At 74.5% G+C, this 55,992-nt stretch carries 60 protein-coding genes, 2 tRNA genes, 1 pseudogene and 1 riboswitch (2 of these 64 only partly in view); of the genes and pseudogenes, 29 read left to right on the top strand and 34 right to left on the bottom strand.

Features of this window, described 5'->3' with window-relative positions:
• The 10 genes from AB1207_RS10825 to AB1207_RS10780 all read right to left on the bottom strand — a co-directional run.
• Position 1 carries a 1-nt sliver of a TetR/AcrR family transcriptional regulator gene (locus AB1207_RS10825; protein WP_367638210.1) on the bottom strand. The gene continues 596 nt to the left of window position 1, outside the view, so just 1 of its 597 coding nucleotides falls inside the window; only part of the start codon is in view: it crosses the left edge, with 1 base visible at position 1; its stop codon lies beyond the left edge, outside the window.
• Positions 2–41: 40 nt separating this feature from the next.
• Positions 42–647, bottom strand: coding sequence for a response regulator transcription factor (locus tag AB1207_RS10820; RefSeq protein WP_367638209.1), 606 nt, complete (start codon positions 645–647; stop codon positions 42–44).
• Positions 644–1,921 carry a sensor histidine kinase gene (locus AB1207_RS10815; protein WP_367638208.1) on the bottom strand — a complete coding sequence of 426 codons (1,278 nt, stop codon included), beginning with the start codon at positions 1,919–1,921 and terminating at the stop codon, positions 644–646. The genes AB1207_RS10820 and AB1207_RS10815 overlap by 4 nt, the downstream gene beginning before the upstream one ends.
• A 42-nt stretch (positions 1,922–1,963) precedes the next feature.
• Positions 1,964–3,940 carry a YcaO-like family protein gene (locus AB1207_RS10810; RefSeq protein ID WP_367638207.1) on the bottom strand — a complete coding sequence of 659 codons (1,977 nt, stop codon included), beginning with the start codon at positions 3,938–3,940 and terminating at the stop codon, positions 1,964–1,966.
• Positions 3,941–3,947: 7 nt separating this feature from the next.
• The gene (locus AB1207_RS10805) at positions 3,948–4,097 is read right to left on the bottom strand and encodes a hypothetical protein (protein ID WP_367638205.1); all 150 of its coding nucleotides are present in this window, start codon (positions 4,095–4,097) and stop codon (positions 3,948–3,950) included.
• Positions 4,098–4,232: 135 nt separating this feature from the next.
• Entirely contained in the window at positions 4,233–5,318 is a 1,086-nt protein-coding gene (locus AB1207_RS10800; protein ID WP_367638203.1) for a hypothetical protein, read from the bottom strand.
• On the bottom strand, positions 5,315–6,331 hold the full coding sequence (locus AB1207_RS10795) for an ATP-binding cassette domain-containing protein (RefSeq protein WP_367638201.1): 1,017 nt from the start codon (positions 6,329–6,331) through the stop codon (positions 5,315–5,317). Before AB1207_RS10795 ends, AB1207_RS10800 begins: the two co-directional genes overlap by 4 nt.
• A gap of 131 nt (positions 6,332–6,462) precedes the next feature.
• Entirely contained in the window at positions 6,463–7,230 is a 768-nt protein-coding gene (locus AB1207_RS10790) for an energy-coupling factor transporter transmembrane component T family protein (protein WP_367638199.1), read from the bottom strand.
• A 146-nt stretch (positions 7,231–7,376) separates the two neighbouring features.
• Positions 7,377–8,846: an ATP-binding cassette domain-containing protein gene (locus tag AB1207_RS10785; protein WP_367638198.1), complete on the bottom strand. Its 1,470-nt coding sequence runs from the start codon at positions 8,844–8,846 to the stop codon at positions 7,377–7,379.
• Positions 8,847–8,850: 4 nt separating this feature from the next.
• Complete coding sequence (locus tag AB1207_RS10780; protein WP_367638196.1) at positions 8,851–9,453, bottom strand: ECF transporter S component; 603 nt, start codon at positions 9,451–9,453, stop codon at positions 8,851–8,853.
• 51 nt (positions 9,454–9,504) lie between these two features.
• Positions 9,505–9,609: riboswitch (TPP riboswitch) on the bottom strand.
• A gap of 49 nt (positions 9,610–9,658) precedes the next feature.
• On the opposite strand from AB1207_RS10780, the gene AB1207_RS10775 reads away from it, so the two are divergent.
• The 3 genes from AB1207_RS10775 to AB1207_RS10765 all read left to right on the top strand — a co-directional run bounded on the left by AB1207_RS10775 (position 9,659) and on the right by AB1207_RS10765 (position 10,412).
• Complete coding sequence (locus AB1207_RS10775; RefSeq protein WP_366171461.1) at positions 9,659–9,799, top strand: hypothetical protein; 141 nt, start codon at positions 9,659–9,661, stop codon at positions 9,797–9,799.
• 16 nt (positions 9,800–9,815) lie between these two features.
• Positions 9,816–10,118, top strand: a complete 303-nt coding sequence (locus AB1207_RS10770) for a DUF4235 domain-containing protein (RefSeq protein ID WP_367638194.1) — start codon at positions 9,816–9,818, stop codon at positions 10,116–10,118.
• Between the two features lie 120 nt (positions 10,119–10,238).
• The gene (locus AB1207_RS10765; protein ID WP_367638192.1) at positions 10,239–10,412 is read left to right on the top strand and encodes a CsbD family protein; all 174 of its coding nucleotides are present in this window, start codon (positions 10,239–10,241) and stop codon (positions 10,410–10,412) included.
• Positions 10,413–10,428: 16 nt separating this feature from the next.
• Here the strand turns inward: AB1207_RS10765 and AB1207_RS10760 are convergent, their stop codons facing one another.
• Both AB1207_RS10760 and AB1207_RS10755 read right to left on the bottom strand, forming a co-directional pair.
• Entirely contained in the window at positions 10,429–11,406 is a 978-nt protein-coding gene (locus AB1207_RS10760) for an SDR family oxidoreductase (protein ID WP_367638190.1), read from the bottom strand.
• Between the two features lie 86 nt (positions 11,407–11,492).
• On the bottom strand, positions 11,493–12,692 hold the full coding sequence (locus tag AB1207_RS10755) for a serine hydrolase domain-containing protein (RefSeq protein ID WP_367638189.1): 1,200 nt from the start codon (positions 12,690–12,692) through the stop codon (positions 11,493–11,495).
• Positions 12,693–12,838: 146 nt separating this feature from the next.
• Between AB1207_RS10755 and AB1207_RS10750 the strand changes: the two genes are divergently transcribed.
• Complete coding sequence (locus tag AB1207_RS10750; protein WP_367638188.1) at positions 12,839–13,105, top strand: hypothetical protein; 267 nt, start codon at positions 12,839–12,841, stop codon at positions 13,103–13,105.
• A 9-nt stretch (positions 13,106–13,114) separates the two neighbouring features.
• On the opposite strand, the gene AB1207_RS10745 is transcribed toward AB1207_RS10750, so the two are convergent.
• Entirely contained in the window at positions 13,115–13,828 is a 714-nt protein-coding gene (locus AB1207_RS10745) for a CPBP family intramembrane glutamic endopeptidase (RefSeq protein WP_367638187.1), read from the bottom strand.
• Between the two features lie 45 nt (positions 13,829–13,873).
• Here AB1207_RS10745 and AB1207_RS10740 point away from each other — a divergent pair, with 45 nt between their 5' ends.
• Complete coding sequence (locus tag AB1207_RS10740) at positions 13,874–14,449, top strand: TetR/AcrR family transcriptional regulator (RefSeq protein WP_367638185.1); 576 nt, start codon at positions 13,874–13,876, stop codon at positions 14,447–14,449.
• A gap of 62 nt (positions 14,450–14,511) precedes the next feature.
• Here AB1207_RS10740 and AB1207_RS10735 read toward each other — a convergent pair.
• Positions 14,512–14,585: transfer RNA gene (locus AB1207_RS10735), tRNA-Gly, on the bottom strand.
• Between the two features lie 75 nt (positions 14,586–14,660).
• Here AB1207_RS10735 and dcd point away from each other — a divergent pair.
• The 5 genes from dcd (at position 14,661) to AB1207_RS10710 (ending at position 19,290) form a co-directional block, all read left to right on the top strand.
• A complete protein-coding gene (gene dcd, locus AB1207_RS10730; protein WP_367638183.1) occupies positions 14,661–15,236 on the top strand; it encodes a dCTP deaminase in 576 nt (191 codons plus the stop codon).
• Between the two features lie 121 nt (positions 15,237–15,357).
• Positions 15,358–16,620, top strand: a complete 1,263-nt coding sequence (locus AB1207_RS10725) for an EAL and HDOD domain-containing protein (protein ID WP_367638181.1) — start codon at positions 15,358–15,360, stop codon at positions 16,618–16,620.
• A 109-nt stretch (positions 16,621–16,729) separates the two neighbouring features.
• A complete protein-coding gene (locus AB1207_RS10720) occupies positions 16,730–17,152 on the top strand; it encodes an ankyrin repeat domain-containing protein (RefSeq protein WP_367638268.1) in 423 nt (140 codons plus the stop codon).
• 106 nt (positions 17,153–17,258) lie between these two features.
• Entirely contained in the window at positions 17,259–18,617 is a 1,359-nt protein-coding gene (locus tag AB1207_RS10715; protein ID WP_367638179.1) for a TrkH family potassium uptake protein, read from the top strand.
• Positions 18,618–18,648: 31 nt separating this feature from the next.
• Positions 18,649–19,290 carry a potassium channel family protein gene (locus tag AB1207_RS10710; protein WP_367638266.1) on the top strand — a complete coding sequence of 214 codons (642 nt, stop codon included), beginning with the start codon at positions 18,649–18,651 and terminating at the stop codon, positions 19,288–19,290.
• A gap of 89 nt (positions 19,291–19,379) precedes the next feature.
• On the opposite strand, the gene AB1207_RS10705 is transcribed toward AB1207_RS10710, so the two are convergent.
• Positions 19,380–19,547, bottom strand: a complete 168-nt coding sequence (locus tag AB1207_RS10705) for a hypothetical protein (protein ID WP_367638177.1) — start codon at positions 19,545–19,547, stop codon at positions 19,380–19,382.
• An 82-nt stretch (positions 19,548–19,629) separates the two neighbouring features.
• Here AB1207_RS10705 and AB1207_RS10700 point away from each other — a divergent pair, with 82 nt between their 5' ends.
• The 3 genes from AB1207_RS10700 to AB1207_RS10690 all read left to right on the top strand — a co-directional run bounded on the left by AB1207_RS10700 (position 19,630) and on the right by AB1207_RS10690 (position 22,092).
• Entirely contained in the window at positions 19,630–20,076 is a 447-nt protein-coding gene (locus AB1207_RS10700) for a MarR family winged helix-turn-helix transcriptional regulator (protein WP_367638175.1), read from the top strand.
• Positions 20,066–21,328: an MFS transporter gene (locus AB1207_RS10695; protein WP_367638174.1), complete on the top strand. Its 1,263-nt coding sequence runs from the start codon at positions 20,066–20,068 to the stop codon at positions 21,326–21,328. Before AB1207_RS10700 ends, AB1207_RS10695 begins: the two co-directional genes overlap by 11 nt.
• A 107-nt stretch (positions 21,329–21,435) precedes the next feature.
• Entirely contained in the window at positions 21,436–22,092 is a 657-nt protein-coding gene (locus AB1207_RS10690; RefSeq protein ID WP_367638172.1) for a thymidine kinase, read from the top strand.
• Here the strand turns inward: AB1207_RS10690 and AB1207_RS10685 are convergent.
• From AB1207_RS10685 to AB1207_RS10675, 3 genes are all read right to left on the bottom strand, one after another.
• Entirely contained in the window at positions 22,080–22,559 is a 480-nt protein-coding gene (locus AB1207_RS10685) for a MarR family winged helix-turn-helix transcriptional regulator (protein ID WP_367638171.1), read from the bottom strand. The genes AB1207_RS10690 and AB1207_RS10685 overlap by 13 nt on opposite strands.
• Positions 22,560–22,625: 66 nt before the next feature.
• The gene (locus AB1207_RS10680) at positions 22,626–23,057 is read right to left on the bottom strand and encodes a VOC family protein (protein ID WP_367638169.1); all 432 of its coding nucleotides are present in this window, start codon (positions 23,055–23,057) and stop codon (positions 22,626–22,628) included.
• A complete protein-coding gene (locus tag AB1207_RS10675; protein WP_367638168.1) occupies positions 23,041–23,904 on the bottom strand; it encodes an AraC family transcriptional regulator in 864 nt (287 codons plus the stop codon). The genes AB1207_RS10680 and AB1207_RS10675 overlap by 17 nt, the downstream gene beginning before the upstream one ends.
• A 60-nt stretch (positions 23,905–23,964) precedes the next feature.
• On the opposite strand from AB1207_RS10675, the gene AB1207_RS10670 reads away from it, so the two are divergent.
• From AB1207_RS10670 to AB1207_RS10655, 4 genes are all read left to right on the top strand, one after another.
• Positions 23,965–24,210, top strand: a complete 246-nt coding sequence (locus AB1207_RS10670; protein ID WP_367638167.1) for a DUF2630 family protein — start codon at positions 23,965–23,967, stop codon at positions 24,208–24,210.
• Positions 24,211–24,255: 45 nt separating this feature from the next.
• Positions 24,256–25,014: an SDR family oxidoreductase gene (locus AB1207_RS10665; RefSeq protein ID WP_367638165.1), complete on the top strand. Its 759-nt coding sequence runs from the start codon at positions 24,256–24,258 to the stop codon at positions 25,012–25,014.
• 123 nt (positions 25,015–25,137) lie between these two features.
• On the top strand, positions 25,138–25,740 hold the full coding sequence (locus AB1207_RS10660; RefSeq protein ID WP_367638164.1) for a ClpP family protease: 603 nt from the start codon (positions 25,138–25,140) through the stop codon (positions 25,738–25,740).
• On the top strand, positions 25,740–26,342 hold the full coding sequence (locus AB1207_RS10655; RefSeq protein ID WP_367638163.1) for a ClpP family protease: 603 nt from the start codon (positions 25,740–25,742) through the stop codon (positions 26,340–26,342). The genes AB1207_RS10660 and AB1207_RS10655 overlap by 1 nt, the downstream gene beginning before the upstream one ends.
• Positions 26,343–26,346: 4 nt before the next feature.
• Here AB1207_RS10655 and AB1207_RS10650 read toward each other — a convergent pair.
• Positions 26,347–27,095 (bottom strand): annotated as a pseudogene (locus tag AB1207_RS10650) (SDR family NAD(P)-dependent oxidoreductase).
• A gap of 106 nt (positions 27,096–27,201) precedes the next feature.
• Here AB1207_RS10650 and AB1207_RS10645 point away from each other — a divergent pair.
• The gene (locus AB1207_RS10645) at positions 27,202–27,801 is read left to right on the top strand and encodes a TetR/AcrR family transcriptional regulator (protein WP_367638162.1); all 600 of its coding nucleotides are present in this window, start codon (positions 27,202–27,204) and stop codon (positions 27,799–27,801) included.
• Positions 27,802–27,859: 58 nt separating this feature from the next.
• Here AB1207_RS10645 and AB1207_RS10640 read toward each other — a convergent pair whose 3' ends face one another.
• The 5 genes from AB1207_RS10640 to AB1207_RS10620 form a co-directional block, all read right to left on the bottom strand.
• Positions 27,860–28,210, bottom strand: coding sequence for a helix-turn-helix domain-containing protein (locus tag AB1207_RS10640; RefSeq protein ID WP_437178909.1), 351 nt, complete (start codon positions 28,208–28,210; stop codon positions 27,860–27,862).
• 102 nt (positions 28,211–28,312) lie between these two features.
• Complete coding sequence (locus tag AB1207_RS10635; RefSeq protein ID WP_367638161.1) at positions 28,313–29,869, bottom strand: methyl-accepting chemotaxis protein; 1,557 nt, start codon at positions 29,867–29,869, stop codon at positions 28,313–28,315.
• Between the two features lie 85 nt (positions 29,870–29,954).
• Positions 29,955–30,491: a SigE family RNA polymerase sigma factor gene (locus AB1207_RS10630; protein WP_367638159.1), complete on the bottom strand. Its 537-nt coding sequence runs from the start codon at positions 30,489–30,491 to the stop codon at positions 29,955–29,957.
• Positions 30,488–31,309, bottom strand: coding sequence for a hypothetical protein (locus AB1207_RS10625; protein WP_367638157.1), 822 nt, complete (start codon positions 31,307–31,309; stop codon positions 30,488–30,490). The genes AB1207_RS10630 and AB1207_RS10625 overlap by 4 nt, the downstream gene beginning before the upstream one ends.
• A 106-nt stretch (positions 31,310–31,415) precedes the next feature.
• Positions 31,416–32,108: an NUDIX domain-containing protein gene (locus tag AB1207_RS10620; RefSeq protein ID WP_367638155.1), complete on the bottom strand. Its 693-nt coding sequence runs from the start codon at positions 32,106–32,108 to the stop codon at positions 31,416–31,418.
• Positions 32,109–32,162: 54 nt separating this feature from the next.
• Between AB1207_RS10620 and AB1207_RS10615 the strand changes: the two genes are divergently transcribed.
• Positions 32,163–32,918, top strand: a complete 756-nt coding sequence (locus tag AB1207_RS10615) for a DeoR/GlpR family DNA-binding transcription regulator (RefSeq protein ID WP_367638154.1) — start codon at positions 32,163–32,165, stop codon at positions 32,916–32,918.
• A gap of 59 nt (positions 32,919–32,977) precedes the next feature.
• Here AB1207_RS10615 and AB1207_RS10610 read toward each other — a convergent pair.
• A tRNA-Glu gene (locus AB1207_RS10610) sits at positions 32,978–33,050 on the bottom strand.
• 77 nt (positions 33,051–33,127) lie between these two features.
• On the bottom strand, positions 33,128–33,994 hold the full coding sequence (locus AB1207_RS10605; protein WP_367638152.1) for an NAD(P)-dependent oxidoreductase: 867 nt from the start codon (positions 33,992–33,994) through the stop codon (positions 33,128–33,130).
• Between the two features lie 127 nt (positions 33,995–34,121).
• On the opposite strand from AB1207_RS10605, the gene AB1207_RS10600 reads away from it, so the two are divergent.
• Positions 34,122–35,465, top strand: coding sequence for a sensor histidine kinase (locus AB1207_RS10600; RefSeq protein ID WP_367638150.1), 1,344 nt, complete (start codon positions 34,122–34,124; stop codon positions 35,463–35,465).
• A 50-nt stretch (positions 35,466–35,515) separates the two neighbouring features.
• The gene (locus AB1207_RS10595; protein ID WP_367638262.1) at positions 35,516–36,193 is read left to right on the top strand and encodes a response regulator; all 678 of its coding nucleotides are present in this window, start codon (positions 35,516–35,518) and stop codon (positions 36,191–36,193) included.
• A gap of 21 nt (positions 36,194–36,214) precedes the next feature.
• On the opposite strand, the gene AB1207_RS10590 is transcribed toward AB1207_RS10595, so the two are convergent.
• The gene (locus AB1207_RS10590) at positions 36,215–37,087 is read right to left on the bottom strand and encodes an aldo/keto reductase (RefSeq protein ID WP_367638149.1); all 873 of its coding nucleotides are present in this window, start codon (positions 37,085–37,087) and stop codon (positions 36,215–36,217) included.
• Positions 37,088–37,227: 140 nt separating this feature from the next.
• Here AB1207_RS10590 and AB1207_RS10585 point away from each other — a divergent pair, with 140 nt between their 5' ends.
• The gene (locus AB1207_RS10585) at positions 37,228–37,602 is read left to right on the top strand and encodes a VOC family protein (protein WP_367638148.1); all 375 of its coding nucleotides are present in this window, start codon (positions 37,228–37,230) and stop codon (positions 37,600–37,602) included.
• A 5-nt stretch (positions 37,603–37,607) separates the two neighbouring features.
• Positions 37,608–38,036 (top strand): DMP19 family protein, encoded by a 429-nt coding sequence (locus AB1207_RS10580; RefSeq protein ID WP_367638147.1) that lies wholly within the window; start codon positions 37,608–37,610, stop codon positions 38,034–38,036.
• A gap of 9 nt (positions 38,037–38,045) precedes the next feature.
• Here the strand turns inward: AB1207_RS10580 and AB1207_RS10575 are convergent, their stop codons facing one another.
• From AB1207_RS10575 to AB1207_RS10565, 3 genes are read right to left on the bottom strand one after another with little or no spacing between them, the layout of a single operon-like run.
• Positions 38,046–38,735 (bottom strand): O-methyltransferase, encoded by a 690-nt coding sequence (locus AB1207_RS10575; RefSeq protein ID WP_367638145.1) that lies wholly within the window; start codon positions 38,733–38,735, stop codon positions 38,046–38,048.
• Between the two features lie 41 nt (positions 38,736–38,776).
• Positions 38,777–40,864, bottom strand: a complete 2,088-nt coding sequence (locus AB1207_RS10570) for a S9 family peptidase (RefSeq protein ID WP_367638144.1) — start codon at positions 40,862–40,864, stop codon at positions 38,777–38,779.
• Between the two features lie 45 nt (positions 40,865–40,909).
• A complete protein-coding gene (locus AB1207_RS10565; protein ID WP_367638142.1) occupies positions 40,910–42,517 on the bottom strand; it encodes a methyl-accepting chemotaxis protein in 1,608 nt (535 codons plus the stop codon).
• Between the two features lie 172 nt (positions 42,518–42,689).
• On the opposite strand from AB1207_RS10565, the gene AB1207_RS10560 reads away from it, so the two are divergent.
• From AB1207_RS10560 to AB1207_RS10550, 3 genes are read left to right on the top strand one after another with little or no spacing between them, the layout of a single operon-like run.
• Complete coding sequence (locus AB1207_RS10560; protein WP_367638141.1) at positions 42,690–43,880, top strand: CaiB/BaiF CoA transferase family protein; 1,191 nt, start codon at positions 42,690–42,692, stop codon at positions 43,878–43,880.
• The gene (locus tag AB1207_RS10555) at positions 43,877–45,052 is read left to right on the top strand and encodes an acyl-CoA dehydrogenase family protein (RefSeq protein WP_367638139.1); all 1,176 of its coding nucleotides are present in this window, start codon (positions 43,877–43,879) and stop codon (positions 45,050–45,052) included. The genes AB1207_RS10560 and AB1207_RS10555 overlap by 4 nt, the downstream gene beginning before the upstream one ends.
• A gap of 39 nt (positions 45,053–45,091) precedes the next feature.
• Positions 45,092–46,855, top strand: a complete 1,764-nt coding sequence (locus AB1207_RS10550; RefSeq protein ID WP_367638138.1) for a DNA polymerase — start codon at positions 45,092–45,094, stop codon at positions 46,853–46,855.
• 31 nt (positions 46,856–46,886) lie between these two features.
• Here AB1207_RS10550 and AB1207_RS10545 read toward each other — a convergent pair whose 3' ends face one another.
• Positions 46,887–48,929 (bottom strand): calcineurin-like phosphoesterase C-terminal domain-containing protein, encoded by a 2,043-nt coding sequence (locus AB1207_RS10545; protein WP_367638137.1) that lies wholly within the window; start codon positions 48,927–48,929, stop codon positions 46,887–46,889.
• Between the two features lie 102 nt (positions 48,930–49,031).
• Positions 49,032–50,429 carry an ATP-dependent 6-phosphofructokinase gene (locus AB1207_RS10540; RefSeq protein ID WP_367638135.1) on the bottom strand — a complete coding sequence of 466 codons (1,398 nt, stop codon included), beginning with the start codon at positions 50,427–50,429 and terminating at the stop codon, positions 49,032–49,034.
• A gap of 150 nt (positions 50,430–50,579) precedes the next feature.
• On the opposite strand from AB1207_RS10540, the gene AB1207_RS10535 reads away from it, so the two are divergent.
• Complete coding sequence (locus AB1207_RS10535; protein WP_367638134.1) at positions 50,580–50,987, top strand: OsmC family protein; 408 nt, start codon at positions 50,580–50,582, stop codon at positions 50,985–50,987.
• A 2-nt stretch (positions 50,988–50,989) separates the two neighbouring features.
• Here the strand turns inward: AB1207_RS10535 and AB1207_RS10530 are convergent, their stop codons facing one another.
• Entirely contained in the window at positions 50,990–53,005 is a 2,016-nt protein-coding gene (locus AB1207_RS10530; protein WP_367638132.1) for a bifunctional copper resistance protein CopD/cytochrome c oxidase assembly protein, read from the bottom strand.
• Positions 53,006–53,079: 74 nt separating this feature from the next.
• Complete coding sequence (locus tag AB1207_RS10525; RefSeq protein WP_367638131.1) at positions 53,080–53,499, bottom strand: ATP-binding protein; 420 nt, start codon at positions 53,497–53,499, stop codon at positions 53,080–53,082.
• 337 nt (positions 53,500–53,836) lie between these two features.
• Here AB1207_RS10525 and AB1207_RS10520 point away from each other — a divergent pair, with 337 nt between their 5' ends.
• Together AB1207_RS10520 and AB1207_RS10515 are read left to right on the top strand one after the other, a co-directional pair.
• Positions 53,837–54,379: a MarR family winged helix-turn-helix transcriptional regulator gene (locus AB1207_RS10520; protein WP_367638129.1), complete on the top strand. Its 543-nt coding sequence runs from the start codon at positions 53,837–53,839 to the stop codon at positions 54,377–54,379.
• Positions 54,376–55,992, top strand: the 5' portion of a protein-coding gene (locus AB1207_RS10515; RefSeq protein ID WP_367638128.1) for an MDR family MFS transporter. 396 nt of this gene lie beyond the right edge of the window; 1,617 of the gene's 2,013 nt are visible here — the first part of the coding sequence; the start codon lies at positions 54,376–54,378; the stop codon falls past the right edge of the window. Before AB1207_RS10520 ends, AB1207_RS10515 begins: the two co-directional genes overlap by 4 nt.

The following is a 55,992-nucleotide window of genomic DNA, read 5'->3' as shown; positions in this document are numbered from 1 at the left end:
CGTTCCTACGATACACAGGCAAACGCCTAATGCCCGTAGGTTCAGATCCAGCCGTTCCCCTGCGCGATGTTCACGGCGTCCGTGCGGCTGCGCGCGTGCAGCTTGTCGGCGACCACCGAGAGGTAGTTGCGGACCGTCCCCTCGGACAGGGACAACCGGTGCGCCGCCTCGCGCACCGTGCACCCCTCGGCCACCAGGCCCAGCACCTCGGACTCGCGCGGGGTCAGCGGCGAGTCCCCCCGTTGCACGGCGGCCGCGGCGAGTTCGGGGTGCAGGACACGACCCCCGGCCGCCACCCGGCGGATCCCGTCGACGAGTTCCTCGACCGGAGCGTTCTTCAGCACGAACCCGTCGACCCCGGCGGCGAGCGCGCCACGCACGGCCGCGGGGCGACCCAGGGCCGTGAGGATGACGACCTTCGTGCCGGGCACCTCGCGCCGGATCCGGGTGGCCACCGACACCCCGTCACCGCCGGGCATCTCCAGGTCCAGGACGGCGACGTCGACGGCCGTCGACGCGAGGGCGTCGAGCACCTGGTCGCCGCGGGCGACGGACGCGACGACCTCCAGGTCGTCCTCGCTGTCGAGCAGCGCGACGAGCGCGGACCGCACGATGTGCATGTCCTCGGCGACCAGCAGACGGATCACGACCGCCCCTCCCCCTCCGGGCGGACCCCTGACGCGGGGGCGACCCCGCGGACCGGCACGCGGCACGTCAACCGGAAGACGTCGCGGTGCACCGCGACCTCCAGCGCGCCGCCCAGCACGCGCACCCGCTCGCGCGCCCCGACCAGACCCGTCCCCGTGCCCCCGTCCTCCGTGGCGGCGACGCCGTCGTTCTCCACCACCAGGTCCACGACACCGGCGTTCCCGTCCACGGCGCCTCCGGCGTGCACCGAGACCGTGCACCACGTGGCCCCCGCGTGCTTCACGACGTTCGTCGCCGCCTCCCGCAGGACCCAGGCCACGACGTCGTCGGCCGCCCCGAGACCCCCGTCCACGGCGCCCTCCCCGTCGAGGTCGGCGTCCACCTCGCAGCGGACCCCGGCGTCGGTGAGCAGCCGCACCGCGGCGGCCAGTTCGGTCCGGACCGTGAGGACCCGGTACCCGGCCACCAGCGCGCGCAGGTCCGCGGCGGCGGCGTGGCTCAACCCGAGCACGTCGTCGAGCTCCCCCGCCAGCGCCTCACCTCGCCCACCGCGCTGGTGGCGGCGAGCGAGTTCGACCTTGAGGGAGATGGCGGCGAGGTTGCGCCCCAGCAGGTCGTGCAGGTCCCGGGACACGCGGACCCGTTCGGCGAGCACCTCGGCGTGGGCGAGTTCGGCGCGGGCCAGTTCCAGCTCGCGGTACGTGCCGACGCAGCGCAGGACGACGAACAGCAGCACCGACGTCGCCAGGTAGCTGACGCCCGCGAACACCGACGCCCCCCACGTCTCCCCCGCCGCCCGGGTCAGCGCGACCTGCAGCAGAAGACCGGTCGAGGCGAGGGCGACGGCCGGACGCGGCGGCAGGAGTTCCAGCACGAAGCAGGCGGCCACCGCGGACCACGCCAACCACCCGGGCCCGAGGAGCAGGGCGGGGAGGTAGGCGACCGCCGCCAGCGCCCACAGAGCCGAACCGCGCGAACGCACCCCCGTGCGCGACAGCGTGCTCCGCAGCACCGTGACGGTGACCGCACCCGCCGCCAGCGCGCTGACGGCGACGGCGAGGAGGGCGACCACCTCGGTCGAGGGCGCGTCCGGCGTCACCCAGGCGACCCGCCCCGAGCGGACGTCCCCCACGACCGAGACCGACAGGCCCAGGGCGCAGAGCAGGAACAGCACGACCGTCAGCGCCTGCAACCGGCGCGTCACCGTCCCCCCGGCCGTCGGGAGGCGGCGCACCCGTCCCCGGCGGATCCGGGACGAGGGCGGGGGACGCACGAGCGACACCGTATCCCGCGGTGACGCAGGGCCCGGGCGGGATCAGACGGGCAGGTCCCAAGGGTTCACCCCCGTGCGTCCGACCTCCCGGGCGGGGCGTCGCCAGGACCGCAGCTGCGCGCTCACGACGCGCACCACGGGCACGGCGAGGCGGGGGTGCGTGAGGTCCACGAAACCCACGTCGCACCCCGTGGCCGCCAGCCGGGAACCCCACTCGGCCAGGACGTCCCCGTCGCCACCGCGCGGGTGCGTCACGGCCGGCTCCCGGGACGGGTGCGGGAGCAGGTGCGGGTGGTCCTCGACGTGTTCGGCCTGCCACGCGGCGGATCCGGCCCCGGCGAGCCCGAGCTCGTCGCCGAACTCCAGACAGGCGAGGACCTGCAGGAGTTCGTCCCCGGCGCGGACGACGGCCTCGGCGAGCGTCGGCGCCGTCCCGAAACCGAGCGTCGTGCCCGTCCCGTCGGGCAGCACCGCGACGGCGACGGCGGTGGGGATGCCGCTGCCCGGCGTGAGGTCGAGGAACCAGCCGCGGCGGCCGTGCGCGGCGAGGTCGGCGGCCACCGCGTCCGGGTCGGGGTGGGCTGCGCCCCGGCGCAGTTCCCGGGCCCACCACCAGGCGGCGACGGCGTCGCGTTCGACGAGTTCGGCCAGGCCGCGCCGCACGGCGTCGGCCGTGCTGCGACCGGCGGCGCACCCCGTCGAGTCCGGCCGTGCCGCGGCGACCGCCCACTGGTGCGGGTGGGCGAAGGTGACCGCCGCGGCCGGGACCCAGGCGTCGGTCCAGGAACCGTCGCGGACCGCGCGGAGGCGGCGGAACTCCGTCGCCTCGTCGTCCCGCCACGCCGGCCCCGCGGCCGCCCCCGGGAGCACGACGCGGGAACCCTCGGCCCGCAGCGCGGTCGTCGTCGCGACGACCGCGTCGGGGTCCGGGCGCCACGTCGTGCTGAAACGTTCGACGGCCTCGCCCAGGCACGCGGTGACAGCCGCCTCGGCCGTCCGGCCCGCTCCGAACGCCGTCGCGCGTCGGCGGTGCACCCCGGCTCCCACGGACGGGGGCCGGAGCGGGTGGGTGGTCGTCGCGAGGAAGCGTCCCGCCACCGAACGCCGCACGCGCGGCCGGTCGAGGAAACCCGTCAGACCGGACACGAAACCCTCGAGCCGGCGGGCGAGGTCGTCGTCGGCCGCGACGTCCCCCGGGTCCGCGCGGGGTTCCGTCCGCGAGCACGGCAGGACGGGGTGCACGACGACCTCCGCCGTGCGCAGTCGCAGTTCCCGGATCCCGGAGCGCCACACGTCCGCGACGGCCCCCGCTCCCGTCCCGGCGAGGTCCTCCAGGAGGCCGTCGACCGCGCCGGCGACGGCTCCGACGGCGGCGCTGCGCAAGGCCGAACCCCCGGCTCCGACGGGGTGCGCGGCGCCGGCGAGATCGGGTTCGGCGTTGCCGCGCAACGCCTCCACGAGGCACGCGGGGCAGGATCCGGCGGCGCGGTGGCCCTGTCCGGCCCCGACGAGGGGGCCGACCCAGCAGCGACCGGCGCCCCAGCGGACGAGGAGGACCGGGGACCGGCGGGCCAGTTCCGCCAACCGGTCGGGCAGCCGCGGGTCGGCGTGGTCGTCGCAGACGAGCACCACGAGGTCCGCACCCCCGTCCTCGAGCGGGACGAGCGGGGTTCCACCCGCCTGCAGGACGGCCTGGAGCCCGCCGGTGGCGCTGCGCCCGACCCCGGCCACGGCCACGGCCGGCCTGAACGGTCCCGGCGTGCGGACGAGGACACCGCTGCGGACGAGGTCGGCGAGTTCCCCCGCCAGTTCCGGGACGTCCTCGGGACGCACACCGAGGTCGACGAGCAGGTCGTCGGTCGCGAGCCCACCGCGGGTCCGCAGGAGTTCCAGCGCGTGCGCGGGGCGGTCGGGGACGCGGACCCTGTCCTCGTCGTCGTCGAGGAGGAAACTCCCGCCCGGGTCGCGCAGCACGCGCCACGGCCCCCGCGGCGCGAGTCCGCGAGGGCCGTTCGTCACGGTCGGCTCACTCCTGCGTCTCGTCGGGCCAGCACAGGCACAGCGGGCTGGCCACCGGGGCCGGCGTGCGGCGTGCGGGACCCGGCGGGAGGACGGCGAGCAGACGGTCGAGTTCGGCGTCCAGCCCGGTGCTGACGCGTTCGGTGGTCACGGTCACGAGGAACCTCCTGGGAACTGTCGGGGCGGTGCGGACGGGCCGAGCCTCTCCCTCCGAACCCACCGGACGGCAGTGCGCGCCTCACCGTTCCGGGGTGCGTTCCTCACAGTCGCGGCACAGTTCCCCGCGGAACCCTCAGCGGTGCGCCGACCGGGCGCAGACCCCGGTGAGCGCCCCCCACGCCACGGCGGCGACGGCGAGGAGACCGGCCGTCGGCAGCAGCGCCGGGACGACCGGGCCGCCCGCGAGCGCCGTGCGGACACCGTCGGCGAACCACGCGGTCGGGGTGAACTGCAGGACGGTGTCGGCGGCGTCGGGCAGGACGGCGGCGGGCAGCAGGACGCCGCCGAACAACCCCACCAGACCGGCCAGCGCCCACAGCAGGGGTCCCGTCTCCCGGCCGGTGCGCAGCAGGCCGCCGACGAGCGCGCCGACCGCGGTTCCCGCCGCGGTCCCCGCCGCGGCGAGCAGGACGAGGACCACGAGGGGGACGGGGCCCGGCCGGTTGACGGCGACGACGAGCACGACAGCGGGAACGGCGAGGAGCAGTCTCGACGGCAGCAGGGCCCCGGCGAGGCGCACGGCCCGGACCCCCCGGGCGGTCGTGGTGCCGGCGAGCAGCGCCAGCGTTCCCCGGCGGCGCCAGCTCCGGACGCGTCCCGCCGTGCCGGGCAGGGCGAGGACCACCGCGGTGAGCACGAGGACCGCGGGCTGCAACTGGCCGGCGACCCCGTGCGCGGCGTGGCCGTCGGGACCGAGGACGCGCACCGTGCGGCTGGGCAGGGCCCGCTGGACCGCCTCCAGGAGGTCCCCGACCGCCCACGTGGCGGACGGGGCGACGCGCACGAGGACCGGCCCGTCGGCGGGGACGGTGACGGTCGCGTCCACACCGGGCCCGGGGGCTCCGAGGGCGGTGGCCCGGGCGGTGCCGACGCCGGGACTGCGCACCTCCTCGCCCGCGGCGGTCAGGGCGCGCTCGACGGCGACGGCGGGTCGCGCCCCGGCCACCTGCACGACCTGGGCGTCCCCGGACCTCCCGAACTGCCCGAGGACGACGGCCACGGCGACGACGAGCGCCGGCGTCAGGACCGCCTGCGCGAGCAACGCTTTGTCCCGCAACGACTCGCGCAGAGCGGCACGCACCGGCGACAGCCGGTGCGGGCACCGTCGGCGGCGACCGGCGGGTGCGGCCGGCGACGGGGTGGTGCGCGTGGTGCTCACGGGCGGCAGCGCTGGTCGTCGGGCCGGAGGTCCACGCGGCGCCGGTCAGCGGTGGCGCGCCGCACGGCGTCGGCGAGCGTGGCGTCGTGGTGGCGCACCTCCACCAGCGCCCGCATCCCGGCCGTGGCCGAGCGCCAGCGCTCGGGGGCGACGTCCGGGACGTCGACGCGGGTCAGTTCGCCGACCCGCTGGAACGTGGCTCCCGGCAGGGTCGCCGCGAGCGAGCTCGCCTCCGCGGCGTCGTGCACGAGGGCGGTGACGCCGCCGTGGACGGCGAAGCGGTCGACGAGCTCGGCTGCGGACGCCACCGCGACGAGCCGTCCCCGGCGCAGCACGGCGACGCGGTCGCAGGCGGCGAGCAGCTCCGCGCCGTCGACGGTCTCGAGGACCTCCGGCCGGCCGCCGGCGACGACGGCCGTCCCGCCGTCGGCGCGGTGGCGGCGCAGCAGGGCGGCGAGCGCACGGGCCGTCCCGGGTGCGGAGCCGCCGACGGGTTCGTCGCAGACGACGACGGGCGCCCCACCGGCGAAGGTGGCCGCGAGCTGCAGCCGCTGCCGATCGCCGTGGTCCAGGTCCCGGACGAGCACCTGGCGCGAGCCCGTGAGGGCCGCGAGGTCGAGCAGGTCGTCGGTGTCCGCACCGGTGCGGCTGCGGAGTCCGGCGGACAGGGACGCCCACAGCGACAGCGTCTCCTCGACGGTGAGGTGGTCGAAGAGGGCCGCGTGGGCGGGCAGCGTCGCCACGTCGGCCTCCGCCGCCGGGTCGCGCCCGAGGACGCGCACGGCGCCCCGGGTCGGTCGGGCGCCGCCGGAGAGGACCGACAGCAGCGTCGACGTGCCGGCGCCGCGGCGGCCGACGACGGCGAGCACCTCACCGGCGCGGACGGTGAGGTCCAGCCCGTCGAGCAGGACGGCCCCGGTGGAGGTCGAGGAGGGCCCGGACCGCACGTGGACGCCGGAGACGGCGAGCGCCGGCGGGGCGACGTCCCGCACCCGTGCCAGGTCTCCTGCCACGCGGTCCACCACCTCGCCCGCCGCCTCGCCCGTCACCTGCCCGACACCCCGCCCTCCCCCGAGGAGCTCCCGCGCGGTGCGGGCCCTGGTGGAAGCGTCGCCGTCTTCGGGCCCGCCGGGTAGGTCACCCGTCAGGTCGTGACCGTGAGGAACGCACCCCCGAGCCGCAGGAGGAGCGGGACCGCGGCGACCGCCGTCCCGACGAGCAGCAGGACGGTGTCGGCGCGGCGCCAGGGCGCGGGCAGCGCCCAGCTGCGCCGCCCCGCACGCTCGCCGGCGAACCCGCGGGCGTCCATCGCCAACGAGACGCGGCCGGCGCCGCGGACGGCGTCGACGAGCAGCCCGAACGACGTCGAGGCGGCCCAGCGCACGCGTCCGACGGGGCCACGGCCGGGGCCGAGACCCCGGACGCGGCGGGCCGCGGCGATCTGGTCCCAGGAGTCGGCGAGGGCATCGAGCCGCCCGAGCGCGACGACGACCGCGACGACGACGCGCCCCGGCACGCGCAGCCGCTGTGCGAGGTGGTCGCCCGCCTCGGCGGCGTCCAGCCATCCCAGGAGCAGCGCTCCCGGGAGCACGAGGACGAGCAGCCGCAACGCCGCCGTGAGCGCCGTCCACAGGGGCTCGGGGCTGTCGCCGGCGAGGACCGTCGACCAGCCCACCGACAGCGCCGCGATGCCCAGGGGCAGCAGCCGGCGCAGCGCGGCGCGCACGTCACCGACGACGAGGGGCAGGCAGAGCGCCTGCACGACAAGGGCTCCGGCGGCCTGCCACCACTCCTGGACCGCGAAGGCCCCGACGGCGCACAGGACCCCGACGGCCAGCAGGGGCAGCGGCCCGCAGTGCCGGACGACGGGTCCGGGGCCTGCGCTACGGCGTTCGGCGGCGGTGGGGGGCACGGTCGTCTCCACCACCTCGTCCACCTCCTCCACAGGGCCGTCCACACCCCGCACACGACTGCCCACAGCGTCGTCCACAGTGCTGTGCACAGAGGTGTGGACACCGGTGTGGACACCCGCGCGGACGGGGCGGCGCCCACCGCGCGTCACGCGGCCACCCCCACGCGGTGCCCGGCGCTGAGGCGGACGGGAGCGGTGCTGCGGTCGGCGAGCGCGTCGAGGAGCCGGCCGTCGTGGGTCCCGACGGCGACGGTGGCCCCGTCGCGGGCGGCCGCGGCGAGCAGCCCCGCGACGACGGCCCACGTCCCCCGGTCCTGCCCGACGGTGGGCTCGTCGGCGACGACGAGCACGGGTCCCGCGGCGAACGCGCCGGCCACCGCGAGCCGCCGCTGCTCCCCGCCGGAGAGGCGGAAGGGGTTGGCGTCGGCGAGGGCGGACAACCCGAGCAGGTCCAGCAGGGCCTCCCCGCGGTCCGGGTCGCGCCCCAGGACCTCGGCCGTCGCGGTGACCTCGGCCCGCACGGTCGCGGCGACGAAGGTGTGCTCGGGGAACTGCGGCACCCAGCCCGCCCGCGCGGCCAGCTCGAGGGAGGTCCAGGTGTGCGGGGCACGTCGTCCCCGGCGCCCCGCGAGGGCCGTGGCCGCGAGCAGCCGGCCGGACGTGGGCGCGGTGAGCCCCGCCAGCAGCGACAGCAGGCTCGACTTGCCCGCCCCGCTGTCGCCCGTGACCGGCGTGACCGCGCCCGCGGGCAGCGCCAGGTCCACCCCGCGCAGGACCGTCGCGGGTGGGCGGGGTCGCAGGCCGCGGCGGGTGCGCACGAGGCCGAGCGCCTCCCCGTGCAGGACGTCGCCGGGGCCGGGGTCCAACGCCGGGACGAGGAGCCCCGCGGGCACCTCGCAGGGTGCGGGCGCCGCGACGCCGGGCCACCACAGGTCGCCCGTGCCGGTGGGTGGGGCGTCGAGGGCGGAGCCGTCGTGCACGACGCCCCCGCCCACGCCGAGGACGACGACGCGGTCGACGTGCGGGGCCCAGCCGGCGACGTCGTGGTCGACGACGACGAGGCTGCGGGACTCCCCGGCCGCCTCCAGGACGGCCGCGCGGACGGCCGCCGCCGTCGGGGCGTCGAGCATCGAGGTGGGTTCGTCCAGGAGCAGGACGGCGGGGTCCGCGGCCAGCGTCCCGGCGAGCGCGAGGCGTTGCCGCTCCCCGCCGGACAGCGTCCGCACCTCGCGGTCGCGCCCGGCGGTGAAGCGGGCGGTGGCGTGCGCGCGGGCGACCAGGCGCCACGTGCCGAGCCGGTCGAGGCCGGCGTTCTCGGGGCCGAAGGCCGTGTCCCGGCCGGCAGTCTCGGCCACGACGGCGTCGACGGGGTCCTGCACGAGCAGGCCGACCTCCCCGGGGGCCGCCTCGCGACCGTCCAGGCGGAGGTCCCCGACGGCGTCGACGTCCTCGTCGAGCAGCCCGGCGAGCGCCCGGAGGACGGTGGACTTCCCCGCCCCGCTGGGGCCGGCGAGCAGCACGCGCTCGCCGGCCCCGACGTCCAGGTCGACGTCGCGGACCAGCGCGCGACCGCCGGGGGCGGTGACGGTCAGCCCGCGCAGCGCGAGGTGGGGCACGGTGTCAGCCGCGGTGCTCGCGCCCGGCGGGGAACGCCGAGAGCGCGCCGGTGCGGGCCAGCGCCCGCACGAGGGCCCAGCCGCCGAGACCGGCGACCAGGGCGCCGGAGACGGCGAAGCACGCGACGTAGACGATCTGGAACCCGAGGGTCCAGGCGCCGGAGTAGTAGGCGAACAGCTCGTAGACGCCCTCGAGCACAGCGGCGACGACCCCGGCGAGCACCGCCACGGCCGGTCCGAAGCGGCGCCAGGCGAACAAGGCCACCGCGAGCTCGACGCCGATGCCCTGGATGGCCCCGGAGACGAGCACGCCCGTGGACCAGTGGCTGCCCAGGAGGGCCTCGACGGACGCGGCGGTCATCTCGGCGAGCAGCGCCGCACCGGGCCTGCGGATGACCAGGGCCGCGACGACGGCGGGCAGCAGCCAGACGCCGGAGAGGATGCTCTGCACGAACGGCACGGCGACGAAGAGGGGCGTGAGGGCCGTGTAGAGGACGCCCCAGCCCCAGAACACGACCCCGAAGGCGACGCCGAGGACGGCGGCGGTGAGCAGGTCGACGGTGCGCCAGTGGTGCGCGGCGCGCGAACGGTTGAGCGTGGTGCTCACGGTGGTTCCTCCTGGTCCCAGGAGGGGGACGCGCGACCACCGCGGTCACGCGTCGAGGACGTCCCGACTCCCTACGCCGGTGTGAACCGGATCAGGTTCGAGGGTCTGCGGAAACCCGCACTCTCAGCGCCCCACGGCGCTCCCCTGTCGTTGCGCAGCGAGGGTACCCCGCCGCGGCGGTCCCGGGTGAGGGGAGGATGGCCCGGTGCTGCGGATGATGCGGGGACCGGACGGTGGGCCGTCGCGGGCCGTCAAGCTCATGACCCTGGTGGTCGTGCTGGCGGTCCTGGCCGGGAGCGCCGCGGCGCTGACCCCGGTCCTGGGCTGGCTCCTGGGTCTGCTGTAGGGCAGGGTTGCCGCCCATGAGCTCGATCGTCTGGAAGTTCGTCGGCCCGGGCGCCGGCATCCTCGCGACCGCGGTCGCGGGGCGCGTCACGAAGAAGGTCTGGGTCGCGGTGACGAAGTCGCCGCCGCCGGACAACCCGGAGGACCCGGACGTGGCGTGGAAGGAGGCGGTCGTGTGGGCGCTGGCCTCCGGTGCGGTCATCGGCCTCACCCGGCTGATCGTCGAGCGCCAGGCCGCCGTCTGGTACCGCAAGAGCTTCGGGGAACTCCCGCCCGGCCTCGGCCCGGGCGACGACGGGGCGGTCAAGGAGTACTCCTGACCCGTTCGTGAGGGTGTCGTGACGACGGCCCCCGTGACCCGGTTCCCGGGTGCGGTCCCCCTGCCGCAGTGCTGCAGTGGGACCGCACCGGGAACCACCCGGTCACGGAGGAGGCTGACGATGAGCGCCACGGACAAGATCAAGAACGCCGCCCAGGACCTCGCGGGCAAGGCCAAGGAGGCCGTCGGCGGCGCCAAGGGCGACGACGAACTGCGCGCCGAGGGTCAGAAGGACCAGGCGGCGGCCGACCTGAAGCAGCGCGGCGAGCACGTCAAGGACGCCTTCAAGGGCTGAGCCCTCCGGCTGGGCCTCAGCCGAACAGCTCCACCAGCCGGTCCTGCCGGGCGTCGACGACGGGGTCGACGACCTGCAGGTCCGGGTGGGCGTCGTGGTGGGCGACGATCTCCCGTGCACCCTGCGCGAAGCTCGTCGTGGCGGCGAAACCCGGGACGAGCCGCTTGAGCACGGTGTTGTCGAAGACCACCGAGTGCGCCTTGTCCCCCAGCAGACCCGGCCCCCGGTCGGGTGCCTCGCGGGCGATGACGTCGCTGGGGACGTGGACGATCCGCGGATCCTCCACACCGGCCGCGGTGGCCAGCCGCCGCGCGATCCCGTCCCACGTCAGCACCTCGTCCGACGTGATGTGCACGGCCTCACCGGTGACGGCGGGTTCGCCGAGGAGCGGTACGAAACCCTGCGCGAAGTCGGTGTGGTGGGTCAGGACCCACGTCGAGGTGCCGTCGCCGTGCACGACGACGGGTTTGCCACGCCGCATCCGGTCCACAGCCGTCCACCCGTCGTCGAGGGGGACCATCGCGCGGTCGTAGGTGTGGCTGGGCCGGACCACGACCGCCGGGAAACCGTTCTCGCGCCACTCCCGGGTCAGCAGCTCCTCACAGGCGATCTTGTCGCGGGAGTACTGCCAGAAGGGGTTGCGCAGCGGCGTCGACTCCGTGATGGGCAGGTGCCCCACGGGTTTGGCGTAGGCGCTCGCGCTGGAGATGAACACGAACTGCCCGGTCCGGCCGCGGAACTGCTCGACGTCCGCGGCGACGTGCTCGGGGGTGAAGGCGACGAAGTCGACGACCACGTCGAAGGTCCTGTCCCCCACCGCGTCCCGCACCGCGGCGGGGTCACGGCCGTCGGCCGTCAGGGTCTCCACCCCCTCGGGCAGGGAGCGCCGGCCGGAGCCGCGGTTGAGGACGGTCAGGTCGATCCCCCGCCGGACCGCGAGGTCGGCACAGGCGGAGCTGATGGTCCCGGTGCCACCGATGAACAGGACGCGCACGTTTCCTCCCGTCGTTCCCCGACGACCCCGTCGGGTGCCCTCACCCTAGACGCCGTTTCCGGCACCGACACCCGCTGGGACGGTCGTCAAGCCTGCCCGTCGCAGACGGCCGCCTCGACGGCGGCGTTCACGTCCGCGAGGTCGTCGAGCGTGCGCGGAAGCGCGGTCACCGCGACGACGACGGACCGGCCGTCGGAGGTGACGAGGTTCCGCGTCTCGTACCCCTGGATGTCCCCGCCGTGCCCCCACGCCTCGACCCCGCAGCTCAGGGTCCGGTGCGCGAAGCCCAGCCCGTAGCTCCAGCCCGGTTCGGGTTCGAACTCCGCCGCCGGCACGGTCTTCAGCAGTTCCGCACGCTGCGCCGGGGCGAGCAGGTCCGACCCCTCCGCGCCGTCGGCACCGAGGACGGCGGCCTGGAACCGCGCAAGGTCCGACGGCGTCGAGACGAGTTGTCCCGCAGCCCACCCGAGGGACGGGTCGGTCTCGGTGACGTCGGTCCACGGCGCGTCCTCGCCGGCGGCGAGGTAGCCGCGGGGGTGTTCACCGCGGATCTCCTGTTCCCCGGTGCCGGGCCAGTAGGTGTCCTCCAGCCCGAGGCGGTCGACGATCCGCTGCGTGATCTGCTCGCCGATCGGCCGGCCCGTGACGCGCTGCACGAGCATCCCGGCGAGGAGGTAGTTCGTGTTGCTGTACTGCCACTGCGCGCCGGGTGAGAACTCCGCCGGGGCGGCGAGCGCGGCCTGCAGCAGCTGCGAGGGGTCGAAGTAGGTGTGCCGGATGTCCAGCAGTGCGGTGTCGCCCTGGCTGACGTCAGCGACGACGGTGTCGTAGTCGGGCAGGCCGCTGGTCTGCTGCAGGAGCTGGCGGACGGTGATGGCGCGACCGTCCCCACCGGGTCCGCGCACGAGACCGGGCAGGTAGGTCTCGACGGGTTCGTCGAGGGCGACCTTCCCCTCCCCGACGAGCTGCAGCACGACGACGGCGGTGAACGTCTTGGTGTTGCTGGCGATGCGGACCCGCCCGTCGGCGTGGATCGGGTCGCCCGTCGCGAGGTCCTGGACCCCGGCGGTGTAGTTCGTGACGCTTCCGTCGGCGTCGCGGACGGAGGCGAGGGCTCCCGGGAACCCGTCCTCGCGGACGAGGTCGTCGAGGCGCTGCTGGACGACGGACGAGCGCTGGCCCTGGTGCGCCCCGGGGGCGGCGGTCGCGGCGGACGTCAGGCCCAGGGAGAGGACGGCGGCGCCGGCGAGGGCGGCGGCGAGCGAGCGGGTCTTCGTGGTGGTCACGGGTTCCTCCTGGGTGGTGGCTTCCTCGGTGCCCTCAGCCTCCCGAGACCGGCCCGCCCGATCGATCCCGTGCGCTGGACGACCGGAGGTGGTGCCTGCACCACCTCCGGCGCGCGCCGCAGCCGTCCGGCCACCACAGTGGGCGGGTGAGCGAGGAGACGACACCCCACGTGGACCCGCGCGACAACGCCGAGGTCCGCACCGTCCAGGAGAGCGGGAGCCGGGAGAACGCCCGCGCGTCCGACTCCGGCCCCGTGCCGAGCCCGGCGCGCGACCCGCAGGACCCGCTGGGCCTGGAGGACGACGTGGCCGACGGGACCGGGCAGGGCAACCCCATCGCCGGGGTCGAGATCAGCGAGGAGGACGCCGCGAACGCCGTTCCGGCCGACCAGGGGCCCGAGGGCACCCGCTGACGTCCCCGGTCACGCGCCCGCCAGGCGTGCCGCGACGGTCGGCACGAGCACGGGCGCGTTGACCGCGGCGTGCAACGCCATGCACGCCACCAGGTTCCGGCGCCACAGGTAGAGGACGTAGATCGCGACGGTCCCGCCGGCGTGGTGCAGCAACCACTCCGGCCCGAAGAACACCAGGTGCGGGACGACGAAGAACGGCGCGGTGAGGGCGACCGCGAGCCACCGCCGCCCGAGCAGTTCCGTGAGGCGTTCGAGCGGGTAGCCGCGGAACAGGACCTCCTCGACCACGGCCGCGGTGAGGACCATCGCCACGACGGCGAGCAGCGGCAGCGCGACGATCTCCGCGCTCCCCCGTCCCGGGCCGTCCGTCGGCGGCAGGACCAGGGAGCCCAGCCACGACCAGAGCATCGCCGCGCCGAACAGGACGAGGGCGGACTCGAGGTCGCGACCGGTCGGGCGCACGACGCGCAGCGAGGCCAGGTCCCGGCGCTCGACGGCCCGGACCCAGGCCAGCAGGAGCGTGACCGCGAGGACGTTCCACGCGATGGACGCAGCCGGTCCGGTGAGCCCCAGCACGCCCAGCACCTGCGACGGGTCGGCGCCGCTGGCTCGGACGAGGGGTGGCAGCCACATCGGCGTCCAGGCGAGCGCGATCCCCGCGAGCACGACCCACCACCCGCGTGCGCCGGTCCTGCCCCGCCCCTCCTCCCCCGTCGCTGGCATGCGACTAGAGTAAACGCTCTAGAGCATGTACTCCAGGGAGGTCCCGTGACCGGCAGCGGAGGCGACCGGGTGAACCCGCGCCGCCGGGCGATCCTCGAGGCGGCCGGGCAGCAGTTCGCCGTCGCCGGGTACGACCGCACGTCCACGGCCTCGATCTGCCGGGCGGCGGGGGTCTCCTCGGGGACGTTCTTCCACCACTTCCCGACCAAGCTCGACGTGCTCGTGGGGGTCCTCGACGCGGGCCGGGACGCCACGACCCGCCGGCTGGCCGCACTGGAGGAGCGCGGTTCGGGCCTCACCGCCGTCCTCGCGCACGCCGCGGACACCGAGGCCGAGGCGGGGGACCCGGCGTACTCCGGACTCGTGCTCGCCGTCGCGGCCGTCGAGCAGGACCCCCGGGTGGCCGCGGCCCTGCACGCCGAGACCGACCTCGTGCACGGTTTCCTGGTGCGGCAGCTGGAGATCGCCGGACGTCGCAGCGAGCTGCGGACCGGCGTCGCCGCTCCCGAGGTCCTGGCGCGGCGGGTGCGGTGGCTGCTGGACGGCGCCGCGGCCGACGCGCTCACCGCCCCACCCGGACCGGGCGAGGTCGTCGAGGCGGTCCGGGCCCTGCTGGCGTGACCGGGTTCCGGCGACCCCGGGAACGACGAAGGCCCAGGTCCACCGGACCTGGGCCTTCGTGCTGGAGCGGGCGACGAGAATCGAACTCGCACTATCAGCTTGGGAAGCTGAAGTTCTACCATTGAACTACGCCCGCATGCCCTGCAGAACAGGACGGTGACCACTGTAACCGACGGCGGCGGGTGCTCGCACCGGCGGTACCGTGACGCCCGTGCTGCTCTCCGACCGCGACATCCGCGCCCAGCTGGACTCCGGACGGGTCGCGCTCTCCCCGTACGACCCGTCGATGGTGCAGCCGAGCAGCGTCGACGTGCGGCTGGACCGCTTCTTCCGCCTCTTCGACAACCACAAGTACTCGGTCATCGACCCCGCGCAGGAGCAGCCCGAACTCACCCGTCTGGTCGAGACCGCGCCCGACGAGGCGTTCATCCTGCACCCCGGCGAGTTCGTCCTCGGCTCGACGTACGAGGTCGTCTCCCTGCCGGACGACATCTCCGCACGGCTGGAGGGCAAGAGCAGCCTGGGCCGGCTCGGCCTGCTGACCCACTCGACGGCGGGGTTCATCGACGCGGGCTTCTCGGGCCACGTGACGCTGGAGCTGTCGAACGTCGCGACGCTGCCGATCACGCTGTGGCCGGGCATGAAGATCGGCCAGCTGTGCTTCTTCCAGCTCTCCTCCCCCGCCGAGCAGCCCTACGGCAGCGGCGCCTCGGGCTCGCGGTACCAGGGGCAGCGCGGGCCGACGCCGAGCCGCTCGGCGCAGGGGTTCCACCGCACCGAGGTCTGACCGGCGGGACGCACCCACCCGTTCGGCCCAGCCGTGACGGAGAACACTTCAGTCGTCCCGTGGGCGAGCCGTTGACACGGGTGTGGAGCTCGCGGTGACGACGGACGGGGAGGGGACCGCAGTGGACGCGCACCCCCTCGCACCGCCCGCACCCGTCGACGAGGCCACGTCCCGCTCCCCCGTGCGCGTGGGCCGGCAGGGCATCTACGACACCGAGCGCCGACTCGTGGCCTACGAGCTGCTCTTCCGCAACCACGGCCGGGCCAGCGCCGAGCTCGCCGAGGGCGCCGAGCAGGACCACGCGACGTCGCAGGTCATCAGCGCCACCTTCGGCGACTTCGGCGTCGAGCAGATCGCGGGCGACCGGCTCCTGTTCATCAACCTCACCCGGGGGTTCTTCACCGGCGCCCTGCCCATCCCGTGCTCCCCCGACCAGGTCGTGCTGGAGCTGCTGGAGAACGTCGAGGTCGACGACGAGGTGCTCGAGGGGCTGCGCCGGCTGCGCGCCCAGGGCTACCGCATCGCCATCGACGACTTCATCGGCGAGGAGGGGCGGCTGCCGGCCGTGGCCCTCGCCGACTACGTGAAGATCGACGTCGAGGCGGCCGGGGACGACTTCGAGCGGGTCCTGGTCCTGGCCCGCGAGCACAACCCGACGGCGCTCGTCGTCGTCGAGCGCATCGAGGACGACGCGCTGTTCGCCCGGTGCCTCGCCGCGGGCGCGGACCTGTTCCAGGGGTACGGGTTGCAACGGCCGGTGACGCTCGAGGCGGTCAGCCTCACGCCCTCGCAGCTGGTCTGCCTGCGCCTGGTGCGCGCGCTCACCGGCACCGACGCACCGCTGCACGAGATCGAGCAGCTCGTCGCCTCCGACCCGGCCCTCAGCCTGCGCGTCCTGAAGACCGTCTCCTCGGCCGCGGCCGGCACGAAGTCGGGCATCACCTCGCTGCGCCAGGCGATCGTCCTGCTCGGCCGCCAGCAGCTGTGCTCGTGGGTGGTGCTCATGCTGCTGGGCGGCGTGACCAGCGTGGACACCGAGGCGCTGACGATGGTGCTGGCGCGGGCGGCGGCCTGCTCGCGGCTGGCCCCGCAGGACGCCGACCTCGCCTACACGGTGGGCCTGCTGTCCGGGGTCGCCACCGTGCTGGGGATGGCCGAGGACGAGCTGGTGGACACGACAGGCGTGGCGCAGTCGGTGCGGGCAGCCCTCGTGCACCGCCGCGGGCCGGCCGGCGGCGCCCTGCGCGCGGTCCTCGCCTACGAGGAGGACGACCCGTTCGTCATCACGGACGCCGGTCACGCCGTGTACGAGGTCTCCCGCGCCTACCTGACTGCGCTCAGTGGGGCCATGGTCACCGTGAGTTCGGTCCTGGAGCGTCCCTGACGCCGGACACGCCACGGGCGTGCACTCTCCGCTCAGGCGGACCTACCCTGGCGCCGTGACCAGCGAGCGGGAGGACCCCGGCTCCGGGCCGGCGGACGCCGGTGCCGCGGTGGGTGCTGTCCCCTCCGGCCCCGCCGACGAGGGCGAGGAACGGGCACTGGCCCTGGCCCACCGCGTCTTCGAGCACGCCCGCAACGGCCGGGTCCGTGAACTGTGCGGCTACCTCGACCTCGGCGTCCCGGTGAACTCGACCGACAGCGACGGCAACTCGCTCGTCATGCTGGCCGCCTACCACGGTCACCCCCGCACGGTCCTGGCCCTGCTCGAACGCGACGCCGACCCCGACCGCGCCAACAGCCGCGGTCAGACCCCGCTCGCCGCCGCCGTCTTCAAGGGCGAGGTGGAGGTCGTGGCCGCGCTCGTCGCCGCCGACGCCGACCCCTACCTCGGCACCCCGAGCGCGCTCGAGGCCGCCCGGTTCTTCGGCCGCCAGGACCTCCTGGAACTGCTCGAGGTCCCCGAACCGGACTGACCGTCCCTCCCCGGCACCGCCGTCCCGTTAGCCTGGCGACGGTCGGCGCGTCCGCGTCGAGCGCGGGCGGACCCTGCGCTGGCACGACGCACGGCGGAGGCACCACGTGGCGGAAGTCCCCGCGACCCGCCGGCGTCAGCGCGTGCTGCGGCACCCGGCCCAGGTCGTGGCCCTCGGCTTCGCCCTCGCCGTCGCCCTCGGCACCGCCCTGCTCTGGCTGCCCGTCGCCCGGCGGGGCCCGGGGTCGGCCACCTTCGTCGAGGCCCTGTTCACCGCGGTCAGCGCGCTGTGCGTCACGGGGCACGTCGTCGTGGACACCCGCGAGCACTGGTCCACGTTCGGGCTCGTCGTCATCCTCGCCCTCGCCCAGGTCGGCGGGTTCGGGATCATGACGTCCGCCTCGCTGCTGGGCGTCTTCGCCTCCCGGCGGCTCGGACTGCGCTCGCGGATGCTCACGGCCACGGAGTCGCGCGGTCTGAACCTCGGCGACGTCCGCTCGGTGCTGCTCGGCGTCGTGCGCGTCTCGGTGGTCGTCGAGCTGGTGACGGCGGTGCTGCTCACGTCCCGGCTCTTCGCCGGCTACGACCGGACGATCACCGCGGCCGCGTGGGAGGGCACGTTCCTCGCCGTCTCCTCCTTCAACAACGCCGGTTTCGCGCTGCGCGGCGACAGCATGACGGCCTTCGTCGCGGACCCGTGGATGTGCCTGCCCGTCGTCGCGGCCTCGTTCCTCGGCGGCCTGGGCTTCCCCGTCCTGCTGGAGCTGCGCAAGCAGTTCCGCTTCCCCCAGCGCTGGTCCCTCCACACCAAGCTGACGCTCGTCACGACCGTCCCGCTGCTGTTCCTCGGGGCGGTGTTCCTCACCGTCAACGAGTGGCGCAACCCGGCGACCCTGGCGGGCCTGGACTGGTGGGCGCGGCCGCTGGCGGGGTTGTTCCAGGCCTCGGCCACCCGCAGCTCGGGGTTCAACTCGATCGACATCACGAGCATGAACGGCGGGTCCTGGCTCGTCATGGACGTCCTCATGTTCATCGGCGGCGGATCCGCGTCGACGGCCGGCGGGATCAAGGTGACGACGTTCGCCCTGCTCGCCGTCGCGGTCTACGCCGAGTTCCGCGGCGAGCCGACCGTCACGGTCTTCCGCCGCACGGTCGCCGACCGCGTCGTGCGGCAGGCGCTGACGGTGGCGCTCGCCTCCGTGGGCGTCGTCGTCGTCGCGACCGTCGTCCTCGTCGAGATGACCCGGGCCCCGCTGGACATGGTCGTCTTCGAGGTGGTCTCGTCGTTCGCCACGGTCGGGCTCAGCTCCGGGCTGCTCGTGCAGCTGCCGGACTCGGGGCAGGTCATCCTGGCCCTGTTGATGTTCCTCGGCCGCATCGGGCCGATCACGCTCGGCGCCGCCCTGGCGCTGCGCGAACGCACCCGCCTGTACGAGTACCCCGAAGGAAGGCCGATCATTGGGTAGCAAGCGCTCGGCTCTGGCCAGCCCGCGGTCGGTGGTCGTCATCGGCCTCGGCCGCTTCGGCCGCTCCCTGGCCCTGGAGCTCATGGAGGACGGGCAGGTCGACGTCCTGGGCATCGACAACGACGCGAGCCTCGTCGACGAGCTCGCGGGCTCCCTGACGCACGCCGTCGTCGCCGACTCCACGAAGGAGGAGGCGCTCCGGCAGCTGTCCGTCCACGAGTTCGACCGCGCCGTCGTCGGCATCGGGACGAACCTCGAGGCGAGCATCCTCACCGTCTCGACGCTGCTGCAGTTCGGGATCCGCAACGTGTGGGCCAAGGCGATCAGCGAGTCGCACGCCCGGATCCTCACGCAGCTCGGCGCGCACAAGGTGATCCGCCCCGAGCACGAGATGGGCCTGCGCGTGGCGCACCTCGTCCGCGGGCGGATGCTGGACTACATCGAGTTCGACGACGGCTACGCCATGGTCAAGACGACGCCGCCGAGCCCCATCGTCGGCCGCAGCCTGGGGCAGGTGAAGCTGCGCAGCACGTACAAGGTGACCGTCGTCGCGCACCACCGCGCCGGTGAGGGCTTCACCTACGCCACGCCCGAGACGGTGCTCGCCTCCGACGACGTCATCATCGTGTCCGGGCAGATCCGGGACGTCGAGGCCTTCAGCGCCCTGTCCTGACCCCCTGCCCCTGCGTGGAAAACACTCTTTCCGCCCCTCGAGAGCGCTCTCGAGGGGCGGAAGGAGTGTTTTCCACGGGGGCAGGGGGGTCAGCGGTCCTGGGAGTCGGGGTTGTCGCGGCGGTCCACGCCGGGCAGGCGGCGGCGCTCGGGCTCGCCGCGCTCGGCGCGCGTCAGGTCGATCGTCGTGCGGCGGTCGACCCGGTGCCGACGGTCGTCCTCGTCGTCGGCCGCAGCGGCCGTCCCCTCGTCACTCACGTGACCACCTCACCACGCTGCGTGTCCCCTGTCACGCCACTCCCGCGTTGCCGTGCCAGCGGGACCGACATATAGTGTCCCTATGCAACTTGATGGGGACCTGGCCGAACGCCTGCTCCTCAGCTGCTCGGCCTTGACGCGCGGCGCCGCGGCGGCCGCGGACGGCACCCGCCTGTCCCTGACGCAGGCGCGCGTGCTCAGCACGCTGGACCGCGACGGCGCCCTGCGCGTCAGCCGGCTCGCCGAGCTGGAGGGGTGTGCGCAGCCGAGCATGACGGGGCTCGTCACCCGGCTCGGCGACGCGGGCCTCGTGACGCGCACGACCGACCCCGCCGACGCCCGCGCCGTCCTCGTCGCGCTGACCGACGCCGGCCGCGACGCGCTGCTCGCCAACCGCAGCGCGCTGCGCGCCCCCGTGGCCGACGCCCTGCAGCACCTGCCGGCCCCGCCCGGCGACCTCGAACGACTGACCGGCCTGCTCGAGGACATCACCGCACTCGTCTCAGGAAGGACGTCCCGTGTCGACTGACACCACGTCGCACACCGCACCGGACGCGGCCGACGCACGTCCCGGACTGCTGAAGCAGCCCGTCGCCGTGTGGGCGGTGGCCTTCGCCGCCGTCGTCTCGTTCATGGGCATCGGCCTCGTCGACCCGATCCTGCCCGCCATCGCCGGGGAACTCGGCGCCACCAAGGCGCAGACCCTGCTGCTGTTCACGTCCTACCTCGGCATCACCGGGCTCGCGATGCTGCTCACCGGCTGGATCTCCAGCCGGTTCGGCGCGAAGAAGACGCTCATGGCCGGGCTCGCCCTCATCGTGGTCTTCGCCGCGCTGGCCGGGTCGTCGTCCTCGATCGCGCAGATCGTCGGGTTCCGCGCCGGCTGGGGCCTGGGCAACGCGCTGTTCATCGCCACGGCGCTGGCCACCATCGTCGGCGCCGCAAGCGGCGGGATGGCGAACGCGATCATCCTCTACGAGGCCGCGCTCGGTCTCGGCATCGCGACCGGTCCGCTCGTCGGCGGCCTGCTCGGCGAGGTGTCCTGGCGCGGGCCGTTCTTCGGCACGGCCGTCCTCATGGCCGTCGCGTTCACCGCGATCGTGACGCTGCTGCCGTCGACGCCGAAACCCGCTGTCCGCACGCGGATCTCCGACCCCGTCCGAGCGCTGCGCCACCGCGGGCTCGCGACCGTCGCGGGCATGGCCTTCCTCTACAACTTCGGGTTCTTCACCCTCCTGGCCTACACGCCGTTCGCCCTGGAGATCTCCTCGCCGATCGAGCTGGGGTTCGTGTTCTTCGGGTGGGGCATCTGCCTCGCCGTCGCGTCCGTGGTGCTCGCACCGCGCCTGCAGCGCCGGTTCGGGACGGTCCCCGTCGTGGCGGCCATGCTGTCGCTGTTCGCCCTCGTGCTGGTCGTCGAGGCCGTGTTCGTGGACGTCAAGCCCGTCCTCGTCGTCGGGACGATCGTCGCCGGGGTGTTCCTCGGCGTGAACAACACGATCGTCACCGAACTCGTCATGGAGGTCTCCCCCGTCCAGCGCTCCACGGCGTCGGCGGCGTACTCCTTCGTCCGGTTCATCGGCGGCGCCATCGCCGCCTGGGCCGCCGGTGAGCTCGGCGAGGTCTTCACCGACTGGTCGCCGTTCGCCCTCGGGGCCCTCGGCGTGGTCGTCGGCCTGGCCGTGCTGCTGTCCGGCCGCCGTCACCTCGTCGTCGTGCCCGACGACCCGGCGCCGCACTCGGCCGCGGAGGCCCAGGCCGTCACCGCCGGCGACGCCTGACGGGGCCGCGCGGGGGTGGGATCGTCGTCACGTCGGGCTCGTAGGTCGAGCCGGACGTGACGACGAGCCCGCACCCCGGCCCGCGCGATGAGGCATCATCGACGCCCGTGGCCGAACTGGTGTTCTTCTCCGGGACGATGGACTGCGGGAAGTCGACGCTCGCGCTGCAGACCGACCACAACCACCGGGTGCAGGGACGGCGGGGCCTGCTGTTCACCCGCTTCGACCGCGCCGGGGCCGCCGTCATCTCCAGCCGCATCGGGCTGGCCCGCGCCGCGCTCGAGGTCGGGGACGGCACCGACCTGTGGGTCGAGGTGAGCAGCCGCCATGCGGCCGACCCGCTCGACTACGTCGTGTGCGACGAGGCGCAGTTCTACGACCCCGATCAGGTCGAGCAGCTCGCCCGGGTGGTCGACGACCTCGACGTCGACGTCTTCGCGTTCGGCATCACGGCCGACTTCCGCACCCGCCTCTTCCCGGGCTCGGCGCGCTTCATCGAACTCGCCGACCGCGTGCAGGTGCCGCAGGTGGAGGCGCTGTGCTGGTGCGGTCGGCGCGCCACCCACAACGCCCGCACCGTCGACGGCCAGATGGTGGTCGCCGGCGAGCAGGTCGTCGTGGGGGACGTCAGCGCCCAGGAGGGGACGCTCGACGTCGGCCCCGTCGGCACCGTGGAGTACGAGGTCCTGTGCCGCCGACACCACACGCGCCGGCAGACGAAGGCCCACCGGGAGATCGGCCTGCGGGAACGTCAGCTCTCGTAGCCGAGGGTCGTCGCCTCGGGCATGTCGGTGTCCCCCGCCGCTTCCGCGAAGCGGGCGAAACCCTCCCGCACCGCGGCGCGGCCGTCCGCGTCCATGCGGTCCAGGACGGCTTCGAACTGCGCACGGCGGCGGGCGAGGACCTGGTCGACGAGGACGCGGGCGCGCTCGGTGGGGGCGACGAGGACCTCGCGGCGCGTGTCGGGGTTGTCCTCGCGCGTCACCCACCCGCCCGCGACGAGGCGGTCGACGGCGCGGGTGAACGTGGACGGGTGGACGCCGATGGCCGCGGCGAGGGCCCCGCTGCGCAGCGGCCCGCGCGAGCAGATGAGCACCAGCACCCTGTACTGCTGCAGCGTGAGCGACTCCATGGCCTCCGCGAGCGAGCGCACGCTGATGCCCACGACGGCCCGCGAACCTGCGAGCACGGCTTCGACGTCCTCGTCGACCTGCTGATCGGTGGGGATCACGCGAAGATGCTAGTAGTTCTAGTGCCCCCCGCACACCGTGACACCCGCCGGACACCCGCCGGCCACTCACACCCGCGGCTCTCCCCGGTAGGTCCCGAACGACCAGTGGTTGCCCTCCGGGTCGCGGACGGTGAACTCGCGCGAGCCGTAGCCCTGCTTGACCACGTCACCCGCGTCGGCGCCGGCGGCGCGGGCCCGGGCGCGGACGGCGTCGAGCGCGGCGTCGTCGGGGACGACGACGTAGCAGCCGGCCCCTCCCGCGCCCACGTGCCAGCCCGTACCGGGGCGTTCGGAGCCCAGCATCACGCCGCCCCCGTGGGGCCAGGACAGCTGCGCGTGCGCCACGAGATCCCCCTCACCGGGCACCACGAGCGTCTCCTCGAAGCCGAAGGCGTCGACGAGGAAGGCGATGAGCGCGCGGGCGTCGCGGGCGCGGAAGGCCGGCCACACGGTGGGGACGGGGGTGGTGGGGACGGGGGCCTCAGAGTTCGTCGTCATCCCCCGACCCTGCCGCGAGCAGCGGGTCGGTGTCGTGGACGGATCGGAACTCCTGCGCCCGCCACGTCGTCGGTGGCAGCCCCGCGAACTCGCGGAAGTCGCGCACGAGGTGGGAGGCGTCGCAGTGCCCCGCGAGCGCGGCGACGTCGCTGACGCGCAGGCCGGCATCGTGCTGCAGGAGGCGGCGGGCCCGGTCGAACCGCGCCACCCGGCCCAGCGCGCTCGGCGACAACCCCGTCTCGCGCCGCACGAGCGTCGTGAGGTGACGCGCGCTCCACCCGGTCGCGCGGGCGACGGTGGCGACCCCGTCACCGCCCACCAGACGGCGGCACGCCGTCCCGAGCCCGGCGGGCAGGTCCGTGGACGGAGTGCTCAGCCGGTCCGTGAACCACCGGTCGAGCAGGTCGAACCGCGCTCCCCAGTCGAGGACGGACAGCCTGTCCCGCAGGCGGTCCACCTCCGACCCGAGGACCGCGTCCGCTGGCAGGTCCAGCGCCGCCAGCTCCCCCGCAGGCGCTCCGAGGACGCTGCGGGCGGCCAGCGGGTGCAGCGCGACCTGCATCCCGGACTGCCGTCCCCCGTGGGCGATGACCGCGGGCCGCACGTGCAACCCGCCGACGAGCGCGTCGTAGCGGCCGCCCGGCTGCTGCGCGTCGGGGTGGGACACGACGTGCAGCGGGTCGTCGAGCGTGATCACGACGGTCAGCCACGGCGACGGCAGCCCCAGGTGCCGCACCGGCGGGATCCCGCGCTGGCGGTACCCCGAGTACGCGCCGACCCAGGGGCGCAGCGCCCGTGCCGGGGCGCGGGTGACGTACTCGTCCACCGGCTGCACCGTCTCGTCCACCTCCGGATGCTCCTCCCGCCCGCGCTCGCGGTCCAGCACCGCCCGCGGCAGGATCCGGGCATGGACGAGCACGACATCCACCAGCGGATCAGCGACCTGGTCGCCACCGAGCACCGCCTCCGCGAGGCGCTGCAGAAGGGCGAACTGTCGGCCGACGAGGAGCACGCGCAGCTGCGGGCCGCCGAGGAGGCGCTCGACCAGGCCTGGGACCTGCTGCGCCAGCGCGACGCGCGCCGGAGCGCGGGGCAGGACCCGGAGAGGGCGGCGGCCCGGCCCGTCGACGAGGTCGAGCACTACCAGCAGTAGGAAACCCGTCGCGTCCCCACCCGGGCCCCGTCCAGGGTGGGGGGCATGACGCAGCGACCGGTGGTGCTCGTGACGGGGGTCGGACGACGGGTCGGCATCGGGGCCGGCATCGCCGCGCAGCTGGCGCGCGACGGCTGGGACGTCGCCACCAGCCACTGGGCGCCGTACGACGAGCGGATGCCGTGGGGGCCGCAACCGGATGACCCCGAGCGGGTCCACGCCGACCTGCGGGCCACCGGGGCGCGCACCGTCGCCGTCCCCGCCGACCTGGCCGACCCCGGAACGCCGGCCCGGTTGTTCGACGCGGTCGAGGACGCCCTGGGCGCCGTGACCGCGCTCGTGATGTGCCACTGCGAATCGGTGGACTCCTCGATCCTCGACACCACCGTCGAGAGCTTCGACCGGCACATGGCCGTGAACGCGCGGGCGACGTGGCTGCTCGTCGCGGAGTTCGCCCGCCGGTTGCGGGTGGAACCGGGCACCGGCCGGATCGTGGCGATCACGAGCGACCACACCACGCACAACCTCCCCTACGGCGCGAGCAAGGGCGCCATGGACCGCATCGTCCTGGCCGCCGCACGCGAACTGCAGCACCAGCGCCTGACCGCGAACGTCGTGAACCCCGGCCCCGTCGACACGGGCTGGATGGACGACGCCGTCCGGGAGGCCGCGCTGGCGCCGAACCCGCGCGGGCGGCTCGGCACCCCGCAGGACACCGCCGACCTCGTCGCGTTCCTGCTGTCCGACCGTGGGGGCTGGATCAACGGGCAACTGCTGTTCTCCGACGGCGGCTGGAAGGCCTGACCGCCGGCCCGTCGTCGCGTTCGCCCGCGGTGGATCTCCTGCGAGCAGAAAGCCCTTCCCGGGGACGGCCCGCGGGCCGACGGTGGTGGAACGCACCGCTCCACCGTCTGCAGAGGAGAACCGATGTCCACCACGACCCTGGCGGGCCCGTTCGACGACCAGTTGTCCCAGCGCCTCCTGTTCCAGCGCATCGTCGTCCTGGGCCAGGAGGTAGACGACGCGATCGCGAACCGGATCACCGCGCAACTGCTGCTGCTGTCGGCCGACGACCCGCGGTCCGACATCGCGCTGTACGTGAACTCCCCCGGGGGTTCGGTGACGGCCGGCCTGGCGATCTACGACACCATGAAGCTCATCCCGAACGACGTCTCGACGCTCGTCATGGGGATGGCCGCGAGCATGGGGCAGTTCCTCCTGTGCGCGGGAACCGCCGGCAAGCGCTACGCCCTGCCGCACGCGCGCGTCATGATGCACCAGCCCTCGGGCGGGATCGGCGGCACAGCGGCAGACATCGCGATCCAGGCCGAGAACCTCGAGCACACGCGGTCCGTCCTCACCCGGCTGACGGCCCGGCACACGGGCCAGGACGAGGCCACGATCCGGCAGGACTCCGAACGGGACCGGTGGTTCACGGCCGACGAGGCCCTGGAGTACGGGATGGTCGACCACGTCGTCACCGGAGTTTCGGACGTGCGCCTCGGCTCGGCCCGGAAGGTGGGGCTGTGATGAGCTGGCCCATCCCCTACGTGGTCGAGTCAACCCCCCGCGGCGACCGCACGTCGGACGTGTTCAGCCGACTGCTGTCGGACCGCATCGTGTTCCTGCACGGCGAGATCGACGACGCCGTCGCCAACGTCGTCATCGCCCAGCTCGTGCACCTGGCCTCGGAGTCGGCGACCGCCGACGTGAACCTCTACATCAACTCCCCCGGGGGTTCCGCGACGGCGCTCATGGCGGTCTACGACACGATGCAGTTCATCCAGCCCGACGTCGCGACGTTCTGCGTCGGGCAGGCCGCCTCGGCCGCGGCGGTGCTGCTGGCGGCCGGCGCCCCCGGCAAGCGGTCGGTCCTGGAACACTCCCGCGTCCTGCTGCACCAGCCGTCGGGCGGGGCGCAGGGGACCGCCGCCGACCTGCAGATCCAGGCGAAGGAGGTCCTGCGGATCCGCTCGGAGATCGAGGACGTCCTCGCGCGGCACACCGGCCGCGACGTCGAGCAGTTGCGCCGCGACCTCGACCGCGACCTCGTCCTGCCCGGCGCCGCGGCCGTCGAGTACGGGGTGGCAGACCGGGTCGTCTCGCCCGCCGGGGTCCTGACGGCGGGGTGAAACCTCAGACCGCCGACCAGCCCCCGTCCGAGGGCAGGACGACGCCGTTGACGTTCGCGGCGTCGTCGCTGAGCAGCCAGGTGATGCTGGCCGCGAGCTGGTCGGCGGTCGCCGGCGCCGGGACCACCGTCTGCAGGACCGGTCCGACGCGCTGGGCCGCGAGTTCGGAACGCATCGGCGCCTCGATGTTCGTGATGACGGCCCCCGGGGCTACGGCGTTGGCCCGGATGCCCTGCGGTCCGTGGAAGAACGCGATGCTCTTGGTCAGCCCGTTCACGGCGTGCTTGGAGGCCGTGTAGGCGACACCCGACGCCGACGCCCGCAGGCTCGCCTCGGACGAGACGTTGACGACCGCCCCCTTCCCGCGGCCGTCATCACCGGCAGGACGGCCCGCACCAGCCGCATCGGTGCGGTGAGGTTCACGGCGAACACGCGGTCCCAGGTGGCGTCGTCGACCTCGGACGGCGGGAGGAACGCGTCCATGATCCCCGCGACGTTCGCCAGGGCGTCGATCCGCTCCCCCGCGGCCGCGACGACGGCGGAGACACCCGCCTCGGTCGTGATGTCGCCCACCACGGGCACGAGGTCGAGGTCGGCGAACTCGGCGACGAGCGCGTCGAGGCGCTCACCGGAGACGTCGGCGGCGACGACCCGGGCTCCCTCGCGGGCCAGGCGGACGGTGGTGGCCCGCCCGATGCCGGAGCCGGCACCGGTGACGATCGCGGTCCGTCCCAGGAAGCGCCCGGGGACCACGGGCAGGTCGGTCACGGCGGGAGACTGGGTGGGGAACTCGGCGGCGGAAGCGGTGGACACGACGTCCTCCTCGGCGGCGGGGATGGGAGCACCATTGAAGCACTCAGTGCATCAAACGGACCGGGGGTCCGGCCGGACCCGCCCCCGGGGCCGCCCCCCTGCCACGTCGCCGTCCGCGATCGCCGTCACGGCGCTGCGCCTGTTCACCGAGCAGGGGTACGAGACGACGACGATGGAGGACGTCGCCCGCTCCTGCGGCATCGCGCGCCGCACGCTGTTCAGCTACTACCCGTCCAAGAGCGCGATCGTCTGGGACGGCCGGGAGCAGGCCACCGACGCCATCGCCGCCGCCCTCGCCGACGTCCTCGCCACGACCCCGTGGCGGGAGGCGCTCGTCGAGCTCCTCCCCACGGCCCTCGTGTTCCCCGACGGCGACGAGGCGCTCCTGCGCGCACGCCTGCGACTCATGGCCGCCACCCCGGAGCTGCGGTCCCACCTGCTCGCGGTGCAGTTCTCGGTCCTGGACGAACTCGCGGCCTTCGTCGCCGACCGGGCTCCCGAGGAGGACGGGCTGGCGGTGGCCGTGGCCGTGCACGCCGCGCTCTCGGCCATGACGGCAGGCCTGCTGTGGTGGGCGACGAACGAGGGTCAGGAATTGCGTCCCACGCTGCGGCGGGTACTGGAGCAGGTGCTCCTCACCGGGTAGGAGGCGTGGTGTGCGGGTACGGCAGGACGTGCCCCCGAGGGGCGCTGCCCCGCGCGCGTCAGGCGACGAGGGAGAGCGAGACCGTCGGCGCGGACGAGACGACGGGAACCGCCGGCTCGACGACCGACGTGAGGTCCCGGACGTGACGACTGGTGCGCAGCAACAGGTCCGCGAGGTCCAGGCCCAGGGCGCCGCAGATCGCGGCGAGCACCTCGGAGGACGGTTCCTTGCGCCCGCGTTCCACCTCGGACAGGTGCGGCAGGGAGACGCGGGCGTCGGACGCGACGTCGGACAGGGTGCGGCCCTGGGCCGTCCGCTCGGCGCGCAGGACGCTGCCGAGGGCGTCGCGCAGCAGGGGGTCCGGACGGCGGCGCACGCGACGGGGCGGGACGACGGTCAGCGTGCGCACGGGAACCTCCACCGGTCGGTTCCCCACGACGCTACGGGCCGTTGGGGGGCCGCCGCACCGCCGTCCGCTCAGGGCGGACGACGGTGCGGCGGGTTCAGGGGGTCAGCGCCGCGCGGACGGGCGCTCGTAGGCGGTCGCCATGGCGACCTGCTCGTCGATGACCTCGGAGATCCGCGCCTGCACCGTGTCGAGTTCACGGATGATCGCGGCGGTCTCGTTGATGCCGCCGGAGACGGCGGAACTCGACGCCTGGATGCCGGAGATCTGCTGCGCGACGCGCTGGGTGGCGTCGGCGGTCTCGCGCGCCAGGTCCTTGACCTCGCTGGCGACGACCGCGAAACCCCGGCCGAGTTCCCCGGCGCGGGCGGCCTCGATCGTGGCGTTGAGCGCGAGGAGGTTCGTCTGGTCGGCGATGCCGGAGATGATCTTGATGACCTCCCCGACCGCGGCCGACGCCTGCGTCAGCGCGTCGACCTCGCCCGTCATGGTCGAGGCCTGGCCGACGGCGGCGTCCGCGACGCGTCCGGCGTCGTTCACCGCATCCCGCAGGCGGGAGACCGTGTCGAGCAGTTCGTGGGACCGCGCGGCGTCGTGCTCGCTGCGGCGCAACACGTCCAGGCGTTGCGAGACCAGCTGCTGCACGTTGCGCAGCGAGGACGCACGCGACTCGGACAGGTCGATGACGTCGGTGGCGAAGAAGTCCATCGTCCCGACGACGCGCCCCTCGGACAGGATCGGGAAGCAGACGCCCGACTTCACGCCGGCACGCTGGGCCGCGGGGGCCCGCACGCAGTCGGTCATCTCGGCGAGGTCGCGGACGTAGACGAGGTCGCGCTGGCGCCAGGCCCGGCCGGACAGGCCGACACCCTCGGCGAAGCTCGCCGCGAGGGTGACCCGACGGAACTCCTCGCCGGCCGATCCCGACTCGACGACGAACCTCAGCGTCGCGCTGTCCTCGTCGAGCGCCCAGTACGACCCGTAGGCCCAGCCGAACGCCTCGCGGACGGTCTCGAGCGCCGTGCGGAGGGCGGCCTCCTGGTTCGCGGCGGCGCCGACGTTCGTCACGACGGTCGTCACGGCGGCGCGGTCGTTGAGCGTCTCCTGCAGCGCGGCGGTGTCCAGGGCGCGACGACGGGCGTGCGCGGCGACGCGGCCGATGGCCGACCACTTCTCGGCGCGGCCGCCGAAGAACGGCAGTTCGTTGCGGGAGTAGTACTCGTGGATCGCGACCACGCGCCCGTTCTCGACGACGGGCAGCTGACCGCCGCTCTTGGCCCCGGCGGCGCGGGCGTCGCGCCAGCGCTGGCAGGCCATGGCCTCGGGGGAGTCGTCGCACTGCACGGGTTCGCGGGTGGAGATGGCCTTCCCGCCACACCCGTCGCCCACGCCGATGGCCAGGCCACGGCTCGAGGCGAGCGCGGCGGCCAGCGGGCCGACCTCCGCGGCGACGGTGAACCGACCGTCGGGGCCGGGCAGCCAGACCCCGCCGTAGCTGAGGTCGAGGGCCTGGGAGAGTCCGCGGACGCACGCCAGCTGGGCGTCGAGCTCGGTCGTGATGCCCGAGTCGAGGGCGGCGAGGACCGCCTCGAGGGCCTCGACGTCGCGCGGCATGGGCCCGGTCATGACCTGACCGACGGCGGCCTTCTGGCGTCCGAACACTGCCCACTCCCCACACCGGGTGACGAAACTTCTAGAAGCGTTGCTCCCAGAGAGTCCTTCGACCAGGTGCGCCGAGAACTTGAACTCAGTCCCCCCGGCCGTTCCCCCGGCCGTCCGCGAGGTGCTCGCGCAGCGTCGCCAGCCCCCGGTGGGCGTTGCTGCGCACCGTCCCGGTGGTCACGTCGAGCAGGTCGGCGATCTGCTCGTCGGAGCAGTCCTCGAAGTGGCGCAGGACGAGCACGGTGCGCTGCTTCGTCGGGAGCCGGCGCAGCGCGGTGAGCAGCTCGTCGCGGTCGGCGACCTGCCCGCTCCGGTCGGCGGTCGCGCCCTCGGGCAGGTCCCCGGTGGGCCGTTCGCGCCGGGCGGCCCGCCGCCAGAACGAGGTGGAGGCGTTGACCACCATGCGGTTGACGTAGGCGACGGGGTCGTCCGCGGCACTGACGCGCCCCCACGACAGCAGCGCCTTGGCGAGCACGTCCTGGACGACGTCCTCGGCCGCGTGCGGGTCCCGCAGCAGCCCACGGGCGAGGCGGACCAGGGCCGGGCCCCGGGCGGCGACGAACTCCTCGAACGTCAGGACGCCGGCCTCGTCGGGTGCGCGGGTGGTGGTGCGGGGTGTCACCGGGCGCCCCCGCCGGCGTCGGTGAGGTCGGCGGCCAGCTGCAGCTCGCGGGAGGCCAGGGCCGCCGCCTGGTCCAGGGCGCTCTGCCCGTCGGGCTGGTAGGTCGTCGTCGTGACCTTGACGACGAGCTGCCCCGTCCGCGCGACGACGGTGGCGTTCCACGACGGGTCGTCGCCGAGCGTGGCGGCCCGGTAGCCGGCGACCACCTGCTCGGCGTCGACGGCCGCGGGGGCCAGCATCCACACCGCGCCCCCGAGCTGCGTGGTGGTGCAGTCCTGGGCGTCCTGCGCGGTCGCCGCCATCCACTCCTGGGCGGCCGTTCCGCGGAAGAGCAGCACCCGCAGCCCGACGTCCTCCGGCGGACCCGAGCGCGCGGTCGGGGATCCACCCCAGCCCGCCGCCCGGCTGTCGACGACCGTGCTGGTGCCGTCGTAGGCGTCGTCCTGGCAGAACCCGGAGTTCGTCGACACGTCCTGCCCCAGCAGTTCCAGGCCGGGGACCACCGCGTCGACGTCCCGCGTCGAGAGCAGGGCCTCGTTCGGGACGGCCGTCACCGTGGGCGACGGGGTGGCCGGCACGACGGGCCGGACCGACGTCGGGTCTTGACCCCACTGGGACACCCCGAACGGGACACCCAGGGCGAGGACCGCGACGACGCCGGCCACCCCCTGCCGGCGTCGCCGGATGGTGCGGGCGCGCCCCCGCGCCCCCGCGACGAGAGCGGACACGTCGACCCCGACGTCGGCCGCGCCCGCGCGTCGCAACGCGCGGACCAGGTCGTCGTCCCCCGGGTCGGCTCCCCTCCGGTGCTCGCTCATCGCGTCGTCCCCCTCGTGCTCCCCCTCCGAGCGGCCGCCTGCTGCGACCGCCTCCGAGCAGCAGACGCCCCACCGGGCCGCGGCGTTGCACGCGGCGTCGGACCGATCAGCGACGCCCCTCGCGGAAGGGTCCGTGCAGCACCGCCCACTGCAGCAGCGTGACGGTCTTGCCGTCGCTGATCCTCCCGTCCCGGCACATCGCGAGGGCCTCGTCGACGTCCAGTTCGACGACCTCGATGTCCTCGCCCTCCTCCGCCACCCCACCCCCGGCGTCGGTGCGGTCGGCCGGGGCGTAGGGGGCGGCGTAGAAGTGCAGGCGCTCGGTCACCGACCCCGGGCTCATGAACAGGTCGAACAGGTGCTCGACGGTGCCGACGTGGACGCCGAGCTCCTCGGCGGCCTCGCGCCGGACGGCCGTCTCGGGGTCGTCGGCGTCGAGCAGGCCGGCGGCGGCCTCCAGCAGCACGCCGTCGGGGTGACCGTTGACGTAGGCGGGGTAGCGGAACTGGCGGGTGAGCAGGACGGTGCGGCGCCCGAGGTCGTACAGCAGCAGGGTGGCGCCGTCGCCGCGGTCGTACGTCTCGCGCTGCTGCACGGTCCACGTCCCGTCCCGACGACGCAGGTCGAAGGTGGTGCGGCGCAGCACGTGCCAGCCGTCGGAGGTCACCTCGACGTCGCGCACGACGACGTCCGGGTTGCCGCGCAGGTCGCGCCCGACGCGGTCCAGGCCGGTCCGTCCGCGGCCGTCGGGGACGTCGACCCCGGGGCGGGGGTCGCTCGGGGCCGGTGCGTGCGTCATGATGCGAGCGTACGCGAATTGCGTAGAAACGTGCACGAACACGGAGGAACGAGGATGCTGGCAGCTCAGCGCCGCGACTGGCTCCTGGCGCGGATGGCCCGCGACGGACGGCTCGTCGCGAAGGACGTCGCGGCTGAACTGGGGGTGTCGGAGGACTCGGTGCGCCGCGACCTGCGCGACCTGGCCGCCGCCGGCCTGTGCCAGCGGGTCTACGGCGGCGCGTTGCCGGCCTCCCCCGCCGTGGCCGACTACGCGGCCCGCACCCGGCTCGCGACCGACAGCAAGGAGCGGGTCGCCCGGCGCGCGGTGCATCTCGTCCAGCCGGGGTCGACCGTCGTGCTGGACGGCGGGACGACGACGCTCGCGGTGGCCCGGGCCCTGCCGCCCGACCTCGCCTGCACGGTCGTCACCCACAGCCCGACGATCGCGGTGGCGCTCCTCGACCACCCGTCCGTCGACGTCTTCGTCCTCGGTGGGCGCCTGTTCAAGCACAGCGCGGTCACGTGCGGGGCGGCGACGGCCGAGGCCGCCCAGACCGTCTCGGCCGACCTGTTCCTCCTCGGGGTGACGGGCGTGCACCCCGAGCGCGGGCTGACGACCGGCGACCCGGACGAGGCGGCCGTGAAGCGGCTGCTGGCCGGGCGGTCCGCCGAGACGTGGGTGCTGGCGTCGGCCGAGAAGGTGGGAGCGGCCTCGCCGTACGGGGTGGTGCCCTGGGACGCCGTCGCGGGCGTCGTGACGGACACGGACGACGACGGGGCCGTGGGCGCGCTGGAGCAGCGGGGCGTGCGCGTGCTGCGCGCGGACTGAGCGTTCCGGGCGGGAACGCGAGAAGGCCCCCGGTCACGTGGACCGGGGGCCTTCCTCGGTAGCCCCGACGGGATTCGAACCCGCGCTACCGCCGTGAGAGGGCGGCGTGCTGGGCCGCTACACAACGGGGCCCCAGCGCCGTTCCGTTCCCGGAACCGGCAGGCAGGAGTCTACCCGCTGCGCGCCGGTGCCCTGGACACCGTGGGGGCTCAGCGGGGTTCGTCCCGGGCCACCACGGAGAAGTCGTCGTCGCCGCGCCCGGCCTGCTGCGCAGCCAGCAGCCCCTGGGCCGCCACCGTCAGCGCGGGCAGGGGGAAGCGGGTGGTGGAGGTCATCAGGCCGGTGTCCTTGAGCAGCAGGTCGGCGGAGAACTGGGTGTCCCCGAACTCCCCCGACCGCAGGTTCTGCCCCTTCATGGCGGCGATGGGCCCCAGCCCGGTGCCCTTGAGCGTCGTCAGGACCTGCTCGAGGTCCAGACCGCCGGACGCACCGAGCCGCACCGCCTCGACGAGTCCCTGGAAGGAGACCGCGAGCGCCAGGTTCGCGACGAGCTTGCCCGTCGCGGCCTCCGACGCCTCGGGCAGGACCTGCAGGCGCTCCGGGTCGGCCCACAGCGAGACGAAGGGCACGGCCCGTTCGGCCGCCGGGCCACCGGCGAGCACCCCGAGGGCGCGGTTCGCGGCCGGGCCGAGCGAGCCCACGACCGGGGAGTGGACGTGGTCGACCCCGCGCTCGGCCGCCCAGCGGGCGTGCTCGGCGGCGTCGGCGGGCGCGATCGTCGTGATGTCGATCCACAGCGTCCCGGCCGCCGGCGAGAGGCCGTCGAGGACGACCTCGCGGACGGCGGGCGGCCCGAACAGGGCCGTGACGAGGACGTCGGCGCCGTCGAGGGCCTCCGTCGGGGACCCGGCGGACGTGGCCCCCGCGGCGACGAGGTCGCCGTCGCGGCCGGGCGTGCGGTTCCAGACGCGGACGTGGTGACCGGCCTCGAGGAGGTGGCCGGCCAGGACGCGCCCCATCCGGCCGAGGCCGAGGAAGGCGATCGTCGACGGGTGGTGCGTGGCGGGAGGGTTCACGGACGTTCCTCGCGGACGGGCGCACACGCTGGGTGATGCGCGGAGTGACCAAGTGCGACGGACGCGGGAGGAGCGGAGGGACGATCGGGGGACGCCGGACGCTCAACCACCTCCCTACCCTGAGGCGGTGAGTCAGCTCGCGCACCCCGTCGCTCCGCCCACCGACCCGTGGGTGACGCGCTGGCGGTTCGGCCCGCGGCTGCGCGACGTGGTCGCCGTCCTGCTGTCCCTGTCCTTCGCCGTGGCGTGGTTCCACTCCGTCGTGGTGGGGCCCCTGCGCAGCCAGCCCGGCGGGCCCGTCTTCCCCGAGGGCCTGACCTGGGTCGCCCGGGCCCAGGTCCCGCAGGTCCTCGCCTGCGTGGTCGTGGTGGCGAGCTGCCTGGCCCTGTGGTGGCGCCGGGACCACCCGGTCCTGCTCAGCCTGGTGTCCCTCGGCGTGGCGGGGGTGCTGGCCTTCGACGGCGCCCTCTACTTCGCGCTGCTGACGCTCGCGGTCCGCCGTCGCGACCGGCTGCTCGTCCTGCTGTCGGGGGCGGCCGGCGTCGTCGTCACGGTGGCGTCGCTGCGCACGACGGCCAACGGGCTCGGCTGGTCGCTGACGTCCGCGGTCGTGGGGGTGTCGCTGTGCGTCTTCGTGGGTGCGTTCGTCGGTGCTCGGCGAGACCTGGTGACGTCCCTGCGGGAGCGCGCGGAGCGGGCCGAGCACGAGCAGGTCCTGCGCGCCGAGCAGGCGCGGCTGGCCGAGCGGACCCGGATCGCCCGCGAGATGCACGACGTCCTGGCGCACCGGATCTCCCTCGTCGCCCTGCACGCCGGGGGCCTGGAGGTGCGGCCGGACGTCGGCGCCGACCAGGTCGAGGCGACGGCCGCGACGATCCGCGAGACCGCCCGGACGGCACTGGAGGACCTGCGCCGCGTGCTCGGCGTGCTGCGCGCCCCGGGGACGGGATCGGCCGCGACGACGGCCGCCGAACTGGCGCCGCAACCGACGCTCGTCGACGTCCGCCGGCTCGTGGAGTCGACGCGCGAGGCGGGGGTCGCGGCCGAGTTCCGGACGGACGTGCCCGTCCACGCCGACGTCCCCGCCGAACTGGGGCGGACGGTCTACCGGGTCGTGCAGGAGGCGCTGACGAACGTGCACAAGCACGCCCCCTCGGCGCAGACGGTCGTCACGGTCTCCGGCGAGGTCGGGCTGGAGATGCTCGTCACCGTGGTCAACGCCCGGCCGCGCGGGGCGTCGGCGGGGCTGCCCGGCGCGGGGTCCGGGCTGGTCGGGTTGTCCGAACGCGTGGGCCTGGCGGACGGGACGATCTCCTCCGGCCCCGAACCGGGCGGTGGCTTCGCGGTGCGGGCGCGGCTGCCGTGGCCGACGCCGGACGGACGGCCCCGCGCGGGTGCGTCGGCGGCGTGGACCCCGCCGGATGCGAGGATCGTGCGCACCCCGGCCGGGTCGTCGGCTCAGGAGGGGTGAGGGTGACGCATCGGGTCGAGGTGGAGGCGGACGGGGTCGTGGGCGTGGGCGTGGACGAGCAGCAGGGCAGGCCGACGAGGGTCCTGCTGGTGGACGACGACGCGCTGGTGCGCGCCGGGCTGCGGATGATCCTGTCCAGCGCCGAGGACATCGAGGTCGTCGGGGAGGCCGAGAACGGCGCCCAGGCCCTCGAGGGCGTGGCCGCGCACCGGCCCGACATCGTCCTCATGGACGTCCGGATGCCCGTCATGGACGGGTTGACCGCCGCCAAGGCCATCACCGAGCGCCCGCAGGCGCCAAGCGTCGTGATGCTGACGACGTTCGACCTCGACGAGTACGTCTTCCAGGCGCTGCAGGCGGGTGCGACGGGCTTCCTGCTCAAGGACACCCCGCCGCGCGAACTCGTCTCCGCGGTCCGGGTCGTCGCCGCGGGCGAGGCGATGCTCTCCCCCACCGTCACCCGCCGGCTCGTGGGCCACTACGCCGCCGACACCGTGAACCCGCGTCGCCGGGAGGCCGCGGAACGGCTGCGGCTGCTGACCGACCGCGAGCGCGAGGTGCTCGGGGCCGTCGGTCGTGGGCTGTCGAACGCCGAGATCGGCCGGGAGCTGTTCATGAGCGAGGCCACCGTGAAGACGCACGTGTCGCGGCTGCTCACCAAGCTCGAGGCGCACAACCGCGTGCAGGTCGCGATCGTCGCCCACGACGCGGGGCTCCTCGACGCCTGAGCGCCGAGGAACCCCGGCCCCTCACCGGCCGGCGGCCTCGAGGGTGGCGAACTCCTCGTCGCTCAGCTCGACGTCGGCCGCGGCGAGGTTCTCCTCGAGGTGGGCGACGGTCGAGGTGCCGGGGATCGGCACGATGACGGGCGAGCGGCGCAGCAGCCACGCCAGGGCGAGCTGGGACGTCGTGGCGTCGTGGTCCTTCGCGATCTCGTCGAGCGGCCCGCCGGGCCGAGCCAGGCTGCCCGCGTCGACGGGGGCCCACGGGATGAAGGCGATGCCCTGCTCCTCGCAGTACGTCAGCAGGTCCTCGGCCCGGCGGTCCCCGAGGTTGTAGCGGTTCTGCACCGAGGCGATCGTCAGGCCGGCCGCCTGGGCCTCCTTGACGTCGTCGACGTCGACCTCCGACAGGCCGACCTGCAGCGCGAGGCCCTCGTCGACGAACTCCTTGATGACCCCGAACTGCTCCTCGCGCGGGGTCTTCTCGTCGATGCGGTGCAGCTGCCACAGGTCGATGCGTTCGACGCCGAGGCGGCGCAGGGACATGAGGATGCACTGGCGCAGGTACTCCGGGCGACCCAGCGGCGGCCAGACGTCCGGGCCGTGCCGGGTCAGCCCGCCCTTGGTGGCGATGACGACGTCGCCGTAGCCGGTCCCTTTCCCGCCCGCGTCGTGCAGCGCCTCGCGGATGAGGTCCTCGGAGACGAACGGGCCGTAGGAGTCGGCGGTGTCGATGAAGGTGACGCCGAGCTCGACGGCGCGACGCAGCACGCGGACGGCTTCGTCGTGGTCCTTCGGCGGGCCCCAGACGCCGTCGCCGGTGATGCGCATGGCGCCGTAGCCGAGGCGGTGGACGGTCTTGCCGCCGAGGTCGATGGTTCCGCTGGTGGACACGGGCACGTGGTCCTCCCGGGATCGGTGGTGTCGCGGTCGCGGGAACGCTAACCCCGGCCGCGGCCGTCGACACCTCGGCGCGACGGGTGGACCGGCCCGCGGCATGATCTCCAGCCGAGAGTGCCCCCGAACGAAGGTGGAACGCCGTGAAGGTCACCCCCGTCCGCTTCACCCAGGACGTCGCCGCCATGCGCCGCTTCCTCGTGGCCCTGGGCCTGACGAGCACGTCGAGCTCGGAGGACGGGTCCTGGGTGAGCCTCGAAGCGGCCGGGGGAGGCGAGGTCGGCCTGCACAGCACCGCGACCGCGAGCTCGGGAACCCCGGCCGGCTCGACGGAGCTGGCGTTCTCGACGAACGAACCGCTCGAGGCCGTCGCCGCGCGGCTGCAGGAGGCCGGCTTCGACTCCCGCGTCGTGGAGGAGCCCTACGGCCGCGTCCTGCACGTCACGGACCCGGACGGCCGCGAGGTCGAGGTGCAGGGCACCACGACCGACCTGCACGGGTACTCCGAGGGCGACTGACGGCCGTGCCGACTCCGCTGATCGACGCGCTGAACGTCCCGGCGATCACGGCGTACGAACTCGACGACCGCACCGCGCCCCCCGGGCTGCGGGCCCTGGGGGCGGTGCTGGCGCTGCACGGGATCTCCGAGAACGGGGGGCTCGTCGGCGGCGGGGTGGAGAACCTCTTCTTCAGCCGCCGCCTCGATGACGTCGACGACGCTGCTGCGGGTCTGCGCTGGCTCGGCCTCGAGGACGTCGCGGACCTCGTCCTGCGTGCGCGGGCGGAGTTCCTGCGGTTCCGGCCCACCGGGCGGGAGGAGCTGTCCGCTGCCGACGAGGAGTTGTGGGTGCAGCTCGACGAGGAGTTCTTCGCGATCGCCCCGTCGGAGCGCTTGGAGGCAGCCGTCGCGGCCCGTCTCGCGCAGATCGCGCCGGAGCTCGCGTCCCCGTGAGGAGGGGGCTCAGCGCACGAGGGCGAGGGCGAACCCGTCCCAGCCCTTCGACCCGACGGTCTGCAGCGCGGTGACCTCCAGGCGCGGGTCCTCGCCGAGGGCTTCGAGGAACGAGCGGGTCCCGGTGACGACGGGGTCGGTGCTCGCCTCGTCGACGACCCGGCCGCCGCGCACGACGTTGTCCCCGACGATGACGCTGCCGGGGCGGGTCAACCGCAGGGCCCACTCGAGGTAGTGCGGGTTGTTCGGCTTGTCGGCGTCGATGAAGACGAGGTCGAACGGGTCGCCACCCTCGGCCTGCAGCTGCGGCAGCGTGTCGAGGGCGGCGCCGACCCGGACATCCACGACCTCGGAGAACCCGGCGCGGTCGAGGTTGCGCCGGGCGACCTCGGCGTGCCGGGGTTCGTACTCGCACGTGACGACCCGTCCGCCCGGCGGCAGCGCCCGGGCCAGGTGGATCGTGCTGAACCCGCCGAGGGTGCCGATCTCCAGGACCCGGCGGGCCCCGGTCATCCGCACGAGCAGCGACAGCAGCGCCCCCTGCAGCGGGGACACGTCGATCGCCGGCAGGCCGGCGGCCGGGTTCTCGTCGACGACGAGTTCGAGCACCTCGTCCTCGGGCAGGAGCGTCTGGACGAGGTACTCGTCGACCTCCGTCCACGCCTGGCTCGGATCGTGGTCGCCGGTGGCAGAGCGCATGACCGCACTCTGCCACCGGGCCCGCGCGGGCCGGAACCCCGTCAGCGCAGCAGGTCGGGAGTCTCGAACGGCACCCCGTGGACGTGGGTGGCGAGGAATGCGAACACCGTCTCGTACCAGAGCGCGGAGTGCTTCGGCGTCAGCACCCAGTGGTTCTCGTCGGGGAAGTACAGGAAGCGGTGCGGCAGGTCCGCCGGGTCACCCGTCCACTGCTCGTTGAGCACCCACCACAGCCGCAGCGCCTCCCCGATCGGCACGCGGTAGTCCTTGTCGCCGTGGATGACGAGCATCGGCGTGACGATGTTCCCGGCGTGCGCGGCCGGGTCGTTGGCCGCCACCATCGCGGGCGTCATCTCGCGCCGCCAGTAGTGCGCGGCGTCCGTCGTCGCCCCGAACTGCTCGAGGGCGAACAGGCTCGCGTGCGTGACGATCGCGCGGAACCGGTCGGTGTGACCGGCCACCCAGTTCGCCATGTACCCGCCGAAGGAACCGCCCATCGCCGCCGTGCGCTCCGGGTCGAGGTCGTCGCGTTCCAGCGCGGCGTCGGTGACGGCCAGGAGGTCGGTGTACGGCTCGGCGCCCCACGCACCCCAGCCGCGGGCCAGGAACTGCGCGCCGTACCCCGTCGACAGGCCCGGGTCCGGCAGGAGCACGGCGTACCCGCGGGCCACCGCCAGCCAGGGGTTCCACCGCCAGGACCAGGAGTTCCACGAGGACAGCGGACCGCCGTGGATCCACAGCAGCAGCGGCGCGGGGCGTTCGGGTCCGGCCCCGGCCGGCAGGCACAACCAGGCGCGGAGCTCGGCGCCGTCCGCGGCGGTCGTCCGCACCTCGGTGAGGGTTCCGGGCAGTTCAGGTGCATCCGCCGGGCCAGGCAGGACGACCGCCTCGCCCGCCGTCGAGGCGTCCAGGCGCACGACCGCCGGGGGCGCGTCCACGGCCGCGCGGACGGCGTAGACCGCCGTGCCGTCGGGCGCCACCTGCAGGTCGGAGTAGGCGCCGTCGTCGGTGCTGAGCCGGCGCACCGAGGACTCGCCGTCGGCCCGCAGGTCGACCCGGTGCACGGGCGCCCGGCCGTGGTCGTCGACGGCGAGGAACAGGGCGTCCGACCCAGGCCCCCACTGCGGCGTCCCCGCGCCCCAGACCTCCCAGCCGGGGACGACGTCGCGCGGCGCGCTCGACCCGTCGAACGGGACGAGGACCAGCCGCAGGGTCGGCGGGTCGACCGGGGTCGACAGGCTCTCGGCGACGGCGGCGACCCAGCGCCCGTCCGGGGAGACCGACGGTGAGGCGAACTCCCGGGCGGGGTCGTCGGCCAGCACGCGCAGCGAGCCGTCGGTGCGGTCGAGGACGACGAGCCGGGAGCGCTGCGACCCGCCCGGGCCCGGCACGCTCTCGGTGGTGACGAGGGCGGAGCCGTCGGGGGTCAGCGCCGCCGTCGCCTCGTCGTAGCGACGGCCGGGGACCGGCGTCAGGTCGCGCCAGGCCGCCGGTTCGCGCTGACCCGCCGCGGTCTCCGCCGGCAGGTCCAGCGTCAGCCAGCGGGGTTCGTCGGGTCCGAGGTCGGTGTCCCAGTACCGGACGGGGTACCCGGAGTGCAGGACGGCGTTCACCGTCGCGTCCTTGCGCGCCTTCCGGCGGGCGGCGTCCGACGTCGGTCCCTCGGTGCTGTCGTCGGCGCCGGGCAACGTGTCCGACGCGACGACGACGGCCGCCGAGGTCCGCGCCGTGCGGGGGCCGGAGACCCCGCCCGGCCGGGAGGCGACGCAGCGCGCCTCCCCCGTCGCCGGCAGCGCCCACAGCGCCGCCGGCGGGTCGTCCGGTGCGTCGCCCGCCTCGGCGTCGGGCCGGGCCGACGTGAAGAGGAGGGAGCCGTCGGGGGCGAACACCGGCGAGGACTCCGCCGTCCGGCCCCGGGTCAGGCGGTGGGCCGGACGGCGGCCCGCCGGGTCGACCTCCCACAGCGCACCCCGCCACCGGGTTCCGTCCGGGGTGAGCGTCGCGACCGTCGTCACCAGCCGCGTCCCGTCGTGGGACAGGGCGAGGCCGCTGACGCGCGGCAGCGCGGCGAAGGCGTCGAGGTCGGCGAAGGCCGACGCAGGGGCGGGGCTGGCGGTGGTGTCCGGCACGCGACCAGTCCTACCCCCGTCCTCCGACACGGACCAGGGCGTCGTTCACAGGCGGAAGGCGCCGACCGTCTCCCGCAGCCGGGTAGCGCTGTCGCGCAACGACTCCACCGACCCGGTGACGAGCTCGAGGCTGATCCGGTCGTCGGCTCCCGAGGCGGTGACGCCCGCGAGCATCGTCGAGATGTCGTCCGCGCCGGCGGCCGCGCCGGCCACCGTGCGGGCGAGGTCCGCGGTCACGGCGTTCTGCTCCTCCACGGCCGCGGAGATGGAGGCCTGGTAGTCATCGACGCGTCCGATGACCTCGGCGATGCGCGCGATCGCGGCGGCCGCCTCCTCGCTGCCGCGCTGGATCGCCGCCACCTTTCCGGCGATGTCCTCGGTCGCGGACCCGGTCTCCTGGGCCAGCTCCTTGACCTCCCCGGCGACGACCGCGAAGCCACGACCCGCCTCGCCCGCGCGGGCGGCCTCGATGGTCGCGTTGAGCGCCAGCAGGTTGGTCTGCGCGGCGATCGACGTGATCGTCTTGACGACGCTGGCGATGTCGCGCGTCGCCTCGCCGAGCCCGGCCACGGCGGTCCGGGTCGCCTCGGCCACCTCGACGGCCTCCCGGGCCACCGACGACGAGGACGCCATGCCGGAGGAGATCTCGGCGATGGAGGCGCCCAGTTCCTCCGCGCCCGCGGCCAGGGTGGCGACCTCGCCGGAAACCGCGCCGGCCGAGGCCGCGGCACGGTCGGTCTCGGCCCCCGTGCGGGCGTTCGCCGCGGACAGGGACGCAGCGCGCGAGGAGAGGTCGTCGGCCTGCCCGGCGACGGCCTGGGCGTGCTCGACGACCCCGGACACCGTGCGGCGGGTCGAGACCACGGCGGCCGCGAGCGCCTCGGCCATGCTCCGGAACTCGTCGCGGCCGTCCACGACGGGCTCCACGGTCAGGTCGCCGTCGGCGATGCGACCGAGGTCGGAGACGTTGCGGCGCAGGGGGACGACGATGCTGCGGGTCAGCGCCACCAGCAGCAGGACGACCAGCGCGACGGCCGCCGCGACGGCCGCCAGGACCAGCGTCCGGCTGCGCTCGGCCGCGGCACGGCCCTCGGCGCGCACGGCGGCGGACCGCTTCGCGACGGAGTCGGTGAGCTCCTGCGTCTGCGTGAGGATGTCCGCGTAGACGACCCAGCTCTCGTTCTGGATGGTGTTCTCGGCCCCGGCCAGGTCGCCCGCCCCGTACTGGGCGACGGCGCGGTCGTCGGAGGCGAAGTAGTCCGTCCACTTCTGCGTGATCTGCGCGTTGACGGCCTTCTCCTGCGCCGTCATGAACTGCACCGGGGCGGCCTGGAGCGCGGCCAGGAGCTTGGCCTTGTCGGCGAGGAACCCGGCGCGGTTGGCCGAGTCGTCCTCCACGGCGGCGGCGGGTCCCACCCGGTAGGTGTCCCACGCGTAGGCGGCCTGCCAGCCGGAGACGTCGGCGTCGTAGTACTTCTGGTCGGCGACGTAGGCGGTCAGGACCGCGAGATCGGCCGTGCGGTCCGCCGCGCGGCTCTGCGCCCGGCCGCCGAGCAGGGCCGCCGTGCCGGTCAGCCCGAGCAGGACCAGCACGACCCCGAAGGCCGCCCCGAGGCGTGCCCCCACTCCCATGCGTCGGAGCACCGCGGTCATGTCCGTCTCTCCCTGTTGCGATCGGTCGGCCTGGTGCACCGGTCTGCCACCACAGGTGTCGGCGGGCGCGGCACCGGTGTGGACGGACAGCGCGCGACATCGCCCGTTCGGAGCAGCGCGCGCGTGACGGCGGACCGTTGCGCGGCAGCACAGGAGGGGGCACGATGCGCCCGTGGGGTCCCGCACCGACGCGCCCTCCTCGGACGCTGCCCGCCGGCCGCTCGAGGGGGTCCTCGTCGCGGACTTCTCCCGGGTGCTCGCCGGACCGCTGGCCACCCTCCACCTCGCCGACCTCGGCGCCCGCGTCGTCAAGGTCGAGCGCCCGGGGTCCGGGGACGAGACGCGGCGGTGGGGCCCACCCTTCAGCGCCACGGGGACGACGTACTTCGACAGCGTGAACCGGAACAAGGAGTCGGTCTGCCTCGACCTCTCCGACGCCGGCGACCGGGAACTCGCCCGCGAACTCGTGCGGCGCGCCGACGTCCTCGTGGGGAACTTCCGGCCCGGCTCGGCCGCGGGGTTCGCCCCGGACGAGCTCGCGACCCTGAACCCCCGGCTCGTCACCGTGTCCATCACCGGGTTCGGCAGCGCCGGCGGGGCGGACCGGCCGGGGTACGACTTCGTGGTGCAGGCCCTCGGCGGGCTCATGAGCATCACCGGACCGCCCGGGCACCCGACGAAGGTGGGCGTCGCGCTCGTCGACGTGCTGTGCGGCAAGGACGCGACGATCGGGGTCCTCGCGGCACTGGCCCGCCGCGCCGTCGACGGCCGCGGCAGCCACGTCGAGGTCGACCTGCTCTCCAGCCTGCAGGCCGGTCTCGTCAACCAGGTCCAGGCCTACCTCGGCACGGGCGTCGACCCGCAGCCCCTCGACGACGCCCACCCCTCGATCGCCCCGTACGAACTGCTGACCTGCGCCGACGGGCCCCTGGCCGTCGCTTGCGGCACGGACGCGATGTTCGCCCGCCTCGTCGACGCCCTCGGCGCCCCCGCCCTCGCGCGGGACGCGCGGTTCGCGACGAACGCCGACCGCGTCCGGAACCGTCCCTCCCTCCGCGCGGAGCTGGCGGACCTGTTGCGCACGACGACGACCGTCGACGCCGAGGCCCTGCTCGTCCGGGCCGGGGTTCCCGCCGGTCGCGTGGGGACCATCGGGGACGGCCTGCGCCTGGCGGGGTCGCTCGGGCTGGACCCGCTCCTGGACGTCGTCGACGTGGACGGCGCCGTCGTCGGCCGGCAGGTGCGCAGCCCGGTCCGGCTGGACCGCACCGGGCCGCCCCGGCGCGACGCCCCACCCCGCCTCGGCGAGCACGACGACGCCGTCCGCCGCTGGCTCAGCACCCCGATGGAGGAGACCCCGTGACCGACCTGCCGGACACCCCCGACCAGGACCTGCTGGCCCTCGACGGCCTGCTGTCGCGCGAGGAACGGGCCACCCGCGACCGGGTGCGGGCCTTCGTCGACGAGCACGTCCGTCCCCACGTCGCCCGCTGGTACGAGGACGCCCACTTCCCCCGCGAGCTCATGCCCGAGCTGGGCCGCCTCGGCGTCCTCGGGATGCACCTGCACGACGAGGGCTGCCCAGGGCGCAGCGCCGTCGAGTACGGCCTCGCCGCGCTGGAGCTGGAGGCCGGGGACTCCGGGCTGCGGACCGCCGTCAGCGTCCAGGGGTCGCTGGCCATGAGCGCGATCTCGAAGCACGGGTCGGAGGAGCAGAAGGCGCGGTGGCTGCCCGAGATGGCCGCGGGCCGGGCCGTCGGCTGCTTCGGGCTCACCGAACCCGACGCCGGGTCCGACCCCGGCAGCATGACGACGACCGCGCGACGCGACGGGTCGGACTGGGTCCTCGACGGCCGCAAGCGGTGGATCGGGCTGGCCAGCCTCGCCGACGTGGCCGTCGTGTGGGCGCGCACCGACGAGGGTGTCCGGGGTTTCCTCGTGCCGACGGACTCCCCCGGGTTCGCGGCGCGCCCCATCGTCCCGAAGCTGTCGATGCGCGCGTCGGTCCAGTGCGACGTCGACCTCGACGGCGTCCGGCTGCCCGCGGACGCGCAGCTGCCGGGAGCGCGGGGGCTGAGCGGACCGTTCGCCTGCCTCAACGAGGCGCGCTACGGGATCGTCTGGGGCGTCCTGGGAGCCGCCCGCGACAGCTACCTCGACGCGCTGCGCTGGTCGCTGACCCGGCGGCAGTTCGACCGGCCGCTCGCGGGGTTCCAGCTCACCCAGCGCAAGCTGACCGACATGGCCGTCGCGATCGCCAAGGGGCAGCTGCTGGCCCTGCACCTCGGACGGTTGAAGGACGCCGGGGCCCTCGAGCCGCACCAGATCTCCGTCGGCAAGCTCGACAACACCCGGGTCGCGATCGAGGTCTGCCGGGAAGCCCGGACCGTGCTCGGCGGCAACGGTGTGACGCTCGAGCACTCGCCGCTGCGGCACGCCTCGAACCTCGAGAGCGTGCGGACGTACGAGGGCACCGACGAGGTCCACACGCTCGTCGTCGGGCAGCGGCTCACGGGGATCTCCGCCTTCCGCTGACGGTCCCGACGTGTCGGTGGGTTCGGCCAGACTGACCCGGTGCCCGTCCTCGACCACCCCGTCCTGCGCGCCCTGCGCGGCCTGCCCGCGGTGCCCCGGCTGGGTCTGGCGGTCGTCCCGGGCGGCGTGGGGCTGGCCGTGCCGCAGGGGCGGTGGGGCGTCCCCACCGACGACCCGGCCGGACTGCTGGGGGCGCTGGAGAGCGAGTTCGCGCCGCGGTGGACGTGGTGGTCGGCCGCGTCCACGCTCGGGAGGACCGCGCCCGTGCACCTCGCCCGCTGCCACGACCTCGCCGCCGTCCACCGCGTCGTCGAAGGCGGTCACCGCGAGGACCCGGGCGCCGTGTGGGCTGCGGCGCAGGGACTCCCGCTCCCACCACCCCTCTCGCGCCGGCCCGCCGCCGCCCACGGCACCGGGCTGCTCGACCTCGACGGCGCGTCGGACGCCGGCGACCCGGTCGCGCAGGACGGGACGATGGCCCCCGCCTGGGCCGACGGCCGGGCGTTCGACACCGACTCCGGGGAACGCCTCGACCGCGCCGCCCGGTGGGCGGCCCTCGCCCTCGAGGTCGCGGCCGCCCAGGACGCCCGCCTCGCCGCCCTGCCGGACCGCCGTGCCGCACCCGCCGGGCCGCCCCTGCCCGTGCAGACGGGGTACGCCGAGTCCGCCGCGGCGGCGCTCGCGGTCGAACTGTCCCGCACGGGGTTGCCGCTGGACCGGACGACGGCCGAGGAGATCGTCGGGGCCGCCGTGGGTCCGCGTCCGGCCGACGAGGCCGCGGAACGTCGGGCCCGCGCGGCCCGGGACAGCCTCGTGCGCGAACACCTCGGGCCGGGCGGGGAGGGCGTCGACCTGCGCAATCCCGCGCAGGTGCTCGCGGCGCTGCGCGGGCTGGGGTTCGACGTCCCCGACACCCGCGCGCACCGGCTGGAACGGTTGCGCGACGCCCACCCGGCGGTCGCCGCCCTCCTGCTGTGGCGCAAGGCCGAACGGCTCGCGACGACGTACGGGTACCCGTGGCTCGACGAGCACGTCGGGTCCGACGGCAGGTTGCGCGGGGCCTGGTCGTCGGCCGACGCCGCCGCGGGGCGCATGACGGCGCAGGCGGGGTTGCACAACCTCCCCGCGGAACTGCGGCCGGCCGTCGCCGCCGAACCCGGGCACGTCCTCGTCCGCGCGGACCTCGGACAGGTCGAACCGCGCGTCCTGGCGGCCGTCTCCGGCGATCCCGGTCTCGTCGCCGCCACCCGCGACGCGGACCTCTACGCCCCCGTCGCCGCGGCCCTCGGCGCGGACCGGCCCACCGCGAAGATCGCCGTCCTCGCCGCGATGTACGGCCAGACGTCGGGCGCCGCGGGAGAGGCGTTGCGGCGCATGGAACGCGCCTACCCACGCGCCCTGGCGTACCTGCGGGCCGCCGAGGACGCGGGCCGGGAAGGCCGTGACGTCCGGACCTACGGCGGGCGGCTCGTCCGGATCTCCGACCTCGCGCCCGCCGAACCCGGCGCCGCCACCGCGGCCCGGGGCCGGTTCGCCCGCAACGCCGTCGTCCAAGGCGCCGCGGCGGAACTGTTCAAGGCCTGGGCCGCGACGGTGCGGGCCGGGCTCGCCGGGACGGGCGGCCGGATCGTGCTGTGCCTGCACGACGAACTCCTGCTGCACGTTCTCGAACCCGACGCCGACCGCTCCGCCGCGCTGCTGGAGTCGGCGCTGCAGCAGACGGCGTCGCGGTGGGCGTCGGGGTCGGGGGTGCGGTTCGTCGCCGACGTGTCGGTCGTGCGGCGGTGGTCGGAGGCGAAGTGACGTCCTCCGCCTCCGACCGGGCGGCGGCCGGTCAGTCCTGACCGAACGCGTCCGTCCGGAACCCCTGCTGCGGCAGTTCGGCCCGCACCTCGAAGGTCGTCGTCTTCGAGAACTGGCGGCCGAACTCGTCGGTCACCGTCACGTCGGCGCGGTGCACGCCCTCGGTGAGGTCGCTCGGCAGCCGGTACTGCCACACGTGGGCCGCGCGGTCGGCGACGTTCACGCCCGGCTGGGCGGGGCCGGGCCCGAAGTCGCTGCCCGCGTACAGCTCGTACCCCTGGGCCGCCGGGTCGCCCGACGTGGACTCGAACCCGAACCGGGCGACCTGCAACTGGCGGGTCGCCGCGGCCGGATCGGCGTACAGCGCGCCGACCTTCGCGCTCTCCCCTGCCGCCTGCTGCGTGCGCGTCGCCGTCTGCGGTTCCCCGCCGTCGATCGCCACCTCGACCTGCGTGCTCGTCGAGCCGTACCAGACGTTCGTCGTGAGGAACGTGTCGGCGCGGACGTCGGCCGTCGTGACAAGGCCCGGGTCGCCGAGGTCGTTGACGTTCACCGGCGGCGCCTGCTCCCAGCCCTCACGCGTGGCGGCCCAGCCGGTGAGCGTGGTGAACCAGTCGCGCCAGCGCGGGGAGTTCAGCGAGACCGCCATCTGCGCGTCGTCCGGTTCCCCGATCGCGCGGAACGTGTCGGTGAACTCCGCCCCGTCGTGGTCGAGCACCAGGTACCCCGGGCGGGCGCCGTCGCGCTGCAGCGCCATCGGGCGGCCGTCGACGTCGAGGTCGCCGGAGTACCAGTCCCCGCTCGGGGCGCCGGCGGTGACGTGCGGGAACGGCAGTTCCGTGACGCCGACGGTGTCCTTCCACCCCGCGTAGCTGTCCCCGGTCTCCATCCGCTCGGTGGCGTGGACGTGGCCCGCGATCGACAGCGCCGGACGGCCCGCCAGGAGTGCGTGCAGCTCGCGGACCTCCTTCGTCTGGTGCTTGGTGGAGTCCTGGTCGGCGAAGGAGACGAGCGGGATGTGCGAGGCGAGGACGACGAGCTTGTCGTCGGGCACGGTCGCGAGGTCGTTGGCCAGCCACTGCACCTGGTCGTCGCCGAGCTGACCGGAGTAGCTCGGTGCGCCGGCAGGGTCGGCGCAGTGCGGCCGCGCGCCGTCCGCGTCGTCCTCGGGGGTGCAGGGGTACTTCACGTTGTTGAGGACGACGTAGTGGACGTCCGCGACGTCGTAGCTGTAGGTCGTCGGGCCGAGTTCCCGCTTGAAGGTGTCGAAGGAGTGCGCGGCGTCGGTCGCGTCGAGGTCGAGGTCGTGGTTGCCCGGGACGAACCGCAGCGGCAGCCCGGACGCGCCGAGGACTTCCTTGATGCGCGGGTACAGCCCGAGGTCGTCGCCGGCCACGTCGCCGAGCATGAGGGCACCGCACTCGGTGACGTCCTTCTCCTGCAGCAGGTCGGCGAGCAGGCCGTCGCGGGCGAACCCGAGTTCGCGGCCGCTGTAGGTCTGGACGTCGGCGAGGACGGCGCAGCGGGCGGCGTCGTCCTGCGCGGACTCCTCGCCGCGCACGAGCGGGAAGTTCACCGCCGACGGCAGCGGTCCGGTGGGTTCGAGCCCGCCGAACCGGAGCTCGGGGGAACCGGCGGGGAGGTGGTGGTAGGAGAACTGCGCGACCCCGTCGGCGTCGACGGGGACCTGCCAGCCGGCGGGCTGGGTGACGAAGGCGGTCATGCCGTCCCGGACGGGGAGTTCGTAGTTCCCGTCGGCGTCGGTGACGACGACCTCACGGCCGTTGGAGACGGAGACGCCCTCGACGCCCGCGTCGCCGGAACTGCGGCCGTTGCGGTCGGCGTCCTCGAAGACCCTGCCGCGCAGCACCTGCTCACCGGTGGCGCGGGTGGCGGCGGCGACGTCGCGGACGACCTCGACCGCGCCGACGTAGGCGGGACGGTCCGCCGGGGCGGGGTTCTCGGGCGCCGCGGAGCTGGAGGCCTGCGTCAGGGTGCCGGCGCCCAGGAGGACGCCGGCACCGAGCGCCAGCGCGCGGCGGTGCGTACGGACAGGACGGGTGGGCTCGCGCACGGGGGTGCACCTCTCGGTCGGGGTGCACCCCACCCTGTGCGGAGTCTGTGAACTGCCGGTGTCGCCCGCCGGAAGCTCAGCGGAACGTCACCGGGAGCGGGCTCACTGGCCGCCGAAGGCCGTGACCTGCTCCGCGGAGAACTCCCCGAACGACCACGGCTGCCCCGTCGCCTCCAGCACCGACCACCACAGGTCCCCGTGCGGGTCGACCTGGTTGCGCGCCGAGACGGCGAGCGCGATGGGGATGTGGACGAACCGGCGGCGCCAGCGGCCCACGACCATGTTCGTGCGCCCGGCCATCGCGGCGTGGACGGCGGCGTGCGCCAGCCGGATGCAGTACACGGCGTCGTAGGGGTTCGCCGGCACGCTGCGGATGACGTAGCTGGGGTCGATGTACCGCATGTTGAGTTCGAGGTCGTGCTGGGCGAAGTCGTCGGTGATCGCCTGCCGCAGCAGGCTCCCGACGTCCTGCAGGCGCTTGTTGCCCGACGCGTCCTTGAGCGAGGCCGCGGCCGCGGCCGGGTCGAACAACTCCTGCCCGGCGCCCTCGGCGGCCACGACGAGCGCGTGGCCCTGGCTGGCCACCTTCTCCCGCAACCGTTCCAGGAAACCCCCCGGCCCGTCGAGCGTGAACGGCACCTCGGGGATGAGGACGAAGTCCGCGTCGTTCTGCGCCAGGGCCGCGTAGCAGGCGATGAACCCCGAGTGCCGGCCCATGAGCTTGACGACGCTGACGCCGTTCGGCGCGGTGCGCGCCTCGACCTTGGCCGAGCGGATCGAGCGCGAGGCCTCGCTGAAGGCCGACTGGAACCCGAAGCTCTGGTCGATGAAGGGGATGTCGTTGTCGATCGTCTTCGGGATGCCGACGACGGCGATCTTGAGGTCCCGCGCCTTGATCTCCGCCGAGATCTTCTGCGCGCCGCGCATCGTGCCGTCGCCGCCGATGACGAAGAGGATCGAGATGCCCATGCGCTCGAGGCAGTCCACGACCTCGACGAAGTCCTGCTGGCCCCGGGAGGTCCCCAGGATCGTGCCACCCTCACCGTCGATGTTCTCCACGACCTGCGGCGTCAGGTCGATGACGTCGTGGCCGTAGCGCGGGATGAAACCCTGGTAGCCGTTCTTGAAGCCGTGGATGCGGCGGACGCCGTAGTGGGTCGTCAACTCCGAGACGAGGCCGCGGATGACGTTGTTGATGCCCGGGCAGAGGCCACCGCACGTCACGATGCCGACGCGCGTCTTGGACGGGTCGAAGAAGATCTTCTTGCGCGGCCCGGTCGGCTCCAGGCTGGGCAGGTCGGTGAGGTCGCCGTCGCGCCGCGACACCTTCGAGAGCGTGTCGTCGAAGAGCACGCGGTCGTTCTCGTCGATGTAGTGGTGCGTCGTGCGGCGGGCCTGCAGCCGGGGCGCCAGCGGCGAGTCGACGGTGCACGGACCGAGCGTCTCGACCGTGAAGTCGATGGGCTCACGGCTCGTGGGACGGTCGGTGGGCTCGGCCATGAGCGCGCGGTCCTTTCCTGGCGGTGGAGGGCGAGCCCCCATCATCGGGCAGGGCCGTGACCCCGATCACCCCGGGGGTCGGGTCCGGCGTTCCGGTCCCGCGTCTCGCTCGGGCGCGCGGGCCCGGGGATCCGTGCCTAGCGTCGAGCCATGGCTGACGACCTGTACACCGGCACCGTGACCGCCACCGAGGGCTCGGCCCGCTCGGACGACGGCTCCCTGTCCCTCGACGTGCACGAACCCACCGCCCTGCAGGGCTCCGGGGAGGGCACCAACCCCGAGCAGCTCATGGCGGCGGCCCTGGGGTCCTGCCTGCTGGAGTCGCTGCGCATCGCCGCGACGAGCGCCGGCGGCAGCACCGACGGCGCCAGCGTGGAGTCCCGGGTCACGCTGGCCGCGGGCGACGGCGCGGGCTACACCGCCCGCTACGACCTCAGCGTGACCCTGCCCGACGCCGGCGGCGACGCCGACGCCGTGCTCCGGCAGGCCCTCGCGATCTGCCCCTTCACCAAGACGATCGACGCCGACGCCCTGCAGGTCCAGCTGGCCCAGCAGTAGACCTAGCTGCGGGGGCCCTCCCGGTCCGCCAGCCGCTGCAGCATCGCGTTGTACTCGGTGAGGTCGGAGTCGCCGTCGCGCGCGGCCTTGCGGTCGCGGCGCCGGTTCTCCCGGTCGTCCGAGCGCGACCAGCCGATGGCCACGCCCAGGACCAGGACGAGCGTGGGGACCTCGCCGATGCCCCAGGCGATGTCCCCGCCCTCCTGCTGGTTGGCCAGGAGGTTCGCGTCGGGGGTCATCGCGGCGAACCAGTCCGGCGCGAGCAGCGTCGTGCCCTGCATGAGCGCCACGCCGAAGAAGGCGTGGAACGCCATCGTGGCCAGCAGCAGGAGCAACCGGAACGGGTACGCCGGGCGCTGGCCGCCCGGGTCCACACCGATGAGGGCCGAGGAGAACAGGTACCCGGTGCCGAGGAAGTGGAACATCATCAGCTCGTGCCCGACGTGGGTGCGCAGGGCGAGCTCGAACAGCGGCGAGTAGTAGAAGACGATGAGCGAGCCGGCGAAGAGCGCGGCCGCCACCAGCGGGTGGCCCACGACGCCGAGGTAGCGCGAGTGGACGAGCTCGAGCAGCCACTCGCGGGCGCCGCGGGAGTGGTCCCGGCGGGCCGGGAGCACCCGCAGCGCGAGGGTGACGGGGGCCCCCAGGACGAGCATCGGCGGCACCGCCATCGTCAGCAGCATGTGCTGCAGCATGTGCGCGCTGAAGGTGATGCGGCCGTAGGCGGCCGGGCCACCGCTGGTGACGAACAGCAGCGCGAGGCAGCCGGCCACCCACCAGATCGTCCGCCCGACGGGCCAGGAGTCACCGCGGGCCCGCAACCGCCGGACGCCCAGGAGGTAGCCGACGAGGGCCAGCCCCCCGATCGTCAGCCAGAGCAGGTCCGGGCTGGTCTGGGTGAACCAGCGGGCCACGGTGATGGGCGGGGGCAGCGGCTCCCCCAGCAGCGCCTCGGCGCTGCTGGTCCCCGGCACGTTGTCGGGCACCGGGGTTGGGCTGCGGCTCAGCGCCACCCCGAGGCCGGTCGCCGCCCCCATGAGGACGAGCTCGCCCGCGGCGATGCGGACGAAGGCCGCGGGGCGGGAGGCCAGCAGCGGAATGGTGCGTCGTCGGTGCCAGACGCCGAAGGCCCCCAGCGCGACGAGCGCGACGACCTTGCCGACGACGAGCGCGCCGTAGGACGTGGCCAGGCCCGACCAGCCGCCGAGGCGGACGGAGGCGTTGAGGACCCCCGACAGCGCCACGGCCGCGAAGCACCACAGCGCCACGGTCGAGTAGCGGGAGGCGAGGGTCGTGAGGTCGACGGGGCGGTGGCCCTTGGCCGTGCCGCCGCGGCGGCCCGTGAGGGGCGCGACGAGCAGGACGGCCGCGAGGCCACCCACCCAGACGGTGACCCCGACGAGGTGCATGGCCAGCGAGCTGACCGCCGTCTCGTGCGAGGCCGAGCCGGAGGCGTGGCCCGACAGCGACAGCGGCATGAGCGCCAGCACCGACAGCGCGAAGCCCCAGGCCGCGCCCGTGGGTGTGGCGGCGGCCGCGCCCACGGTGGCGACGACCGCGGCGAGCACCGTCGTGACGAGCAGCGCGCGCCCGAGGTCGATCGACTGGGCGAACTGGGCGAACTGGGCCCCGAACCCGGCGGCACCGGGGGCCGCGCCGATGACGTCCATCGCGGTGAGGACCAGGACGAGGAGCGCGGTGACCGCCCACACGCCCGCGGCGACGCCGGCGACGCGGACCGCGCGGCCCCAGGCGTCGCTGGGGTGCGGCAGCAGGAACGTCGCCACGGCGAAGCCCCCGACGGCGAGGGCGGCCGAGAGGTCGTGGACCGTGCGGGCGATCGGCAGCCCGTACCGGACGAGGGCGCCGGGGTCCCCGAGGACGGAGGGCGTCAGACCTCCGGCGAGGGCGAGGGCGGTGAGCAGGACCGCGAGCGCGGCGAGGAGGACGGCCGAGGTGGTGAGGAGGACGCCGCTCGTGCCGGGTGCGCTGCGGGCCGTGCGGGTAGGAGCGGCCACTCCCCCAGGGTAGGTCGCGGACCTGGGAGCCGGTTCCGGAGGGACCCCCCGGTGGGAGCGGCGCGGTGGGAGCGTCAGGCGGTGGCGCGGACGGACCGGACCGGGGCCAGGGCGGTGGCGACGTCGAACCAGACGGTCTTGCCGAGGGGGTCGACCTCGACGCCGTGCGCGTCGGCGAGGGCCTCGACGAGGGCGATGCCGCGGCCGTTGAGGGCTTCGGGGTCGGACTCGCGCCGCATCGGCAGCCGGGTGTTCTCGTCACCGACGGCGATGCGGACGCGCGAGCCGACGCGCCCGACGCGCAGGTGCACGTCGCTGCGGCCGTGCAGGACGGCGTTGGTGACGACCTCGGCGGTCAGGAGGAGCAGGGTGTCGACGACGTCACCGATGACGCCCTCGGTGATGCACCAGTCGGCCACGAAGTGCCGCGCCGCCCGCGAGGACAGCGGCACGGGCGCCAGCGTCGTCTCGCGCGACCAGTCCGTGAACGACACTGAGTAACTCTCCCGGTACGTAGGGTCAACAGGCACCGTAGCGCAGGCTCCCTCGGACGGCGCAGTCCGGCCACCAGGCCAGCTGCTGGTGGCCCGGGCGCGGGCCGACCGCCGTGCCCACGGCGCGCGTTCGATCCCCACGTTCGACCCCCCGGTACGTGCTTGCGCCTGGTAACTTGTCCATGTCGTTGCATGTAGCACTCAAGGATCGCCCCGACCGGGCCGATGTCCCGGGGAGTACTTCGCCGGACGGTCCCGCTCCGTTACAGCGCGCATTACAGGACGCAACCTCCGTTCGGCCGAGCGACACACCAGACAGACCCGTGGGAGCACCCGCATGACCCCCAGCACCACCGTCGAGGAGCCTGTGAGCACCTCGGCCCCGACGCCCCCCGAGGGGCACGAGCAGCTCGTCGCCGCGGTCGCCGACCAGGTCGGTCGCCAGCTGCGCGCGCTGCACTCGTTCAAGGCGCAGATCGCCCGCGGCGAGAGCGACGTCGAGCGCGCCATGCACGTCGTCCTCTACGTGCTGGCCGACCACGGCGCCCTGCGCGTGAGCGGCCTGGCCGAACGCCTCGGCACCGACCCCTCGACCACCAGCCGGCAGACGGGTGAGCTCGTCAAGCGCGGGCTCCTGCGCCGGCTGCCCGACCCCGACGACCGGCGCGCCAGCCTGCTGGACGTCACCGAGGCCGGCCACGAGGTCGTCGCCCAGATGAAGCAGCGGCGCCACGAGCACCTCGCCCGCGCGGTCGACGACTTCTCCGACGAGGACCTCGCGAGCTTCACGGCGCTGCTGTCCCGCTTCGCCGACGGGCTTGAACGGGCCCGCGCCGACTGCCTCCGGACCACCACGACCGCCCCTGGGGAGAACGCATGAGCAGCACGACCGCCGGCGCAGCGCCGGCACCGGAGGCCCCGGTCTTCACCCACCGCCAGATCATGGCGATCCTGTCCGGCCTGCTGCTGGGGATGTTCCTCGGCGCGCTGGACCAGACGATCGTCTCGACGGCGATCCGCACGATCGCCGACGACCTCGACGGGTTCTCCCTGCAGGCGTGGGCGACGACCGCGTTCCTCATCACGTCGACGATCTCCACGCCGCTCTACGGCAAGTTGTCCGACATGTACGGCCGGCGGAAGTTCTTCATCGCCGCGATCGTGATCTTCCTCGTCGGGTCCGCCCTGTGCGGGATCTCGACCTCCATGTACGAGCTCGCCGGGTTCCGCGCCCTCCAGGGCCTCGGCGCCGGCGGCCTGATGTCGCTCGCCCTGACGATCATCGGCGACATCGTGCCGCCGCGGGAGCGGGCCAAGTACCAGGCCTACTTCATGATGGTGTTCGGCACGTCGAGCGTGCTCGGCCCCGTCGCCGGTGGCTTCTTCTCCGGCCTGGACTCCCTCGCCGGTTTCGACGGGTGGCGCTGGATCTTCTGGCTGAACATCCCGATCGGCGCCTTCGCGCTCTTCGTCGTGACGAAGAACCTGCACCTGCCCAAGCGTTCGAGCCACCACCGGATCGACTGGCCCGGCGCGCTGACCCTGATCACCACCCTCGTTCCGCTGCTCATCGTGGCCGAGCAGGGCCGCGAGTGGGGCTGGGGTGAGACCAAGTCGATCGTCTGCTACGTCATCGGCGCCGTCGGCCTCGTCGGGTTCCTGCTCGCCGAGCGCGCCTACGGCGACGAGGCCCTGCTGCCGCTGCGGATGTTCCGCGGCCGCACGTTCGTCGTCGGGTCGCTGGGTTCGTTCATCCTCGGCATGGGGATGTTCGGTGTGTTCGCCGTCCTGCCGCAGTACCTGCAGGTCGTCAAGGACCTGAGCCCGACCAAGGGCGGCCTCGCGATGCTCCCCGTCGTCGTGGGCATCATGTCCGGCAGCATGTTCTCGGGACGTTTCATCGCCCGCACCGGCACGTACAAGGTCCTGCCCGTCGTGGGCACCGGCTTCATGGTCGTCGCCCTGTTCCTGTTCTCCCGGGTCAACGCGGACACCCCGATCTGGCAGACGATGATCATCATGCTGCTCATGGGCTGGGGCCTCGGCGGCAACATGCAGCCGGTCATCCTGGCGGTGCAGAACGCGGCCAAGCGCAGCGAACTCGGCGTCGCCACCAGTTCGGTGACGTTCTTCCGCCAGATGGGCGGCACGCTGGGCACCGCGGTGTTCCTGTCGATCCTGTTCTCCACCCTGGGCGACAAGATCGGCAGCTCCTACCAGTCCGCCTCGCGCACCCCGGAGTTCGGCCAGGCGTTGCAGAGCTGGGGCGGGGACCTGCAGGCCACCCTCGGCCGCGCCACGGACGACACCTCGGTCCTCAAGGAGCTGCCGAGCGTCCTGGCCCACCCGTTCAAGGTCGGGTTCACCGAGTCGACGAGCACGATCTACCTCGTCGCGACGTTCATCATGGTCGCCGGGTTCATGACCATGCTGTTCCTGCCGTCGCTGCCGCTCAAGGGCGGTCCCGCCGCCCCGGCCGCCGAGGGCACCCCC

This window comes from Kineococcus endophyticus, from assembly GCF_040796495.1.
In the GTDB taxonomy this organism is placed as follows: domain Bacteria; phylum Actinomycetota; class Actinomycetes; order Actinomycetales; family Kineococcaceae; genus Kineococcus; species Kineococcus endophyticus.
The sequence above is the reverse complement of the archived record's forward strand: the minus strand, read 5'-3'. Positions and strand labels throughout refer to the sequence as shown.

Bases quoted from the DNA above. Each gene is read 5' to 3' on its own strand.
- AB1207_RS10665 (WP_367638165.1), top strand. From the start codon at position 24,256: ATGACGCAGCGACCGGTGGTGCTCGTGACGGGGGTCGGACGACGGGTC.
- AB1207_RS10620 (WP_367638155.1), bottom strand. From the start codon at position 32,108: ATGACGCACGCACCGGCCCCGAGCGACCCCCGCCCCGGGGTCGACGTC.
- AB1207_RS10670 (WP_367638167.1), top strand. From the start codon at position 23,965: ATGGACGAGCACGACATCCACCAGCGGATCAGCGACCTGGTCGCCACC.
- AB1207_RS10575 (WP_367638145.1), bottom strand. From the start codon at position 38,735: ATGCGCTCTGCCACCGGCGACCACGATCCGAGCCAGGCGTGGACGGAG.
- AB1207_RS10565 (WP_367638142.1), bottom strand. From the start codon at position 42,517: ATGACCGCGGTGCTCCGACGCATGGGAGTGGGGGCACGCCTCGGGGCG.
- AB1207_RS10680 (WP_367638169.1), bottom strand. From the start codon at position 23,057: ATGACGACGAACTCTGAGGCCCCCGTCCCCACCACCCCCGTCCCCACC.
- AB1207_RS10655 (WP_367638163.1), top strand. From the start codon at position 25,740: ATGAGCTGGCCCATCCCCTACGTGGTCGAGTCAACCCCCCGCGGCGAC.
- AB1207_RS10765 (WP_367638192.1), top strand. From the start codon at position 10,239: ATGAGCGCCACGGACAAGATCAAGAACGCCGCCCAGGACCTCGCGGGC.
- AB1207_RS10660 (WP_367638164.1), top strand. From the start codon at position 25,138: ATGTCCACCACGACCCTGGCGGGCCCGTTCGACGACCAGTTGTCCCAG.
- AB1207_RS10540 (WP_367638135.1), bottom strand. From the start codon at position 50,429: ATGGCCGAGCCCACCGACCGTCCCACGAGCCGTGAGCCCATCGACTTC.
- AB1207_RS10625 (WP_367638157.1), bottom strand. From the start codon at position 31,309: ATGAGCGAGCACCGGAGGGGAGCCGACCCGGGGGACGACGACCTGGTC.
- AB1207_RS10535 (WP_367638134.1), top strand. From the start codon at position 50,580: ATGGCTGACGACCTGTACACCGGCACCGTGACCGCCACCGAGGGCTCG.
- AB1207_RS10770 (WP_367638194.1), top strand. From the start codon at position 9,816: ATGAGCTCGATCGTCTGGAAGTTCGTCGGCCCGGGCGCCGGCATCCTC.
- AB1207_RS10615 (WP_367638154.1), top strand. From the start codon at position 32,163: ATGCTGGCAGCTCAGCGCCGCGACTGGCTCCTGGCGCGGATGGCCCGC.
- AB1207_RS10520 (WP_367638129.1), top strand. From the start codon at position 53,837: ATGACCCCCAGCACCACCGTCGAGGAGCCTGTGAGCACCTCGGCCCCG.
- AB1207_RS10745 (WP_367638187.1), bottom strand. From the start codon at position 13,828: ATGCCAGCGACGGGGGAGGAGGGGCGGGGCAGGACCGGCGCACGCGGG.
- AB1207_RS10700 (WP_367638175.1), top strand. From the start codon at position 19,630: ATGCAACTTGATGGGGACCTGGCCGAACGCCTGCTCCTCAGCTGCTCG.